Here is a 57,671-nt window from a genome sequence, read left to right on the forward strand (position 1 = left end):
TCCGGGCCGCCCGCGAGGACGATCCCCACGACGGCCACCGCGATGCCGGCGAACTGGCCGGCCCCGGGGCGTTCGCCCAGCGCCAGCCCGGCCGCGACGGGCACCACCACACCGAGCGAGCCGAGCGGCGAGACCACGCCCATCGGCCCGAGGGCGAGCGCCTTGTAGAAGCTGAACATGGCGACGGGCCCGACCAGGCCGGCCGCGACCGCGAACCACAGCTGCGGCCCGGCCTCCCGCCAGGCCCCGGTGCCCAGGACGACCGCGCCGAGCGCGACGACGGCGAGCACCTGGGAGGCCACGACCACCGTGAGCGCCGGCAGCCGACGGGTCAGCAACCCGCCGCCGAAGTCGGCGAGACCCCACAGCAGGGCTGTGGCCAGGGCGAAGAGGGCGGTCATGACGGGGGCCTCGCAGTACGCAGTGGTGCGGCAGGGAGCACTGCGCACGGTAGTCCAGCCCCCACCGCGCCACCGCATACGGGTCGGAGCGGCCCGCGCCGGACGCGCCCGGACAGGCGCGTCCGGCCTCGGACCGGCCTCGGACCGGCCTTCTACAGGGCCGGGATCTCGATGGCGGGGCAGCGGTCCATGACCATCTCCAGCCCGGCCCCGCGGGTCCGGGCGGCCGCGGCCTCGTCGATCACGCCGAGCTGGAACCAGACGGCGTCCGCCCCGGCGGCCACGGCCTCGTCGGCGACGGCCCCGGCCAGGTGGCTGTTGACGAAGACGTCGACCACGTCGACCTTGAACGGGATCTCCGCGAGCGAGGCGTAGCCCTGCTCGCCGTGCACGGTCTCCGCCTTCGGGTGCACGGGGACGACGCGCTTGCCGAACCGCTGGAGCGTGCGCGCCACCCCGTACGCCGCCCGGTCCCGGTTGTTGGACAGCCCCACCACCGCCCAGGTGTCGCCGAGCTCGGTGAGGATCTTGCGAATGGTTGCCGGGTCGCCGTACACGGGCGCCGCCTCCTGTTGCCTTCCGGACACGGCCGGTACCCCGGTCCGCACCGTGATCAACCGAAAGGACGCATGTCCGATTCCCCGTAGGGTGGAGCGGTGAAGTCGGATCAGTACGTGACGGTGGCCCGTGAGGGCGTGCACGAGGCGGAGATCAACCGCTCGCGCTTCCTCTGTTCGCTCGCGCCCGCCGCGACGGAGCAGGAGGCGCAGGAGTTCGTCGCGCGCGTCCGCAAGGAGCACCCCACCGCCACGCACAACTGCTTCGCGTACGTGGTCGGGGCGGACGCCTCCGTGCAGAAGGCCAGCGACGACGGGGAGCCCGGCGGAACCGCCGGGGTGCCCATGCTCCAGATGCTGATGCGCCGGGACGTGCGGTACGCCGTCGCCGTCGTCACCCGGTACTACGGCGGCGTGAAGCTCGGCGCCGGCGGGCTCATCCGGGCCTACGGGGGAGTGGTCGGCGAGGCCCTCGACGAGCTCGGCACCGTCACCCGGCGCCGCTACCGGCTGGTCACCGTCACCGTCGACCACCAGCGGGCCGGCAAGACCCAGAACGACCTGCGCTCCACCGGCCGGACCGTGGTGGACCTGCGCTACGGGGCCGCCGTCGAGATCGAGGTCGCCCTGCCCGAGGCGGACCTGCCCGCGTTCGAGGCCTGGCTCGCCGACAGTACGGCCGGCAGCGCCACCCTCACCCTCGGCGGGGAGACCTACGCGTCCTGAGGACGTGCCGTGCGGGCCCCGGCGACGCGTTAGCGTAGAGGGGCTCAGCGAGCGGGAGACGACCGGGACGACCAGGGGGACGGAAGAGACATGTGCGGCCAGACGTCCGGCGGGGCCGGCGAGTGAGGCTCCTGCACACCTCCGACTGGCATCTCGGCCGGTCCTTCCACCGCGTCAACCTGCTCGCGGCCCAGGCCGCCTTCGTCGACCACCTCGTCGAGACCGTCCGCGAACACGAGGTCGACGCCGTCCTCGTCGCCGGCGACGTCTACGACCGCGCCGTGCCCCCGCTGCCGGCCGTCGAGCTGTACGACCGGGCCCTGCACCGGCTCGCCGACCTCGGCGTGCCCACCGTGATGATCTCCGGGAACCACGACTCCGCCCGCCGCCTCGGCGTCGGCGCCGGGCTGATCGGCCGGGCCGGGATCCACCTGCGCACCGACCCCGAGGGCTGCGCCGACCCCGTGGTGCTGGCCGACGTACACGGGGAGGTGGCCCTGTACGGACTGCCGTACCTGGAGCCCGCCCTGGTGAAGGACCGGTTCGGCGCGGGCAGGGTGAGCCACGAGGCCGTGCTGGGCGCGGCCATGGACCGGATCCGGGCCGACCTCGCCGCCCGCGCCCCCGGCACCCGCTCCGTCGTCCTCGCCCATGCCTTCGTCACCGGCGGACAGGCCAGCGACAGCGAACGCGACATCGCCGTCGGCGGGGTCGAGGCCGTACCCGCCGCCGTCTTCGACGGGGTGGACTACGCCGCCCTCGGCCACCTCCACGGCTGCCAGACGATCAACGAACGGGTCCGCTACTCCGGTTCCCCGCTCGCTTACTCCTTCTCCGAGGCCGACCACCGCAAGACCATGTGGCTGATCGACCTCGGCCCGGCCGGGGAGATCACGGCCGAGCGCCTCGACACCCCCGTGCCGCGCCGCCTCGCCCGGCTCCGCGGACGCCTCGACACGCTGCTGGAGGAGCCCGCGTACGCCGCGTATGAGGACTCCTGGATCGAGGCCACCCTCACCGACCCGGTCCGGCCCGAGGAGCCCATGGCCCGGCTCGCCGCCCGCTTCCCGCACACCCTCAGCCTCGCCTTCGACCCCGAGGGCCGCGAGGAGTCCGCCGGTGGCTCGTACGCCCAGCGGCTCAAGGGGCGCAGCGACCAGGAGATCGCGGAGGACTTCGTCGCCCACGTGCGCGGCGGCGGGGTCGCGGACGAGGCCGAACGGGCCGTGCTCCAGGGCGCCTTCGAGGACGTACGGGCCGACGACGGCCGGCAGGAGACCCGCCGATGAGGCTGCACCGACTCAGGATCACCGCCTTCGGGCCCTTCGCCGAACCCCAGGAGATCGACTTCGACGCGCTGTCCGGCGCCGGGATCTTCCTGCTCCACGGCCCGACCGGCGCGGGCAAGACCTCCGTCCTCGACGCCGTCTGCTACGCCCTGTACGGATCGGTGCCCGGCCCCCGCCAGGCGCCCGGCACCAGTCTGCGCAGCGACCACGCCGACGCCGGGACCCCGACCGAGGTCACCCTCGAACTCACCGCGGGCGGGCGGCGCCTGGAGATCACCCGGCGCCCCGAGCAGGACCGCCCCAAGAAGCGCGGCAGCGGCACCACCAAGGACAAGGCGCAGAGCTGGCTGCGCGAGTACGACGGGGAACGCTGGCAGGCACTCAGCCGTTCCCACCAGGAGATCGGCGAGGAGATCGAGCAGCTGCTCGGCATGAGCCGCGAGCAGTTCTGCCAGGTGGTGCTGTTGCCGCAGGGCGAGTTCGCCAAGTTCCTGAGGGCCGACGAGGCGGCGCGGGGCCGGCTGCTGGGCCGGCTCTTCGACACCCGCCGCTTCGCCGCCGTCGAGCAGCTGCTCGCCGAGCGCCGCCGGGCCGCCGAGGCCAAGGTCCGGGCGGGCGACGAGAAGGTGCTCGCCGCCGCCCAGCGGCTCGCCCAGGCCGCCGGGGACAGCGCCGACCTGCGGGCCTGGCCGCTGCCCGGGCACCAGCCGGGCGATCCCGGGCTGGCCGGGGCCGTCCGGGCCTGGGCCGCCGTCGCCCGCTGCTCGGCCCGGGAGCGGCTGACCGTCGCCGAGTACGCGCTGGCCGCCGTCGAGGGGCGGCACGCCGCCGCCCGGCGCGCCGCCGACGAGGAGCGGGAGCTCGACCGCCTCCAGCGCCGGCACGCCGAGACGGTCCGCCGCAGCGCCCTGCTCGCCGGGGCGGAGCCCGAGCGGGAGCGAGTCCGCGCCCTGCTGGACCGGGCCCGTCGGGGCGCCCTGGTGGCTCCCGCGCTCGAACTGCGCGGAGCCGCGTCGGCCGCCCACCTGTCCGCGGCCCACGCCGAGACCGCCGCCCGGGCGCAGCTCCCGCCGGCCCTCGCCGAGGCGGGTACCGAGCAGCTGTCCGCCGTCGAGCAGCGGCTGCGCGAGGACCTCGGTGCGCTCGGCGCCGCCCAGCGGTCCGAGCAGCGCAGCGCCGAGATCGGCCGTGAGCGGGCCACGCTGGAGCGGGAGGCCCGCGACGCCGAGGAGCAGTTGCGGGACTCCGCCGACTGGCTCGCCGGCTGGGAGGCCACCCGGGCCGCTCTGGCGGAGCGGGTGGACGCCGCCCAGCAGGCCGCGACGCTGGCGGAGCAGCTCGCGGGGCGGCTGGAGCCGGCCCGGCTGCACCTGAACGCCGCACGGCGCCGGGACGCCCTGGACGCCGACGCGGAGCGCGCCGAGGGGGAACTGCTCTGCGCGCGCGAGGAGTCGACCGCCGCCCGGGAGCGCTGGCTGGAGCTCAAGGAGGCCCGGCTGCGCGGGATCGCCGCCGAGCTCGCCGAGGCGCTGGTGGCGGGCCAGGCCTGCACGGTGTGCGGATCGGCGGAGCACCCCGCCCCGGCCCGCCCGGCCCCCGGGCACGTGGACCGGGCCGCCGAGGACTCCGCCCACGCCCGCTACGAGCGGGCCGAGGAGCGCCGGGCCGCCGTCGAGCGGAAACTCGCCGCCCTCCAGGAGGCCCGGGCCGAGGCAGAGGCCGCCGCCGGGGAGGCCACGACGGCCGAACTCCTCGCGCTGACCGCGGACCTGAGCTCCCGCCACGCCGCCGCCCACGCCGCGGCCGCCGGGCTGCACACCGCCCGGGAGCGGCTGGCCGGCGCCGAGCGGGAGCACGCCGTACGCAGCTCGGACCGGCTCGACGCCGAACGCCGGGCCGCCGGCCGGGCCTCCCGGCGCGAGGCACTGGACCAGGAGCAGGCCGCGCTGGAGGCCGAGCTGGCCCTCGTACGGGACGGCGCGCCCACGGTCGCGGCCCGCGCCCGGACCCTGGAGGACCGGGTCCGGATGGTCACGGCCGCCGCGGCCGCGCTGCGCCGGGCCGAGGACACCGCCGCCCGGCTCAAGGAGGCCGACGCGCAGCTCGCCGACGCCGCTTTCAAGGCCGGCTTCGACACCGTCGACGCCGCGGCCGACGCGGTCCTTCCCGACTACGAACGCAGCGCGCTGCAACGGAGGCTGGACGCCTGGCAGGCGGAGGAGGCCATGCTGGCCGACCGCCTCGGCGAGAGCGACACCGCCCTGGCCGCGACCCGGCCCCCGGCCGCGCCGGACGCCGCCGAGGCGTACGAGGCCCGGGCCGCGGCGAAGTTGCGTACGGCAGGATCCTCCGTGGACGCGGCCCGGCTGCGCTGCGCCGAGCTGGACCGGCTCTCCCGGCAGGCGGAGCAGGAGCTGCGCGCGCTGGGCCCGCTGCGCGAGGCCTACGACCGCGTGGCCCGGCTGGCCGCCCTGACCGCCGGCACCTCGGCCGACAACGAGCGCAAGATGCGCCTGGAGGCGTACGTCCTGGCCGCCCGCCTGGAACAGGTCGCGGCGGCCGCGACGGTACGGCTGCTGCGGATGTCCGGCGGCCGGTACACCCTCGTCCACTCCGACGCCAAGGCGAGCGGCCGGGGGCGGTCCGGCCTCGGGCTGCACGTGGTCGACGCCTGGACCGGCAGCGAGCGGGACACGGCCACGCTGTCGGGCGGCGAGACCTTCTTCGCCTCGCTCGCCCTGGCCCTCGGCCTGGCCGACGTGGTCACCGACGAGGCGGGCGGGATGCGTCTGGACACCCTCTTCATCGACGAGGGCTTCGGCAGCCTCGACGACCAGGCGCTCGACGAGGTGCTCGACGTACTGGACTCGCTGCGCGAACGGGACCGCAGCGTCGGCATCGTGAGCCACGTCGCCGACCTGCGCACGCGCGTCCAGGCCCAGTTGGAGATCGTCAAGCAGCGCGGCGGCTCACTGGTCCGCCACCGCACCGCGTCCCGCTAGGCCGCGTCCTTCGGATCAGGGCCCGGTCCAGTCGAAGGTGATGTGCTTGCTGGACCGGCCTGCGCGGCTCCAGGCGAAGCCGTGGGCGTCGGCGCGGTCCGCCGTGGAGCGGCCCCAGGTCGCGACCTGGCCCGGCCCGGTCTCCGCACCCGGCAGGTTGGTCGACTGGACGCGCGCACCCTCCGGGGTCGTGGGTCCGGTCAGCGCGACCGCGCTCGCCTCGACCCGGTCCGGTACCACGGCCCGCCAGCTCGCGAGGTCGTCGGCGACCTCGATCTCGATGGGGGCGAACTCCATGCCGCGCATTTCGGCGCCCATCATGCTCGCCATCTCGGCGGGCCAGCTGCCCGCTTGGCCGCCGAAGATCATCTGAAGGGCCTCGCGCTGGGAGTCGTCGGCGCGCTCGTCGACGAAGACCGCGGCGTACGTGTCCCGGTGCTCGCCCCAGATGTTGCCGACGAACGAGGCCAGCATCAGCACGTTCAGTCCGTCCAGCCGTACGTCGCCATAGCGGCCCTCGCGGATGTGCCAGGCCAGGATGCCGTCGCAGTCCCCGTGGGTGGGCAGCTGCGCGAACGAGCACGGGCAGGGCACGTCGCACTTGCAGGTGTCGAACCAGTCGCCCGCCGCGTGCCACCGGGGAACGGCCGCCGTCGTCTCGGACATCTCCCTGCCTCCTCGTCGTGACCGTGCCGGGGCGTCGGTCTCGGGAGGACGGCAGAGCCCCCGGGGGCCATCGCCGGCCCACGCCCGGGTCGTACGGGTGTGTCCACCCCGATTGTCCCACCGCAGGGGCCGCCGGGCGGAGGTGCTTTCCGTATACACGGGCCATACACGCGCTTCCGCGCGCACGGGCGGTTGCGCCATGCTGTGCTGGAGGTGTGCGCCTCGACCGGAAGGCCCTGTCACCCCCTCTGCGCCCCGCGAACCTGCTGTCGGCCCGGCAGCTCGCCTTCGCCTGGTCGGTGATGGCGTCGATCGCCCTCCTCGCCTGGGTGCTGGTGGTCGACCAGGCGCGTGGCATGGGGGTCGAGCCGGGGACCATGGGGATGGGCGTCCCGCTGTTCCTGCTGCTGTGGCTGGTCATGATGGTCGCCATGATGTTCCCGTCGGTGGCCCCGGTGGCCCTCACCTGGGCGCGGGCCATCGGGCGCCAGGCGCCCTCGGGGGTGGTGCGGGTGGCTCGCACGGCGCAGTTCGTCTGCGGGTACCTGCTGGCCTGGACGGCCTTCGGCCTGATCGCCTACGGGCTCCTCGCCGGGACCGGGGCGCTGGTGGACGCGTATCCGGGCGCCGGGCGCTGGATCGGCGCCGGTGCCTTCCTGGTCGCCGGGCTGTACCAGTTCGGCCCGTGGAAGGAGCTCTGCCTGCGGCACTGCCGGAGCCCGATGGGCCAGCTCGTGCGCTACGCGGGCTTCCGGCCCCGGGCCCGCGACCTGCGCGTCGGGGCGCACCACGGGGCGTACTGCGTGGGCTGCTGCTGGGGGCTGATGGTCGTCCTCGTGCCGCTGGGCGTCATGAACGTCGCGGCGATGGCCGCGGTGGCCGTGGTGATCTTCGTGGAGAAGCTCTGGCGGCTGGGCCCCGTCTTCTCGCAGGTCGTCGGGGTCGCCTTCGTCGTCCTCGCGGTGCTGAGCCTCTTCCAGCCCTGGCTGCTGCCGGGCCTGGTCCCGCCGCAGTCGCCCATGACGCAGATGCTCCGGCCCGGGGGTCCGGCGGCGGGCTGAGGCGCGCAGGCGGAGGTCAAGGGCTGAGCGGGCGACGGGGCAGCGGGGAGGAGTAGACGATGCTGGTGGTGACGGAGCCGAGGCCCGCGATGCGGCCGGCGACCTCCTCCAGGTGTCCCATCGAGCGGGTGGCGACCTTGAGTACGAAGCAGTCGTCGCCCGTGACGTGGTGGGCCTCCAGGATCTCCGGGGTCGCCTGGAGCAGATCGTGGAACGGCTTGTAGTTGCCGTGCGGATAGCGGAGCCGGACCAGCGCCAGGATGGATTTGCCCAGTTTCTCCGGGTCGACCACGGCGGTGTACCCGGTGATCACGCCGGCCTCCTCCAGGCGGCGCACCCGCTCGGTGACCGCGCTCGCGGACATCGAGACGGTGCGCGCGAGATCGGCGAAGCTGGCCCGGCCGTCCTCCTGGAGGGCCGCCAGGATGCGCCAGTCGGTGGCGTCAGGGGAATAGTCGGTCATGAGCCAGATGTAGCAGGGGAATCCCCGGCCGAACAAGGCGAAGGCCGGGGAAAGCCACTTCCCGAGTTGATCACGGGCTCGTAGATTCGGAGCCATGACGACGACAGAGAACAGCGCCGCCCCGGCCGCCGCAGCCACCGTGCCGGCCGCGCCCGCCGCCAACCCCGTGCTCCGGGTGCCCCCGGCCGCCCCGGCCGCGGCCGCCGCCTACTTCGCCGCGAGCCTCGCCTTCCACGCGGACGTCTCCGACGTCGCCGCCGCCTTCAAGGCCCACCGCGAGCAGGGGGCCGAGCTCGGCTTCCAGCTCCTCGACTCCCGCTCGACCCCGGCCTGGGACCAGGCACACGTGCCGGGCGCGGTCCACCTGCCGACCGCCCTCATCCCCGAGCAGGCCGAGCAGCTGCTCGACAAGAGCCTTCCGGTGGTCACGTACTGCTGGGGCCCCGGCTGCAACGGAGCCACCCGCTCCGCCCTCGCCCTCGCCCAGCTCGGCTTCCAGGTCAAGGAGATGCTCGGCGGCATCGAGTACTGGATCCGCGAGGGCTTCGAGGTCGAGACCTGGCAGGGCAGCGAGCAGCGCGCCGAGGCGGACCCGCTGACCGCGCCCACCGACTCCGACGACTGCGGCTGCTGAGCGGCGCTCGCACGCCGCGAACGTCGTACGGGCCGCCCGCCCCCTGTGGAGGGAGCGGGCGGCCCGTACGCGTGAGCGCGCCGCCGGTCAGAGCTTCGAGAGCTCGTCCACCAGGTCGTCCAGGCCCAGCGAGCCCTGCGACAGGGCCGCCATGTGCCACGCCTTCAGGTCGAAGGAATCGCCGTGCGCGGCGCGGGCGTTGTCCCGGCCGAGCAGCCAGGCCCGCTCGCCCAGCTTGTAGCCGATCGCCTGGCCCGGCATCGACAGGTAGCGGGTCACCTCGCTCTCGATGAAGTCCGCCGGCCGCCCGCTGTGCAGGCCGAAGAACTCCTGGGCCAGGTCGACCGTCCAGCGCTCGCCCGGGTGGAACGGCGAGTCCGCGGGGATCTCCAGGCCCAGGTGCATGCCGATGTCCACGATGACGCGCGCGGCGCGCATCATCTGGCAGTCCAGGTAGCCCAGCCGCTGCTCGGCGTCCTTGAGGTAGCCCAGCTCGTCCATCAGCCGCTCCGCGTAGAGCGCCCAGCCCTCGCAGTTGGCGCTGACCCAGCCGACGGTGGCCTGGTAGCGCGAGAGCTGGTCCGCCACGTGCGTCCACTGCGCGAGCTGCAGGTGGTGGCCCGGAACGCCCTCGTGGTACCAGGTGGAGACCAGGTCGTAGACCGGGAAGCGGGTCTGGCCCATGGTGGGCAGCCAGGTGCGGCCCGGGCGGGAGAAGTCCTCCGAGGGGGAGGAGTAGTACGGGGCCGCCGCGCCGCCCGGCGGGGCGATCATGGATTCCACCCGCTTGACGCGCTCGGCGAGTTCGAAGTGGGTGCCGTCGAGGTTCTCGATGGCCTCGTCCATGAGTCCCTGGAGCCAGTCGCGGACCTCGTCGACGCCGTCGATGTGGGTGCCGTGCTCGTCGAGGTGCTTCAGCGCCTCCCAAGGGCTCGCGCCAGGGAGGATCTTGGCGGCCTCGGCCTTCATCTCGCCGAGCAGCCGGTGGTACTCGGACCAGCCGTAGGCGTACGCCTCGTCCAGGTCCAGGTCGGTGCCGTTGAAGTACCGCGACCAGCGGGCGTAGCGCTCGCGGCCCACCTCGTTCGGCGCGTCGGCGACAGCCGGCGCGTACACGTCGCGCATCCAGTCGCGCAGTTCGGCGAGGGCCGCGGTCGCTCCGGCGGCCGCCTCCTCCAGCCCGGCGCGCAGCGCCTCCGGGCCGCGGGACGCGAAATCGCCGAAGAAGGTCTCGCTTTCGCCGTCGCTCCCGCCGTCCTCGCCCGCCCAGGTGGTGAGCTGGCCGATGAACGTGGCGGTGGCGCGCGGGCCGCCGTACAGGCCGCGTTCCAGGCCGAGCGCGAGGCTCTCGCGGTAGCCGGCGAGGGCGGCGGGGACCGCGCGCAGCCGCTCGGCGATCGCGGCCCAGTCCTCCTCCGTGTCGGTCGGGGTCAGGGTGAAGACGTCCCGGACGGAGTGGGCGGGCGAGTGGATGTTGCTGACCGCGCACAGGTCCTCGTCCGCCTCGTACACCGCGAGTTCGGCGGTGAGGCGCTCGCGCAGCAGGCGGGCGCAGCGGCGCTCGGCGTCGCTGTCCGCGCCGGGCAGCCGCTCGGCGGCGTCGAGACGGGCGAGGGTGGAACGGGACAGCTCGGCGGCGGCCGCACGGCCGGCCGGCGAGAAGTCCGGGAGCCGGCTGGAGCACGCGGCGACACCGAGATAGGTGCCCGTGATCGGGTCGATGGCGATGAGGTCGTCGACATATGCGTCGGCGACCTGGCGGGGCAGCCGGGAGGCGCTGTCGCTGCGAAGGGTCTCTGACATGCGGCCCATCTTCGTACGGAGGACGGCCCCGCGTCATCACCGTTCGCTCTCAGCCTCCTGACGTGCACGGGAGCGGCGGAGCGCGGTTCCGCTCCCGTGCCTTCCAGGGGTACGGCGCGCGGTCGCGGCCGCGCCGGACGCCGGATTCCCCCGGCGTCCGGTTCAGCGCGGGTGCTGCTGCCCGTACGGCTGCTGCGCGCGCGGGAGTTCGTACGCGAGGCCGGAGACGGCCGGGGCCGCGTCCAGCCGGGCCGTGATCACCAGGGTGCCCTCCTCGATCTGGTAGTCGAGCGGGAGGCCGAGGCCGCGCATGGCCGCCACCATGCCGGTGTTGGAGGCCTGGGTGACGGCGTAGACGCTGTCGCAGCCGGTCTCGGCGGCCATCGCGATGAGACGGCCCAGCAGTTCGGAGCCGATGCCGCGGCGCTGCCAGTCGTCCTCGATCAGGAGCGCGACCTCGGTCTCGTCCCCGTCCCACAGCAGGTGGCCCAGGGCGACGAGCTTGCCGGACGCCGTGGTGGCGGCGAGCGTACGGCCGAACCGGGGGCTCAGCAGGTGGCCGAGGTAGCGGTCGGCGTCGGAGACGGGACCGTGGTAGCGCAGGCCCAGGGTGCGCTCGGAGCAGCGGTCGTGCATGGCGCGGGCGGCGGCGAGGTCGGAGCCGTCGGCGCGGCGCACGGTGATCTCGTTGCCCTCGGGCAGCGTCAGGACGTCCTGGCTGCGCGGGACGCGCGGGCCGAGCCGGGCGTCGAGCTCGACGAGGGCGCGGGCGCGGGCGAACTCGGTCGGGGTGAAGGGCAGGTAGGGGCGCTCGATGGTGATGGCTCCGCCCGAGGGGTCGCGCAGCCGCATCACCGTCGCCTCCAGGACGCCCTCGACCGGGGCGTCGGCGCCCGCGTTGGGGCGGCCGGAGAGGGTGGTGGCCGGGATCGAGTGGATGGTGCAGCGGCCGAGCAGCTGGCGCAGCGCGAGGGGGAGCTCGGCGGCGTCCAGGGCGGTGCGGGTCGCCAGTCCCAGGACGCGGGTCGGGGTGTCGACGAGGTCGTGCGCGTCGGCGCGTTCGATCCACGTGCTCCGGCCGCCGGCTCCGGCGACGGCGCGGGAGAGGTCGGAGGAGGGCAGCTCGTGCGGGGAGCGCAGCAGGAACTCGTCGACGGTGCCGCCCTCGGGCAGCGGGTGGGTCTGGAGCGTCAGGATGTCGACGCGGTGGCGGGCGAGCGCGCTGCAGATCGCGGCCAGGCTGCCGGGCTCGTCCCGGACGGTCGTCCGCATCCGCCACAGGGCGGGGGTGGCGGTGGCGCTCTCGGGCGCGGACGAGGCCGGGCCGGCGCCCGGGGCCGGATCGGAGGGCGCCGTGCTCGGCGGCGGTGCATGGCTGTTGTGGCGCCGTGCCCACCAGGTGTGGAAGGCCGTCGTGACGAGGAGCGCGACGGCCGAGGCGATGAGCAGGACCGGGCCGTGGGGACCGTGGGCGACGAGGTTGGCGATGCCGTCGGCGACCGCGACGGCGCAGAACAGCGCGGCCAGTTCGACGAGGTCGCGGCGCCAGTGGTGGCGGTGGTGGCGCTGGGCGGGGGCGTGGTTGCGTTCAGTCATGCATGCCACTGTGACGCAGGGGTGTTGCGTGATCACGAACGATCTGTGTCCGCCTGGTTAAGTGTCCGTCTGGCCGATTTCGCCCGGTTTTTCGATCGGGGCCCGGGCATCCGGAATCCGCGGCGGCGGGCCGGGGACCGGGTCCGGGGCGCCGGTGGATCCGGGCTCCGGCACCGGACGTCCGGGGGCCGCGCCGCTCCCGGCCCCCGGACCTGCGGTCGCTACTGGCCCACGCGCCCGGGCTGGAGCGAGGTGCTGAAGAGCACGCCGCCTCCCTGCCGGCGCAACCGGACGGTGAGCTCCCCGCCTTCGCCGTCGATCTCGACCTCCCCGTAGTACGGGGGGTTCTCGGACGGTGACATGTTGGCGACCGGCGCCGACTGGACGTACGCGGTCTCGGGGCCGAAGGTGGCGTCGAGCTTCCCGGCGGGGAACCCGCCCGCGCCGATGGGGCCGGAGACGAACTCCCAGAACGGCGCGAAGTCGGTGAACGCGGCCCGCTCGGGGGCGTAGTGGTTCGCGGCCGTGTAGTGGACGTCGGCGGTGAGCCAGAGGGTGCCGGTGATGCGCTGGTGCTTGATGTGGCGCAGGAGTTCGGCGATCTGGAGCTCGCGGCCGAGCGGGGCGCCCGGGTCGCCCTGGGCGACGGCCTCGAAGTTCTCGCTCCCGTCGGGGACGACGATGCCCAGGGGCATGTCGGAGGCGATCACCTTCCAGGTGGCGCGGGAGCGCGACAGCTCGCGCTTGAGCCAGGCCAGCTGCTCCTGGCCGAGGATGCCGATGGGGTCCACGGTCTGGCGGCCGGGGGAGTTGGCGTCGCGGTAGGTGCGCATGTCGAGGACGAACACGTCGAGCAGCGGTCCGTACCGCATCACCCGGTACATGCGGCCCTCGGCGCGGCCGCCGCGGAGGTCGGTGACCGGGAAGTACTCGCCGAAGGCGCGGCGGGCGCGGCCGGCGAGGGTGTCGACGTCGCGGACGGTGTAGCGGGGGTCGTCGATCACCTGGCCGGGGTACCAGTTGTTGCGGACCTCGTGGTCGTCCCACTGGGCGAGGACCGGAACCTGGGCGTTGAAGTCGCGCAGGTTGCGATCGAGCAGGTTGTAGCGGAAGTTCCCACGGAACTCGTCGAGGGTCTCGGCGACCTTGGACTTCTCCTCGGTGGTGATGTTGCGCCAGACGCTCCCGTCGTGCAGCGGGACCGAGGCCTGGATCGGCCCGTCGGCGTAGATCGTGTCCCCGCTGAAGAGGAAGAAGTCGGGGTCGCGCCGGCGCATCTCGTCGAAGACGCGGTAGCCGCCGAGGTCCGGGTTGATGCCCCAGCCCTGGCCCGCGAGGTCCCCGGACCACAGGAAGCGCACGTCGTGGCGGCGGGAGACGGGGGTGGTCCGGAACGTGCCGCGGACCGGCTCTCCGGTACGGCGCGGGTCGTCCGGGTCGGCCAGGACCACCCGGTAGTGGATCTGCTGCCCGGGCGGGAGGTCGCGCAGGGTGGTGGTGCCGGTGAAGTCGGTGGCGGGGCCGAGGAAGGGGCCGCCGTGCCGCCGGACGCCGTAGCGGAACGACTCGCTCGGGGAGGTCTCGACGTACATCCGCGCCGGGCGGTCGGAGCGCGTCCAGATGGTGGCCGAGTGCGCGGTGATCTCACCGGACTGGGTGCCCCACGGCGCGCTCGGGCGCCCGGAGCGGGTGAAGGCCGCGGCGGTGGCGGGCGCGGCGAACGCGGGCGCGGCGAGCGCGCCGGAGAGGGCAAGGCCCACCGGAACGGCGAGTGAACCGCCGAGCAGGGACCGTCGGGTGTGCGGCATCGGTGCCATCGGAGCGTCTCCAGGGGCCGGCGGGGACGGGTCGGACCAGTGTGCCGTCGCACACGGGCCCGCCCGCGTCGCCCAACCGAACCGTGGATGAACAGCCGTCAGCCGCTCAGGCCGAGTGGCCGGTTGTGGCGCGCACCGTGTCCAGAACCACGCGGCAGACCAGCGCGGGGTCGTCGTTCATCGGTACGTGGCCGCAGCCGCGGAGCCGGACCAGGCGGGCGTCCGGGACCGTGCGCTTGGCGCGTACGCCCTGGCGGGGCAGGAGCAGCCGGTCGCGCGAGCCCCAGGCGATGGTGACCGGCAGGCCGGGCACGTCCGAGGTGAACCGCACGGTGCGGCCCGCGGCCAGCGTCTCCTCGAAGCCGGTGGCCTCGCGCAGGGCGAGGGTCTCGGCGACCACGGCCTCGGGGGCACGGCGGGCCGGGTGCGCGTAGATGGTGCCGGTCAGCGCGGTCCGCCCGGCGGCGCTGCGCGAGAGCCGCTCCAGGGTGGTGGGCGGCAGCGTGAGCGCGCCGATGCGCATCGCGCGCAGGGTGGCGAAGGCGTACTTGCGCTCGGCCTCGGTCCAGAACCCGGCGGGGGAGAGCGCGGTGACCGAGCGGACCAGGCCGCTGCGGCCCATTTCGAGGGCGAGCAGCCCGCCGAGGGAGTTGCCGACCACGTGCGGGCGCTCGACGCCGAGGGCCGTGCAGAGCGCGCCGAGCGCCGGGACGAAGGTGCCCAGGTCGTACGGGACCCCCTCGGGCAGCGGCTCCGAGGCGCCGAAGCCGGGCAGGTCGACGGCGATCACGTCGTGCTCGGCGGCCAGGATGTCGGTCACCGGGTGCCAGGCCTGGAGGTGGTGGCCGATGCCGTGCAGCAGGAGGAGCGGTGTGCCCGCGCCCTTGCGCTCGTAGGCGACGGTGGCGGTGCGGGGGCCCAGCGGCGATTCGATCGGGAAGGAGACCGTGGCGGTCATGCTGCTCCTCGTCGGGTGGACGCGTGTGAGACAGGTTGTCAGTAATGACTACCGCCATGATTACCGCCCGGTAGCCCGGCGGGACAAGCCTCCGGCGCGTGTCGCGACGAGCGAGAACATCGCATGAACGGCTTGATACGTATGCCCGATGTGCCCGGTAAAGGGGTGAGGATTGGTCTTGACCAAGGGGGTGCGCCGTCCTATCGTCGCAGGGATAGTGCAGGAACCTTTAATAAACAAAGGCGCGGAACTGCCGCTGGAACACGGCGATTGCAGCGATGGCAGGAGGAGTCAGGGTGGGGACCACGCAGCTCGAAACGGTGCCGGAGCCTAAGTACTGGCACCTCAAGACCGTCCTCAGCGAAGCGCTCGACCAGGACTTCGCCGTGGGCGAGGTCCTGCCGAACGAGCGTGAGCTCGCCGCCCGATTCGGAGTCGCCCGTGCGACCCTGCGCCAGGCCCTGGAGCAGCTCGAACTCGAAGGTCGGCTGCAGCGCCGCCGCGGGGTCGGCACCACCGTGGCCCCGCCGCGGGTGGGCGTGGCGGTCGCCGGCTCCGGGCAGGGCTGGCCCGGCGAGAGCGTCGACGGCTGGGAGCTCGTGGACGCCGATGTGGCCGATGCCGTCATCCCGTCCGCCGCCGTCCTGAAGCTGCTGGGCGGCGCTGCCGACGCCGGCCGGCCCGTGCACACCGTGCGCCGGACCCGGGTCTCCCACGGGCAGGCCGTCGCCGCCGAGCTCCTGTACGTCCCGGCGGCTTCCGTGCCCGGCCTGTCCGCCATCGACGCCCCGGCCGGGCCCGCCCGCGCCCGGGCCGTGCTGCGCGAGCTGCAGCGGCTCGACCTCGACGGGCAGGACCGCTCGGTGGAGCTCGGCTCGGCGCGTGCCGATGACGCCAAGGAGCTGGACCGGCTGCCGGGCGCGCCGGTGCTCGTGGTCACCACCCGGTACTTCACCGCCGCGGGGACTGCGGCCGTCTCGGTGGCCACGTACCGCGCGGACACCTGCCGCCTGACCTTCGGAGACTCGGGCGACGTGGAGATAACGCACGACGCGCGCGTCGCCTCCTGACCTTCGCGGCGGCCCCGCCCCGCCCGCAACGGCCCGTCCCGGCTCCCGCCGGGGCCGGGCCGTTCGCGTTTCCGGCCGCGGCGCGATCGGCACCGGGCGACAGGGCCGCGCACACCGGGGGCGGCAGAGGGTGTGCGCCGGGGCGGGGTCAGCGGCGGCGGGTCGTGACGGTCTTCTCCACCGCGAAGAGCTCTTCCTCGACGTGGTCCAGGGCCAGGCGCAGGGCTCCGGTGGCCACCGCCGCCTCGCCGAGCAGGGACTGCGCCACCCTCGGGGGGCGCAGGCAGTAGCGCTCCAGCTCCCGGCGCAGGGGATCCAGGACCCCGTCCAGGCCGGCCGCCCAGCCGCCGACCACGACGAGTTCCGGATCCATGGCCAGGACCAGCGCCGCCACGTCGTGCACCAGCCGCTGGATGAAGCGCTCCACCGCGGCCACGGCCCGCTCGTCGCCCCGACGGGCCATCGTGAACACCTCGGCGACCGCCTGCTCGTCCAGCGGGTGCAGCGGTTCGCCGGTCGTGGACAGCAGCTTCTCCGGGGTGACGTCGCGGCCCAGCAGGTGCAGGGCGCCGATCTCGCCCGCCGCCCCGCCGTACCCGCGGTGCAGCCGGCCCCCGATCAGGGACCCGGCGCCCGGACTGAGCCCCGCCATCACGAAGACCATGTCGTCGGTGTCCTGCGCGGCGCCCTTCCAGTGTTCGGCGACCGCGGCCGCGTTGGCGTCGTTCTCCACCTGCACGGGGCAGCGGAACGAGCGCCGCAGCCGCTCCCCGAGCGGCAGTCCCGTCCAGCCCGGCAGGGCCGTGCCCAGGCGAACGGTGCCGTCCGCCTCCACGATCCCGGGGCTGCCGACGCCGACCGCCCGCAGCGAGTCGCGCGGTACGCCGGCCCGCCGCAGCAGATCCGCCACCGCCGCCCGTACCCGCTCCAGCCGCTCGTCGGCGGACGCGGTCTCGGCGACGTCCTTGGTACCGGCGCCGATGACCCGCCCGTCCAGCCCGGACAGCAGCACCGCGACGCGGTGCGAGCCGATCTCGATGCCGAGGAGATGGCCCGCCTCGGCCCGGAAGCGGTAGCGCCGGGCCGGCCGGCCCTGGCGCCGCGCACCCTCCTCCGCGCCGGCCTCGACGACGAGCCCGGTCCCGATCAGCCCCTCGACCACGCCTTCGACGGTCGGCCGGGACAGCCCGGTCACCCGGGTGAGGTCGGTGAGGGTCGGCGATCCGGCCGCCCGCAGCGCACGCAGCACCACGGCCGAATTGATGCGCCGGAGCAGAGAGGGATCCCCGCCGGTCAGCTGCCCCAACGTGTGTCCTCCCAGCTAGCGAGCTTGTCTGCCGGATCGTACTGTGCGCCCGGGGTCACTGCGAGACGCAGCCCCCCATCGGCCGGAACCGGCTCCTCCCTCAGGCCGGGGCGACGAATCCGGACTCGTACGCCGTGATCACCGCCTGGGTCCGGTCACGCGCCCCCAGCTTGCCCAGGATCGCGCTCACATGGGACTTCACCGTCTCCGTGCCGACGATCAGCTCCTTGGCGATCTCGACGTTCGTCAGCCCGCGCGCCATCGCCCGCAGGACCGCCTCCTCCCGCTCGGTCAGTGCGGCCCGCTCCAGCACCGCCCGCGCCTGCCGGTTCCCGTACTCGGCGGCCAGTGCGCGCACGGCCGCCGGGAACAGCAGCGTCTCGCCCTCCGCCACCAGCCGGACCGCGTGCACGATCTCGGAGGGGCGGGCCCGCTTCAGCAGGAACCCGTCCGCACCGGCCCGCAGCGCCTGGTACACGTACTCGTCGTTCTCGAAGGTGGTCACCACGAGGATCTTCGGCGGGGAGTCCACCGTCCGCAGCACGGCCCGGGTCGCCTCGATCCCGTCGAGCAGCGGCATCCGGACGTCCATGGCCACCACGTCCGGCCTCAGCTGCCGCACGAGCGGGACGACGGAGGCACCGTCGGCCGCCTCACCCACCACTTCGATGTCGGGCTGGGCCTCCAGGACGGCACGCAGACCCGCGCGCACCAGGGGTTCGTCATCGACGAGCAGAACGGTAACCGGCATCCGGTCAGCGTATTCGCTCCAGCGGAAGCCGTGCGCGCACCCTCCAACTGCCCTCGAACGGACCGGTCTCGGCCTCCCCGCCCAGCAGAGCCGCCCGCTCCCGCATCCCGCGCAGGCCGCTCCCGCTGCCGGGGGTGAACGCGGGCTCCTGCGGGAGCGGGTTCGTGACCTCCATGTCCAGCCTGCCGACGGCCATCTCCACCCGGACCCGGACGGGCACCGGACCGCAGTGCCGCAGCACGTTCGTGAGGGCCTCCTGCAGGATGCGGTAGCCCTCCCGGGTGACCGGGCCCGGCAACTGCTCCAGCGGTCCGGTCAGTTGCGCGTCGACCTCCGAGCCCGAGGCGCGGGCCGACTCCAGCAGGCGGTCTGCCTCGGCCAGCGTCGGCCGCTGGGACACGGGCTGCGCCGACTCGCGCAGGACCAGCAGGACCCGCTCCAGGTCCTCCAGCGCGGCCCGGCCCGTCTCCTCGATCGCGCTCAGCGCCCGGTCGGTGAAGTCGGGGTTGCCCGCGGCCCGGGCCGCCCCCGCCTGCACCACGGCGACCGTCTCCCTTAAGAGGTCCTAACATAGGCATCGGACGTGGCGGTGGGTCGTGGAGCGGACCATCGCCTGGCTCCACGGCTTCCGCCGGCTCCGCATCCTATGGGAACGGCGCGACGACATCCACGAGGCCTTCCTCGGCCTCGCCACCTGCCTCATCACCCACCGCCACGTCCGACGCCTTTGTTAGGATCTCTTAGTCTCCGGCAACGGGTTCCGTGCCGGACCACCGGCTGTAGGTACGCAACCCGTACAGCAGTGGACGGCAGTCCTTTTCCTGCCGGGTGACACGTACAACTTCGCTGGACACCGCTACATGGTCGCCCACCAGCTGCGACACGGGACGGTGTAGTCCGCCACGGTGTGGGCGTCCTGCCACAGGTGTGGGCCGGCGGCGTTGGCGTTCAGGTGCCATCCGACCTGGCAGGACTGGTCGGGATCGCCGGACGCGAACAGCTCCGCGGTTTCGCGCGCTCCGTCATGAGCAGGTTCACCGTGAACTCGGCGCGAGCCAGGAACGCAGCCAGTGTGGGACTGGCAGCGCGCATCACACCAGAAGGGCCGGCGGCTCCAGCCAGATGATGCACACCGACGAGCACGTCATTCCCACGGGTTTCCGGCGAGGTCGGTCGCTCTGAAGACGGCCACACCGATCGGGAAGCCCCTCATCATCCCACGGAGCGCGTCGGCCACGGACGGGTCGGGCGAACGGGCTGAGAGCGAGTCAGTCATGAAGAACCCTACTGCGACACGGATTCGGCGGAGCGCCAGCAGCCGAACTCAGGTCACGGAAGCTTCTGCATCGCGGCGAAGTACTCGTACTGGCTGGGTAGGGTATCGACCAGGAACTGTGCCTTGTCCCGGATGGCGGCGAACTCCTTCTGTGCCGCTGTGGAGTCGGCCAGGCCGAGCGCAGGCGAAGGGCGCAGCTCGATCGCGCCGGTGCCGAGCAGGATGGCCATGTACGAGTACGGCGGCAGTCCGTGGTAGTAGGGGAAGACGTTCTCGGAGTCGGGAAGCTGCACCTGCCAGCGTTCGATGCGGTCGGCGAGCGCGTCCGGGATCGCCCGGGTCTTGGTGTCCTTCCAGTACTGCGTGTCGTTGCGCCCAGCGCCCTTGTAGTGCAGGACGAGGAACTCCCGTACGCCGTCCATCACGTTGGAGACGGCCGAGTTGTAGCCGGCACGCAGCTGCGGATGCCAGTCCGCCCCCGGGAAGTGCTTGACCAGCTGCTCGATGGCGTGGTGGATGAAGAAGATGCCGGTCGACTCGAGCGGCTCGACGAAGCCGCTGGACAGCCCGATGGCGACACAGTTGTTCTTCCAGGACTGCTCGCTGCGCCCGATCCGCATGCGGATGTGGTTGGCTTCGACGTCCGCGGCCTCCGGGCCTACGAACTCGCGCAGCGTGCGCTCGGCTTCCTCGGGCGAGCAGTAGTCCTTGGCGTAGACATACCCGGTGCCGATCCGGCCGAACAGCGGGATCGTCCAGATCCATCCCGCCTCCTGGGCCGTGGCCTGGGTGTACGGCGGGATGCCGCGCGTCTTCATGTCGAGCGGGACTTGGAGGGCAACCGCGCTGTCGTTGGGCAAGGTGCCCTGGTAGGAGATAAAGGGGACTCCGAGCGCCTGGTTCAGCAGCACTCCGCGGAACCCGGTGCAGTCGATGTACAGGTCGCCGCTGATGTCACCGTGCCCCTTGGTGACGATGTGGCTGATCCACCCGTGCTCGTCGAGTTTGACCTCCTGGACCTCGTCGATGATGTGCTGCACACCCCGGTCCGTCGAATACCCGGTGAGGAACTTGGCGAGCAGAGCCGCCTCGAAGTGGTAGGCGTACGGGAACTGGGTCCTGCCCTGGTGCTCAGACATGGTGAGGCCGGCTGGCTCCTCGGCCCGCTCGTCGAACTCCTGCCGGAGGAGCGAGCCGTTCAAGTACCGCGGGCTGCGCCCCGCATCACAGAGGGACGCCATCACGAAGCAGTCCCTGTCGAACCTGTCGGTCGGACCGTCCTGCAGCCACCAGTCGGTCATCGAGAACCCGTCGACCGAGCGCATCTGCTCGAACGGGTGGTAGAAGTGGTGCCCGGGCCGCTGCCAGTCCTGGAACCGGACGGCCAGCTTGTAGGTGGCGTTGCAGGCCGGCATCCAGTCTTCTTCCTTAAGGTCGAGGAACTCGAAGAAGTGCCGGATGTCGCTGAACGTCGCCTCGCCGACACCAACCGTGCCGATCTTGCCGGACTCGACGAGGGTCACCGACAGACGGTCACCGAATGCCTTCTTCAGATACGACGCGGTCATCCATCCTGCCGTACCGCCTCCGACGATCACGACCTTGTCAGGGTTCTTCGTATTCATGCCAGCACCTCAAGTTTGCAGGGAAATTGGGGCGTATCTGGATAGCGGAAGGGCATGGGCATGGGATGCGGGGTGAACGGCTGCCGGGCCGTGCTCCTCGGCGTCACATCACATGTCCCATTCGGCTTCGAGCTCATCGATCTCGTCCTGGAGCAGATCCACCAGTGAGAGATCGGACGGCATGAGGCCGCGCGTGTCCGGGGACGTGAGGGCGTACTTCGTCAGCGCCTCCAGGGCCTCGGACCACAGGCCGGTCAGCGACCGGATCTCCTGTTCCTCGAAAAGTCCGGCCGGCCAAGACCAGGCCAGGCTCAACTCCGTTCCCCCGAGCCGGTCGTGGGCGACCGCGTTCAGCTCCAGGGAATGGGAGAAGGGCATCTCCGGATCGGTGGGGCTGATGCGTACGGCCTCGGGCGCCGCGCCCCAATCGGCCGGCCCGGCCGGGTCCGTCCGCACCCGCCCCAGGTAGTTGAACGCGATCTGCGGGCGGCGAGCCCGGCCGAGCACGGCGGCGGTCCGCGGGTTCAGGTAGCGGAGCAGACCGTATCCCGTGCCCTTGGCGGGCAGGGCGCGGATCTGCTCCCGTACCCGGTTCAGCGCGGTGCCCGCGGCGGGGCTGCCGTCCCGGATCTCGTGCCACCTGACACCCGGGTCCAGCCGGAGGGGGTGCGCGGCGGTGAACCAGCCGACGGTGCCCGACAGTTCCGACTCGCCGGTCTCATCTCGCCCGTGCCCCTCCAGGCTCAGCAGCACCGGGCTGCCGCCTCCGTTACCACGCCGCCGCCGCCACTCGGCCAGGGCCAGCGCGAACCCGGTGAGCAGCACCTCGTCCACGCGGGCGTCCACCGCGGCGGGCACCGTGCTCAGGAGCGGCTCGGTGAGCTCGGCCGGGAACACCACCGTGTGGTGCCGGGCGGTCGCCTTGGTGTCCCGGGCGGGGTCCAGGGGCCGGTCGGCGATCGCAGCGTCCGGCGCCGACGTCATCCGCTCCCAGACCGGAAACTCGGCCTCGACGGCCTCGGTGCCAGCTCGTTCGGCGAGCCGGCACGCCCAGCTGCGGAAGGAGGTGGGGACGGGCGCCAGGGCGATCTCGCTTCCGGCTGCGGAGCCGAGCCAGCCGGACATCAGGTCCGGGGCGAGGATCCGCCACGACACCCCGTCGACCACCAGGTGGTGCAGCATCAGCAGCAGCCGGCCGGGCCGGTCGCCGCCCGCGTCGAACCAGACCGCACGGAGCATGACGCCGTCGTCCGGTGCCAGCTCCCGGCGCGCAGCCTCGGCGTGCTCGGCCAGGACGTGCTCCAGCGCCGATGCCTCGTGTGCGGACACGTCGACCCGGCGAACGCAGTGCGCAGCGTCCGTCGTCCCGGCGGGCGGGACGTCCAGGGTCCAGCCGTCTGCGCCGGACCGGTCGAGGCGGGCGCGCAGCACATCGTGCCGGTCGAGCACCGCCTGCACGGCCGTGACCAGCGAGTCCTGCGTCAGTCGCGAGGGCACCCGGAGCAGTACGGCCTGGTTGAACCCGTCGATCGGGCCGCCCAGTTCCCGCAGCCACCCCATGATCGGGGTCATGGGCACGGATCCGGTACCGCGGTCGGGTGCCGCTCGCCGGTCGTCGTCCGGTGCCGCGACCAGGGCGAGGCCCGCCACGGTCTGGTACTGGAAGACGTCCCGCGGGGTGAGCACCAACCCGGCCTGCCGGGCACGGCTCACCAGTTGGATGGAGACGATGCTGTCGCCGCCCATTGCGAAGAAGTTGTCGTCGATCGTGACGACCGGCACCCCGAGCAGCTCCGCGAACAGCGTGCACAGCAGCTGCTCCCGCTCGTTGCGCGGTCCCCTTCCGCCGCCGCCGGCGTAGTCGGGGGCGGGCAGTGCGGCGCGGTTCAGCTTTCCGGTGAGGGTCAGCGGCAGTGCCTCCAGGGGCACGAAGGCCGAAGGCACCATGTAGTCGGGCAGGGTCGCGGCGACGTGGCTCCTGATCGCGGCGGTGTCGAGGGCGGTGCCGGCCACCGGTACGACGTAGGCGACGAGGCGCTTGTCGCCCGGGCGGTCCTCGCGCACCACGACCACGGCCTGGGCCGTACCGTCGAAGGATGCCAGCGCGGACTCGACCTCGCCCAGCTCGATTCGGAAGCCGCGGACCTTGACCTGGGCGTCCGCCCGCCCGGCGAACTCCAGGACGCCGTCCGTGCGCCAGCGCACCATGTCACCGGTGCGGTACATGCGCGTCGAGGCGGGGCCGAAGGGGTCGGCCACGAACCGCTCCGCGGTCAGGCCCGGCCGGCCGACGTAGCCACGAGCCAGCCCGTCGCCCGCGACGTACAGCTCGCCGGTGACACCGGGAGGCACCGGCCGCATGCCCTCGTCGAGAACGTACACCCGGGTGTTGTCGAGCGGCAGGCCGATGGGGAAGGAGTTCCGTTCGACATCCTCGTCGGTGATCGCGTGGTGGACGATCGCCAGCGTCGCCTCGGTGGGGCCGTAGCTGTTGGTGAGCCGGGCTTCGGGATTGTGCTCGCGGACCTTGCGGACCGCGGCCGACGACACGATGTCGCCGCCGATGGTCACATGGCGCAGGTTGCGGAAGCTCTCCGGATGGTTCTCGGCGAGCAGTCGGAAGATCCCCTCGCTGAAGGGGCCGACGGTCACTCCGCGGTCCGTGAGGGTCGCGGCGAGGGCGGCGAGGTCCGTGGATTCGCCTTCCAGGGCCACGATCCGCACACCGCTTAGCAGCGGTACCCAAAGTTCGTAGGTGGAGGCGTCGAACGACGGCGGCTGGTGCATCAGTTGGCGGTCGCCCGCCCTGAGTGCCCACCAGCGGTCCTTGACCAGGCCGACGACGTTGCGGTGGGTCACCGCGACGCCCTTCGGCTCACCGGTGGAGCCGGAGGTGAACATGATGTAGGCGAGCTGGTCGGGGTGGACGGTCACCCCCACGCGGTCCGCCCGACCGGGCTCCGCCAGCTCCAGGTCGTCGATCAGGACGATGGCGGCCGACGTGTCGGGGATCAGCGCGGACACGGTGCGGTCGGAGAGCACGACCACGCTGCCGGTGCCGTGCAGGATGTGGCGCAGCCTGGCCTGCGGGCTGCGGCCGTCCAGAGGCACGTACACCGCGCCGGCCTTGGCGACGGCGATCGTCGCCACCACGTTGTCGGCCCGTCCTCCGAGCAGCAGGGCCACCCGGTCCTCCGGGCGCACACCGCGGTCGCGCAGGGCCCGCGCCACCCGGTCGCTGCGTGCGTCGAGCTGCTCGTAGGTCAGCTCCAGCGCTCCGCACACCAGCGCCAGGTCATGGGGCGCGCGGGCCACCTGCTGCCGGAACAGCTCGGGCAGCGAGACATCGGGCAGCTCGTGCGCGGTGTCGTTGCGGACGACCAGCAGCTCGTGCCGCTCCTCGTCGCCGAGCACGTCGAGGCTGCCGATGGGGAGGTCGGGTTCCGCGACGGCCCCCGCCAACAGCCGCTGGAACCGGGCCGCGAGCGCCTCCACGGTGGAGCGGTCGAACAGATCCTCGGCGTACTCGATCTGGCCGAGGACGCCGTCCGCCGCACCGTCCCCGGTGTACCGCTCCCACAGGCTGACGGACAGGTCGAACTTGGCGACTGCGGCCTCGGCGCCCTCCGCGCTCACGTCCAGCCCGGAGAGGTCGACCTCGGGCCGCCCGGTGTTGTGCAGGATGAGCATGATCTGGAACAGCGGGTGCCGGGCCAGCGACCGCACCGGGTTCAGCTCTTCCACCAGCCGCTCGAACGGCAGGTCCTGGTGCGTGTAGGCGGCAAGGTCGACCTCCCGGACGCGCGCCAGCAGCTCGCGGAACGTCGGGTTGCCGCCGGTGTCCGTGCGCAGGACGAGGGTGTTGACGAAGAAGCCGACCAGTTCGTCGAGGGCGTCGTCGGTACGGCCCGCGACGGGGGTGCCGAGCGGGATGTCGGTGCCCGCGCCGAGCCGGGTCAGCAGGGCGGCGAGGCCGGCCTGCAGCACCATGAACGCACTGACGCCGTTGGCCCTGGCCAGTGCCATCAGCCCGGCGTGGGTACCGGCGCCGAGCGCGACGGGCACATTGGCACCCCGGTAGCTCGCGGCCTCGGGCCGCGGCCGGTCGGTCGGGAGGTCCAACTCCTCCGGCAGGCCATCGAGCGCGGCCTTCCAGTGGCCGAGCTGCCGGGACAGCTGGCTGTCCGGGTCGGCCGCGTCGCCCAGCAGCTCGTGCTGCCACAGGGTGTAGTCGGCGTACTGGACCGGCAGTGGCGTCCACGCGGGCGCACCGCCGCCGCGGCGGGAGGCGTACGCCTGCGACAGGTCGCGCAGCAGGGGAGTGAGCGACCAGCCGTCGCTGGCGATGTGGTGCATCACCACGACGAGCACCGCACGGTCGCCGGCGGTGAGCAGCCGGGTCCGCAGCGGCGGCTGTTCGACGAGGTCGAAGCCGGCCGTGACGGTCTCGGTGATCGCCTCCGACAGCTGCTCGGGGCGGACGGCGGACTCCTCCAGGACGGGAGCGCCCGCGTCGGGCCCGAGGACGCGCTGGCTGGGCTTGCCGTCGCTCTCGGGGAAGACCGTGCGCAGGCTTTCGTGCCGGCCCACGACGTCACGCAGGGCCGCCCGCAGCGCAGGTCGGTCGATCTCGCCCGTGATGTGCAGCACGAGCGGAACGTTGTAGGTGGCGCTGGGACCTTCCAGCCGGTTGAGGAACCACAGACGGCGCTGTGCGAAGGACAGCGGGACAAGGTCGCCGCGGTCCGCCGGGACCAGGGGAGGCCGGGCCTCGTCCGGGCTGGTGAGGAGGGCGGCGATGCCGGCGACGGTCGGGGAGTTGAAGATCGACTTGACGCCCACCCGCACACCGAGGGTGGAGGCGATCCGGCTGAGCAGCCGCATGGCGAGCAGCGAGTGGCCGCCCAGTACGAAGAAGTCGTCGTCGATCCCGACCCGGTCCGTGCCGAGCACGTCGGCGAAGAGCCCACAGAGGATCTCCTCCTCCGGGGTGCGCGGCGCACGCGTCACCGCGGAGGTGCCGTACTCCGGTGCGGGCAGCGCCGTCCGGTCGGTCTTGCCGTTGGCGGTCAGCGGCAGCCGGTCCAGCACGACGACCGCTGTCGGCACCATGTACTCGGGCAGGGTGTCCGAGAGGTGGGCGCGCAGCGCGTCGGGCGTCACGTGGGCCCCGGTCTCGGGTACGGCGTACGCCACCAGCCGCTGGTCGCCCGGCTCGTCCTCGCGCACCAGCGCGAGCGCCTGCCGCACGCCGAGGGCGCGGAGCAGCGCAGACTCGACCTCGCCGGGCTCGATGCGGAAGCCGCGGAGCTTCACCTGCTGGTCGGCACGGCCGACGTACTCCAGGGTTCCGGCGGAGGTCCACCGCACTTGGTCTCCGGTGCGGTACATCCGTGCGCTGGCCGGCCCGTACGGGTCGGGAACGAACCGTTCGGCGGTGGCGGCGGGCCGACCGAGGTAGCCGCGGGCCAGGCCCGTGCCCGCGATGTACAGCTCGCCCGCCACACCGTCCGGAACCGGCCGCAGCATGGCGTCCAGCACGTAGGCACGGGTGTTCCACATCGGACGGCCCAGCGGGACGGGCCCCTCGGGCAGTGCGTCGCCGGCCGGGACGCGGTGGTCGAGAACACCGATGGTGGTCTCGGTCGGGCCGTAGTGGTTGATCACCGTGACGCCGGGGTGACGGTCCCGCCACGCGGCGAGCTGCTCGCCGTGCAGCGCCTCGCCGCCGGTCATCAGCTCGACGGATGGGGAGCACGCGTCGGGCAGGGAGTCGAGGAGAGGCAGATGGCTGGGGGTGACCTTCAGGAAGGTCAGACCGCCCGGCACCGCCAGCCGCTCCTCCAGGTCGGCGACGTACAGGCATCCGCCGACCACTAGGGTGCCGTAGAGGGTGGTGAGCCCGAGGTCGAAGGAGAGCGGCGAGTGCAGCAGCGTACGGCCGCGCAGGCCCGGGTAGGCCGCGGCGGCGCGCAGCGCGTACTCGGCGACGGAGCGCTGCTCGACGACGACCCCCTTCGGGGTGCCTGTGGTGCCCGACGTGTAAACGACGTACGCGGCGTCCGACGGATCGGTAGGTACGGGCCGGTCGCTGTCGCGGATGTCGGTGCCGGAGTGCTGCGCGAGCGCGTTTACCACCTCGGCGCGGTCCACCACCAGCAGCTGGCCCGAGCGCTCCGCCAGGTGCGGAGCGGCGGCCAGCACGTCCTCGGTCGTCACCAGCAGGGCGGGCCGGGCGTCCTCGAGCAGGACGGCGACCCGTTCGCCGGGGTGTTCGGGGTCCAGTGGCAGGTAGGCGGCGCCCGCCTTGCCCACGGCCAGCATCACCGTAACGGCCTGCGCGGAGCGGGGCAGGGCGAGCGCGACCAGGCTGCCGGCAACGGCACCGCGGTCGATCAGCAGCCGGGCCAGCCGGTTGGCACGGGCGTTGAGCTGCTCGTACGTCAGCTCCAGCTCCCCGCAGACGACCGCGGGGGAGTGGGGGGTACGAGCGGCCTGTGCCTCGAACAGCTGGGGGAGGGTGGCGTCCGGTACCTCGTACGCGGTGCCGGTACGGACGGTCAGCAGTTCGTGCCGCTCCCGGTCGTCGAGCACCGGCAGGCCGCTGACCGGACGGTCCGGGTCCGCCAGCGCGACCTGCAGCAGCCGGACGAACCGGCCGGTCAGCGCATGCACGGTGGACCGGTCGAACCGGTCGGCCGAATAGCCCGCGGCCGCCTCCATGCCGGCGGGCTCTCCCCGCTCGTCGAACCGCTCGGCCACGCTGAAGAGCAGGTCGAACTTGGCCATGTCGGGGTCGACCTGCTCGACCTCGGCCTTCAGGCCGGGGAACTCCGGCTCCGGCCGAGCCAGGTTCTGCAGGACGAGCTTGACCTGGAACAGCGGGTGGCGGCTGAGTGATCGGCGCGGGTTGAGGGCCTCCACGAGCCGTTCGAACGGCAGATCCTGATGGGCGAATGCGGCGATGTCCGCCGCGCGGGTGCGCTCCAGCAACTCGCCGAAGGTCGGATCGCCCGCGGTGTCGACGCGCAGCACGAGCGAGTTGACGAAAAAGCCCACCAGGTCGTCGAGGGCCTCGTCGGAACGGCCGCTCACCGATCCGCCGACAGGGATGTCCGCGCCGGCGCCGAGCCGGGTCAGCAGGGCTGTCAGTGCGGCGTGCAGCACCATGAACACGGTGACACCGCGGGTACGGGCCAGCCGCAGAACCGCCCGGTGGGCCTCGGCCGGCAGCTCGAATGGGACCAGCCCTCCGCGCCCGCTGGGCACTGCGGGGCGCGGCCGGTCGGCGGGCAGCGCGATCTCTTCAGGAAGGCCGTCCAACGCCTCGGTCCAGTAGGTGAGCTGCCGGGACAACGCACTGTCAGGATCGGTCTCGTCGCCCAACCGGCCGTGCTGCCAGAGGGCGTGGTCGGGGTACTGCACCAGCAGCGGCGCCCAGGCGGGTTCCCGCCCTTCGAGGGCGGCCGCGTATGCGGTGGACAGGTCACGGGCCAGCGGCGCCGTGGACCATCCGTCGCTCGCGATGTGGTGCGTCACCACCACCAGTACGTGCTCCAACGGGCCGAGCACCAGGAGCCGGGCGCGCAACGGGAGCTCGCACGTCACGTCGAAGCCCCGGCCGGCCTCCTGGGCGATCAGCGCGTCCACGTCCTGACCCGCCGCGTCCACCACGGGCAGGACCGGGCGGGCCTCGGAGGGATCGAGGACGAGCTGCCGCGGGACCCCGTGCTGCTCGGGGAAGACGGTCCGCAGGCTCTCGTGGCGGGCGGCCACGGAGCCGACCGCCGTCGCGAGCGCGGCTGTGTCCAGGGGGCCGGAGAGGCGTACCACCAAGGGAATGTTGTAGGTGCCGTCGGCAGGGTCCAGCCGGTTGATGAACCACAGCCCCCGCTGGGCGTACGACAGCGGTACCAGCTCGGGCCGCTCCGTGCGGGCCAGGCCGCGGCCGACCCGCCCGGCGGCCGGGAGCTGTGCGGCCAGACCGGCGACGGTCGGCGACGCGAATAGCGCGGCTACGCCGAGATCGGCACCGAACACGGCGCGCACCCGGGCCATCAGCCGGGTCGCCAGCAGCGAGTGTCCGCCCAGCGCGAAGAAGTTGTCGTCGATCCCGACGCCGTCGACCCCCAGCAGCTGGGCGAACATCCCGCGGAGGATCTCCTCCTCCGCGGTCCGTGGCTCACGGAAGCCGCCGGCCGCGAAGTCCGGCACCGGCAGCGCCTTGCGGTCCACCTTCCCGTTGGGCGTGAGTGGCAGAGCCGGCAGCGGGACGAGGACCGACGGAACCATGTGTTCGGGCAGGACGGCGGCCAACGCCTCCCGCACGGACCGGACGTCCTCGGTCCCCACCACGTACCCGGCGAGCTGACGGTGGCCGCCCGGTGCGGTGACCACGAGGGCCACCGCGTCGGTGACCCCTTCCCGGGCCCGCAGCTGCGCCTCGACTTCTCCCAGCTCGATGCGCTGGCCCCGGATTTTCACCTGTGCGTCCCGGCGGCCGAGGAATTCCAGCTGGCCGTCCGGACGGTGCCTGACACGGTCCCCGGTGCGGTACATGACGCTGCCGTCGGCCCCGAAGGGATCGGCCACGAAGGCGGCGGCGGTCCTGCCCGGGTCGTCCAGGTATCCCCTTCCGACACCGGCGCCCGCGACGTACAGATCGCCGGTGATGCCCGCGGGCACCGGCTGGAGCTCGTCGCTCAGCACGTAGAGCAGGGTGTTGCGGACCGGGCGGCCGATCGGTGCCGTGGTCCTCCCGTCCCGCGTTGCCTGCGCCGTGATGAGGGCGTGAGTGACGTCGTCGGAGCACTCGGTCGGGCCGTACGCGTTGACCAGCGGGACGTCCTCGAAGCGGGCGAACCACCGGCGGCACAGCGCGCCCGGCAGCTCCTCGCCGGTGACGACCAGCAGGCGCAGGGCCGGCAGGGCCGGAAGTTCCGTGCCCTCGTCCCAGGCGTCCAGGGCCGCTCGCAGCACGGACGGCACGACCTCCAGCACGGTGACGCCCTCGTGGGCGGCCCGGCGGAACAGTCCCGGGGCGTCGGCCGCGAGGCCGTTCCCGACGGCGAGCACCCGGCCGCCGACCACCAGGGGGGCGATCATCTGCCAGACCGACACGTCGAACGTCAACGGGGCGTTCTGGACCACCGTGTCCTGGGCGGTCAGGCCGAGGTCGTCGACCTTCGCCAGCAGGTGGTTGTTCATCCCCCGGTGGTGCACCATCGCGCCCTTGGGACGCCCGGTGGAACCCGAGGTGAAGATGACGTAGGCGAGCTGTCCCGGGGCGGGCGCCGCAGTGTCCGCGGCGGGCGCCGCGCCGGCCGCATCGAGCCGGAGCACCTCCGGTTCGGGATCCGCCGCCCGGGCCGCTGCGGAGGCCGCCTCGTGGCACCCGGGTCCGGCCAGCAGCCAGCGCGCGTGCGCGTCGGACAGCAGGGCGGCGGTGCGACCGACCGGCGCGCGGGTGTCCAGGGGGAGGTACGCCGCTCCGGCGGCCAGGATGCCGAGGAACGCGGTGGCCGCGGGGGCTCCGCGCTCGGCGAGCACGGCGACCACTGACTCCGGGCCCGCCCCGCGCGAGCGGAGCCGCCCGGCCAGGGAGTCCACTCGGGCCATCAGCTCCCGGTACGTGACCTCCCCGTCGTCGTCCGTGACCGCGACGGCGTCGGGACGTTCGGCGGCGACGGCACGGACCCGGCCCACGACATCGACCAGGGACTCCGCTGCCGCGGTCTCGTTCCACTCCTCCAGCAGTCGGCGGGTCTCCTCCGCGGCGAGGATCGGGGCGCTGCCGATGCGCGTGTCCGGCGCCTCGGCGACGACGGAGATCAGCCGGCCCAGCCGGGCCAGCAGCGACTCTGCGGTGGCGCGCTCGAAGACGTCGGAGCGGTACTCCAGGGCGATGAGGACGCCGCCCGCCCCGCCGGCCGCCGCCGGGTCCTCCCGGACGTTGAACGACAGGTCGACCTTGGCGCTCCCCGTCGCGACGTCGAGCAGTCCCAGGTCCAGCCCGGCGAGCTCGGGCAGCCGGCGTTGCGCGCTGTCCATCGCGAGCATGACCTGGAACAGGGGGTGGCGCGCCATGGAACGCGTTGGGTTGAGGACCTCCACCAGCCGCTCGAACGGCAGGTCCTGGTGCCCGTAGTCGCCCAGACTGCCCTGCCGGACCCGGGCCAGCAGCTCCCGGAAGGTGGGGTTGCCGGCGGTGTCCGTGCGCAGTACGAGGGTGTTGGTGAAGAAGCCGACCAGCTCCTCCAGCGCGTCGTCGTCGCGTACCGAGACGGGGACGCCGACGGCGATGTCGGTGCCGGCGCCCAGCCGGGTCAGCAGCGCCGCGAGCGCGGCCTGTACGACTATGAACACACTGGTGCTACTCGAACGGGCCAACTCTCCTACGTGTCGGTGGAGTTCCGGGTTGAGGTCCAGGGTGACCAGACCGGCTGGAGCGTCACCGGCCGGGGGAAGCGGATGGTCGAAGGGAAGGTCGAGGCTCTCCGGCAGGCCGTCCAGCCGCTGCGTCCAGTAGCCGAGCTGTTGGGCGGCGCGGCTGTTCGGATCCTGCTCGGAGCCGAGTACACGGTGCTGCCAGGCAGCGTAATCGGCGTACTGCACGGCCGGCGGCGGGAGGTGGAGGGGCCGTCCGGCGCGTCGCGCGTCGTAGGCAGCGAGGAGGTCGCGCAGCAGCGGCGCCAGCGAGTCGCCGTCGGCGGCGATGTGGTGCAGCAGCAGCAACAGCACGTGACGACCCGGCTCAAGGACGAACAGTACGCCCTTCAAAGGCGGTTCGGCCGACAGGTCGAAGGGGCTGGCCACGGCCGCGGCAAGCCTGCCGGACAGTTCCGCGTCGGTGACGGTCTCGGTCGTGAGCGCGGGACGGGTGCCGGGCGCGAGTATCCGCTGGACGGGGACGCCGTCGCTCTCCCGGTAGACGGTCCGCAGGGTCTCGTGCCGGTCGGCGAGGTCACCGAGTGCCGACTCCAGTGCGGCCTGGTCGAGCTCACCGGTCAGGGTGAGGACGAGGGGGATGTTGTAGGCGGCCCGGGAGGTCTCCAGCTGGTGCAGGAACCACAGCCGCCGCTGGGCGTGGGAGAGTTCGAGGACGCCGTCCCGCGGCACCGGGGCGATGGCCGGGACGTCGGCCGCCGGGTCCACGAGGAGCTCGGCCAGGCGGGCCACGGTCGGAGCCGAGAATACGGCCTCCACTCCGCACTCCACGCCGAGCGCGACGCGGATGCGCCGGCTCATGCGGGCCGCCAGCAGGGAGTGGCCGCCCAAGGCGAAGAAGTCGTCGTCGATCCCGACGGAGTCGACGCCGAGCGACTCGGCGAAGATCTCGCACAGCGTCTGCTCGCGGGGCGTGCGCGGCGCACGCCGGGCACGGTCGCCGTCCGGGGCGCCGGGGCGCGGCAGGGCCGCGCGGTCGGTCTTGCCGTTCGCCGTGACCGGTATGGCGTCCAGCACGGTGAAGGAGGCGGGGACGAGGTGGCCGGGCAGCGTCATGGCTACCTGCTCACGGAGCCCGGCCGGGTCGAGCCCACCGTCAGCGGGCACGACGTAGGCGGCCAGGGAAGGCGCGCCCGTTGCGTCCCGGTCCACGGTGGCAGCGGCCTGGCCGACGCCGGGCAGGCGCAGCAAAGCGGCTTCGACCTCTCCGAGCTCCACCCGGTAGCCGCGGATCTTGACCTGTTCGTCGGCGCGGCCGACGAACTCCAGCGTGCCGTCGGAGCGCCGCCGGACGAGGTCGCCCGTGCGGTACATGCGCTCGCCGGGCAATCCGAACGGGTCGGCGACGAATCGCTCCGCGGTCAGCGCGGAGCGGTTCAGGTATCCGCGGGCGAGCCCGCAGCCGGCCACGTACAGCTCGCCGGCGACGCCGGGCGGCACCGGGTGCAGGGCGCCGTCGAGCACGTGGACCCGGGTGCCGTCGAGCGGCCTGCCGATCGGCGGCTCCCCGTCGCCGTCGAGCGCATCGCTCATCGTGGCGCACACGGTGGTCTCGGTGGGGCCGTAGGCGTTGACGAGGAGCCTGCCGGGAGACCAGCGGGACGCGAGCTCGGCCGACGTCGCCTCGCCACCCACGAAGAGGTTCATGTCCGAGGGCAGATCCCCCTCGGCGTTCATGACGGCCAGTGAGGACGGCGGCAGGAGCGCGTGGGTGATGCGGGCTTCTCGGGTGAAGGAGGCGAGTGCGTCGCCGGGCATCAGCCGTTCCGAGGGCGCGAGCACCAGGGTGGCGCTGGCCAGCAGGGCCATGCACAGCTCCGCGATCGTCGCGTCGAACCCCATGGCGGCGAACTGCAGTACGCGGCTGCCGGGCCTGATCTCCAGCCGCCGGACGCATGCCTCGGCGAGGCCGGGGATGCCGTGGTGCGTGACGACGACCCCCTTGGGGCGGCCGGTCGAGCCCGAGGTGTAGATGACGTAGGCCGGATGGGCGACCGTCAGCGGCGCCGTCCGGTCGCGGTCCGCCGGATCGCTCTCCGGCCGTCCCGCCAGGTCCCGTACGACCGTGGGGTCGTCGAGCCGGATCGGGGGGCACCCGGCCGCCTCGGCGACGGCCGCCGTCCCGGAGTCCGCGAGCACTGCGGCGGGAGCCGCGTCCTGCAGTACGTAGGCGATGCGGTCGGCCGGATACGCCGGGTCCACGGGTACGTAGGCGGCGCCCGCCTTGGCGACCGCGAGGGTGGCGACCACGAACTGCGGCGAGCGGGGCAGCAGCAGCGCGACCCGGTCCTCGGGTCCCACGCCCCGGGCGATCAGGGCATGGGCGAGGCGGTTGGCCCGCCGGTTCAGCTCCGCGTAGTCGAGGACGGTTCCCGCGTACTCCACGGCCGGGGCCGCGGGCGAGGTCCGAACCTGCTCCTCGAAGAGTCCGGGCAGCGTGGGCCGGGATTCGGCCGGGCCCGCGGGGGCGGGCATGGCCGGCACCAGTGCGCCGGTCTCGTCGTCGCCGAGCAGGGCGAGCCGGCCGACGGGGGTGCCGGGTTCGCCGAGTGCGCGCGCAACGCGGCCGATGAACTCCAGGTAGCGCTGCTGGACGGCGGCGGCCTCGTCGTCGCGGTACAGCTCGGGGTGGATGTCGAAGTCCACCCGGATCGGGCTGCCGTCGGCCCGGTCGTACACGCAGATGGTGAGGTCTTCGATGAGCCGCAGCGACATGTTGTGGGCGTCGCTGCGGCTCCCGGCGAAGCGCAGGTCGTAGTCGAACGGCACCACGTTGACGATCGGGCCGAAGAAACGGCGGTAGTCGTGGGGCAGCCCCAGGTCCCGCCGCAGGTCCTCGCCGCGGTAGCGCTGGTGGGACACGAGGCCGCGCAGCGCGTCACGGGTTCCCGCCAGCAACTCGCCGACGCTCGTGCCGGGTGTGACCGTCACCCGCAGCGGGAGGACGTTGGCCACCATGCCCGGCGCGAGGCGTGCCTGAGCGTCGTGCCGGCCGGTGACCGGCAGGCCCAGCACCACGTCGGTGAGGCCGGTCACGCGGTGGAGGAAGGCCGCGGTCGCGGCGATCACGATGCGCGACCGGGCGACCCCGACGCGCTCCGCCACGGTGGTGAGGTCCCGCTGGACATCCTGCGGCAGATGGGCGGTGTGCCGGACGAACTCGGCCGACGCGCGCAGCGGCCTGGGCGAGAGGGCGATCGGGTCCGGCCGGTCGGCGAACCGCTCCCGCCAAAAGGCGCGGTCCCGCTGGAAGTCCTCCGAGCCGCGGTAGGCGAAGTCGGCGTCGAGGAGGGTGTGTACCGATGCGAACGGAGTGGGCTCCGGCGCGGTGCCGGCCGACAGCGCGCTGTAGACGTCCGCCACCCGGCGGACCAGCAGAGCCGCGCCGACGCCGTCGAGCAGGATGTGGTGGTACGCGTGGTACCAGAACCAGCGCTCCTCGCCGACGCGGAACAGTGCGTAGGTGAACAGTGAAGACTCGGTGAGGTCGATCCGCCGGCGCAGGTCCCGGCCCATCCACTCCTCGGCGGCGCGCCGGGGGTCCGGTTCACCGGACACGTCGACGGTCTCCAGCTGCCACGAGGGCGGCGGACCGACCACCTGGCGGGGGCCGTCCTCGGTGTCCAGGAACCTGATGTGAAGAGCGTCCGCCTCGGCGAACACCTGCCGCAGGGCCTGCTCGAAAAGCGAGGGGTCGACGGGACCGTGGATTTCCAGGTACTCGGCAGCCCTGAAGATCGGGCTGTCGGGATCGACCTGCGAAGCGAACCAGACCCCGGACTGTGCACCGGTCAGGGGAAAGTTCTGCTCGCCGTCAGCGAAAGACTGAGATCGGTCCATGACTCCTCGCCACTCACTTCACTTGCGGATGTGCGGAAACGGCGCAAGGGGGTCGTCCCACACTGCGCATTTCCGCTCAAGAAACGGATGTTGATTTCCCGGCGAGCAGCCACTCCGGATATCGCCAGGACACTATCCAGCCCGCCCGCAGGCGGGCTGGACGTGTTCTGTACGGTGAGCTGCCCCCGGGTCAGGAGACCAGTCGGCCGCGGTTCGCGTGGATCTTTTCGAGGACGTTCACCGCGGTACCGCAGCCGTCGTCGCCGCGGACTTTCTCGGCGATTTCCGCCACCGCGCGCGCGATCGCGGGGTCCGTCGTCGCCGTGCGGATCGCAGCGGTCAGTCCCTCGGTGGTGAGGTTGCGCAGCTGGATGGGCGCGGGGGCCACGCCGATCTCCTCGAGGTACTCGGCCCACATCAGCTGCTCCCTGTGGAAGGGGCAGGAGACCTGCGGGATGCCCGCCAGCAGGGCTGCGTTGTGGGTGCCCGTGCCACCGGCGTGGACGGCGGCCTTGACGCGCGGGAACAGCCAGTCGTAGGGCACGTCGGTCGCCACGTACACGTCGTCCGCCGAGTCGGTGATCTTGATCCCGCCCCAGCCTTCGACGACTACCGCCCGGTTGCCGGTGTTGCGCACCGCCTCCAGCACGGTGCGGCCCACGCCCTCCGGATCGAGCCCCCGCATGCTGCCGAATCCGACGAAGACCGGAGGTTCTCCGCCGTCGAGGAACTGCTGCAGCTCCACCGGCGGCTGCCACGAGGACTGCGCGGGAAGCGACCAGAAGCCGGTGGTGTGGACCCACTCGGGCCAGTCCTCGGAGTGCTTCAGCACGTGCGGGCTGAAGCCGTGGATGACCGGGGTCGGAGTGCCGTCCGGGAAGTGGCGCCAGTCCATCTCGTCGTGGCGGGGCGGCAGTCCGAGCGTCTCGGCGCGCCAAGCCGTCACCATGGCATGGGTGCGGGCGTCGAGCGGCTCGCGGGCGGCCCGCTCGTGGTCCGCGAGGTTGTCCGGCCCCGAGGACAGGCCCACTCCGGCCGGGTAGTCGCGTGACGGGACGAAGTGGGGGTAGAGCGGGGCCAGTACGTGGGGCACGCCCAGCCGCTCGGCGATCTGGTGGATCGCCTGGCGGGAGGAGTGCGAATAGACAATCATGTCGGCGCCGTCTGCGGCGGCCTCCCACATCTCACGCAGGATGATGGGGTAAAGGCGGGGAAGCAGTTCGTTGCCGATGGATTCCCGCAGTTTCACCTGCTCCGGCGTGGGATTGTCGTTGTTCATGAGGATCTCCTGCACGTCACGCCGGGCATGCAGATCCATCATGTCGTCGTTGAGCGGCGCGAATTGGACGCCGTACTCGGCCGCGAAGGGGCCGAAGCGGCGCGGTCCGGCCAGGACGGCGGTGTGGCCCGCCTGATTGAGGGCGTAGGCCAGTGCCAGGTAGGGCTGGATGTCCCCCCGGCTGCCGTGATTCGAATAGATGACCGCTTTCACAGTGTGCTCCCTCCCTCGTAATGGGTGGTTCAGTTGCAGAGTTCCTTGATCCGCGACACCAGTCCGGCCTCGGTCTGGCCGTCGTCGGGTACCGGCGACACCTGGACATGGGTCACACCGGCCGCCCGGTAGGCCGCCAGCCGGTCCTTGACGTATTCCTCCGAGCCGCACAGCGTGGTCGCCTCCAGCAAGCGGTCGGGTACGGCCGCCTCGGCGGCGGCGCGGTCGCCCGCTGTGTACAGCTGCTGGATCGCGTCGGCCTCCCGGCCGAATCCGTACCTGCGGATCAGGGCGTCGTAGAAGTTGTGGCCGGGTGCTCCCATAGCACCGATGAACAGGGCGAGCTGACGGCGTGCCCGCTCGCGGACCCTGTGCGCGCGGGGCCCGATGGCCAGCAGGCCGCCGGCTGAGATCCGCAGGGGGCCGAGCGAGCGATCGCGCTTCGCCAGCCCGGCGCGCAGGTCCTCGCCCCACACGCCGTCGGCCCATTCGGGTACGAAGAACATGGGCAGCCAGCCCTCCGCGATCTCCGCGGTCAACCGGACGTTGCGGGGGCCGAGCGCCGCGACCCACACGGGCACCGAGTCCCGTACGGGCGGCGTCAGCAGCCTCATCGCCGTACCCATGCCGCTGCCCTCGGGGGCGGGCAGCGGCAGCCGGTGCGCGCGTCCGTCGTGCCGGAGCGGCCCTTCGCGGCGCCACACCTTCCGCATGATCTCCACCGTTTCCCGGGTGCGGCCCAGCGGGTCGGTGAAGGGAACTCCGTGCCAGCCCTCGATCACCCCGGGACCGGAGGCACCCAGCCCCACGTGGCAGCGGCCCTGGGACAGGGCGTCCACCCCGGCCGCCGTCATGGCGAGCAGGGTCGGCGTACGGGTGAAGAGCGGCATGATGCCCGACCCGATCTGCACCCGTTCCGTGCGGGCGGCGATGTAGCCCATGAAACTGGGCGCGTCGTAGCCGTAGGCCTCAGGGACCCACACCAGGTCCAGGCCGGCCGCTTCGAGTGCGCTCACCCGCCGCGCCGACTCCACTGCGTCGACGTCGTACTGGAGCTGCATGGACACCTGCATGGGGACCTCCGTGGCTCGTCGCGGTTACGGCTGCAGGACCGGCGGGGTCTGGGTCATGAACTCCTTGACCCGGAACTTCTGCACCTTGCCAGAGGGTGTGGTGGGTAGTTCGTCGAGCAGGTACCAGAGCTGGGGCACCTTGTAAGGGGAGAGCCATTCCTGGCAGGCAGCCCGCATCTTCTCCACGTCCACGGTCCGACCGGGGGCCGGCAGCAGTCCGGCGGCGACGATCTCCCCCCAGGCCTCGTCGGGGATGCCCACCACGACTGCCTCCTGCACGGCTTCCTCGCGCAGCAGGCACTCCTCGATCTCCGCCGCCGCGATGTTCTCGCCCCCGCGGATGATCACGTCGCTCAGCCGGCCAATGATCCGCACCGCCCCCGTAGCGTCCATCGAACCAAGGTCGCCCGTGTAGAGCCAGCCGTCCTCGTCCGTCTTGGCCGCGGTGGCCTCGGGGTCGCCGAAGTAGCCCAGCATCTGCTGGTAGCCGCGGGCGCAGATCTCGCCCGGTGCGTCGAGCGGCTGGGTGTGGCCGTACTCCGGGTGTGTGATGCGGCACTCGACGTGAGGCAGGGGCCGGCCGACCGTGGCGGACTTCTCCCCTTTACTGTCCTGGGGCCGCGTCAGGGTCAGCACCGATGCCAGTTCGGTCTGCCCGTAGAGGTTGAAGACCGTGGTGGCGAAGAGCTGCTCCACCTCGCCGATGAGCCGGGAGCGGACCGGGGCCCCGCCGGTGAGCACCGCCCCGACGGCGGGGGTGTCGACGTCCTCCCGGCGCGCGGCCTCGACCAGTGCCGTCAGCACGGTGGGCACACTGGTCAGGACGGCATCGGGGGTGTCCCGCAGCACCTTCAGGAGCAGGTGCGGATCGAACCGCTCCAACAGGATGAAGGGGCCGCCGCACCACAGGGGCCCCAGACAGGAGATGACGCACCCGGCCGTGTGGAACATGGGCAGCGGGGACACGACCGGAGCCGCTTCGCGGATCCCGAGCACGTCGAAGGTGAACCGGGACACGTTGACGACGGCCTGGTGGGACAGCAGTACCGCCTTGGGCAGCCCGGTGGTCCCCGACGTGAACTGGATCTGTGCCGGTACGGCCGAAGCCGCGTCCTCGCGTTCGGCGGGCACCGGCGAACTGCCGTACAACCCCTCCCAGTCGGATAGCGGCACCGCGTGCTCCAGGAGTGGGAGCTCGCCCCGGACGCTCTCGAGGACTGCCGCCATGTCGTACGAACGGCTGCGCTCGGCGTACAGCAGCATGGTCGATGCGGACGTGCGTAGCGCGTGGACCAACTCGCGCGCGCGCAGTGCCGGGTTGAGCGCGACGAGGGTGACGCTCGCCAGTGCGGCGGCGTATTCGACGATGGGCCATTCGGCGACGTTCGGCGCCCAGAGGGCGACCCGGCCGCCCAGGGGCACGCGCTCGCTGATGCCGGCGGCGATCCGCTCGGCCTCGCCGAGCAGCTCCGCGTACGTCCAGCGGCGCGACTCCCCTTCCTCCGGTACGGACACGAGAGCAACCTGGTCCGGCCGGGCCGCGGCGACCTCGCGGAGCAGCGAGCCCACTGTGTGGGACGCGAGGGGACCGCTGGTGTCGGCGGGCCAGTGCGATGCGGTCAGCACTCTTGTGTCGCCTGGGAAGCCACGGGGTTGCGAAGGCTTCTGCAATGTCATGTGTTACTCCATGAGCGGATACGGGGGCGGCGCACGGCGGACCGCTGCGCCTCGGGCAGGCGAGGGCAGGGGAGTGCAGGGAGGGGAGGTGCGGTGAGGTGAGGGGTGGAACGAGGGGGGAAGAAGGGACAAGGGCCCTCAGGGCTGCGGTTCCATGGCGTGCAGCCGGATCAGGGGGGCGAAGTCGTACGTGCCGTCGCGGGCGTCGGTCGGCTCGATCACCTGCTGGTCGGTGAGACGTTCCAGGAGGCTGTCTGCCCGCTGGGCCGAACAGTTCAGCGCGGCCATGGCCATGGCGGTGGAGAAGCCGCCGTCCACCGCACGCGCGAGGTCGTGCAGGGCCCGCCGGTCGCCTGGTGTGAGGGCCGCGAAGCTGCCTTCCAGACGGGGACGCACGGCCAGGGCACCCTGGGAGAGCGCGTCGAGCCGGTGATCCTCGTCGCGCAGTCGCTGCGCCATGTGGGACAGCGTCCAGTGCGGGCGCATGGCCAGGCGCAGGCCGACGATCCGGACGGCGAGCGGCAGGGCCTCGCAGAGTTCGACGATCTCGTCCGCGGCGGCCGGCTCCGCGGCGGTCCGGTGCTGGCCGGTGATCCTGGCCAGCAGCTCCCGAGCCTGTTCCGTGGTGAAGCTGGGGATGCGGAAGTGCCGGGCGTCCTCCAGAGCCGCCAGCGGCTCCCGACTGGTCAGCAGGACCGCACTGTTGAAGCCGCCTGGCAACAGCGGGCGTGCGTGCTCCTCGTCCGTGACGTTGTCGAGGACGATCAGCGTGCGCCGGTCGGCGAGCAGGCTGCGGTAGAGCGCCACGCATCCGGAGAGCGTCCTGGGTACGTCCTTCTCTGCAACGCTGAGCGCCTGGAGAAAGTGGGACAGTGCAGCCTGAGCCGAGAGCGGTTCCGGGGTGTGGCCACGCAGGTCCACGTAGAGCTGGCCGTCGGGGAAGTGCGGGCGGCTCGCGTGGGCGGTGCGGATCGCCAGCACCGACTTGCCCGCGGCGGTCGGCCCGTACAGCGAGACGACGGACGCGAGCCCGAGCGGCGAGGTGGCACGGCTCTTGGTGAGCCGGCTGAGCACGGGGTGGTGCTCACTGCGGCCGACGAAGTCCTCCGGGTCGCGCGGGAGGAGGGAGGGGGACGCCGACACCTGGCGTTGCGTCAGGCGTGCGGCCGGGCCGGGCGGCCACGACGATGCGCCCTGCCCCAGTACGGACAGGTGCGCCGCGCGGAGTTCGGCGCTGGGCTCGATGCCGAACTCCTTGCGGAGCGTCGACTCCAGCTTGGTGTACACGGCCAGGGCCGCGACCTGCTGCCCGGATGCCGCGAGCGCGACCATCAGGCGGGAGTGCAGGCCCTCGTGCAGCGGGTGCCCCCGCTGGACCTGGCGCAGCCACGGGATGGCCTCGTCGTACTGGCCGGCGCAGATGGCGAGATCGGCCAGGCGCAGGGTGGCGGAGAGGTGCATGCGGTAGTAGTCGGCAACGGAAGGGTGGGCCCTCAGCCGTTCGCCGAAGCCTTCGAGGAGTTCGCCGGTGTACATCTGCACGGCGCGCGAGAGGGTCCGATGCTCGCTCGGCACGTCACCGTGCTGCCGGGCCAGAGCGGCCGCCGCGGACAGCTCCTGGAACTGGAGCAGATCGACCTGGTCCTGGTCGATGCAGAGCTGGTAGCCCTCAGAGCGACGGATGATCGAGGGCGCCCCCAGTGCGGCGGACCGGTGGCGGTCGAGGAAGCCTCGCAGGCGGGAGACATGCGTGTGTACGAGCTGCTGGAAGGAGTACGGCGGCTCCTCGCCCCAGAGCACGTCGACGATCTCGTCGCGCTGGACGGCTTGGTTGGCGTTGAGCGCGAGGAGTGCCAGCAGGTGCCGCTGCTGCGGGGTGCCGATGTCGAGCTCGACGGAGCCGCGCAGTGCGGCGAAGGGGCCGAGGAGCCGGATACCGAACTCCGAGGTCTCGTCGGGCGAGAAGGTGAGGAGTGATCCGCCGATGTGGGCGTGGGTGCGCAGCTGCGGTTCGTTCAGGACCTCGGCCAGGCGCTGGAGCGACACGGCGCGGGGTCTGAGGACCCGGTCCTGCTCGATTTCGCGTAACGTTCGCATGCTTAGGCCCGATTGCTCCGCCAGCATGCGTTGACTCATACCCACCTGCTGTCGCAGATTGCGTACGAGCCCTCCCAGCGAATGTGGGGTGCGGCCACCTACGGCCGGTTCTGTCTCCACGAAATCCCCCTTCCTGAAGACACGGTCGATCAAAAGTTGATCATGGTCGGACCGGGTGGCGGCCTCAATGATCGACACCCACGGGAATGTTCAATTCCGGCGTGATGTCCATCACTTGAGACCAATTTGCTGCCCGGCGCGGGCGTCGTCTCTGTGGATGCGGTCCGTGCATGCTCCCGTCGGGCCGCAGCCCGGTTCACCGGGGCAGTCGCGTGCCGACCCCGGCGGCGACGGCCTTGGCGTGGATCACGTCTGCCAGCGCGATGTCGTGCACGCCCATGCCGAACGGGTTGACCACGACGCGGTCGCGGTCGCCGATGGGCCGGGTGTACTCGCCGGCGAGCAGGGCAGGCAGCTCGGCGTCCACGGCCCGCCCGCCGGGCGGCGGTGTGCTGCCGGGCCCGGACACCCGGCCCGAGCGGGACAGCCGGCCGAGCAGCCGGTGGTCGTCTCCGCTGACCAGCTCCCAGTCGTCGACGAACAGATGGTCGCAGTCCGTCAGCAGGCTCTCGGAGGCGTCGTCCAGCGAGACGTTGACGAAGGTCGCGCCCTCGGGGAGCCAGTCCAGCTCGACATAGGACTCGGTCGTCGTCGTCGCCGCGATGGTGAGCCCGGCCGCAGCCACGGCCTCTCGTGGCTGCTCGACCACCCGGACGTCGACGCCGGGGGCCGTCCGGCGCCACTCCGCGGCCAGCCGCTCGCGGGAAGCGGGGTCGCGGTCGTACAGCAGCACCCGCTCCAGCCCCGGGCACTCCGCGAGCAGCAGCTCCTGGTGCGCCCGCGCTTGGCGGCCGCATCCGAGGAACGCCACGCTCGTGATCGACGTGAGGCCGCGGACGGCCTCGACGGCGGCGAGGGAGACGCCCGCGGTGCGCAGGGCGCTGATGCGGGCTCCCTCCATGACGCAGCTCGGGTGCGCGGTCTCCGGGTCGGCCAGCACGATGAGTCCGGCCGCTCGGGGGATACCCAGCTCATGGTTGCCGAGCGAGCTGTTGATGATCTTGCAGCCGTAGCCGGTTCCCGACCAGCCGGGCAGGATCAGGCTACGGGCCGCGGCGCCGGTGGGCGTGGTCCAGCGCAGTGCCGCTTCCGGGGTCAGGCCCGCCGTACCGCGCCGGAAGGCCAGGAGCGTGTCGCGGACCAGGGCGACGATCCCCAGGCCGCGGCTCAGCTCGTCGACTTCCGCACCCGTCAGATATCGGATCGTGGTGTCAAGGTTGGTAGTCACTCGGGCTCTCCGCTCTCCAGCCGGGCCGCTCCCAGGGCATCCAGGGCGGTCAGGACTCCTAGACCCGCCTCTGGCAGCGCCGGAAGGGGGTGGGCGTATATCTGTTCGTACTTGTCGCCGCCGTCGGGGCAGACGCAGACGACCTGGCTGACCGAGGGCGTGTCCTGGGCGTGGAGGAGAGCGGCCAGGACGGCGGCTCCGCCCGAGCCGCCGAGCCGGACGCCCGCGCTCGAGGCGATCCGGTGACAGGCTGTCGCCGCGTGCACGTCGTGCAGTGTGAAGGTCCTGTCCCACATGCCGCCGGTGAGGAATCGAGACCTCTGGCCCGAGCCGAAGCCGGGCAGCTTGAAGGGCCGGTCGCCAGGGGTTCCGCCCAGCGCCGCAGAACCCACGGCGTCCACGGCCAGCAGCCGCGTCTGCGGCCGGTGCTCGCGGAAGAAGCCGGCGATGCCGGCCAGGGTGCCGCCGGTGGACACCGCGACGGAGACCGCGTCGAGCTCCCCCTGCGGCACGGCCTGCGCCAGCTCGGCCGCCGTGCCCCACTGGTGCACCTGCGGGTTCGCCGGATTTTCGTACTGGTCGGTCCACACCGCCGTCGGGTCGCTCGCCAGGATGTCCCGTACGGCATCCAGCCGGGCGCTCAGGGTCCGGCCGCCGGCGACCTCGCGGACCACGACCACGTCGGCGCCGTAGGCGGCCATCTCGTCGCGGCTGTGCTGCGGCGTACTGGGCTCGACCACCAAGGTGCACCGGTACCCGCGCTCGGCGCACAGACCGGCCAGGGCCACCCCGAGGTTCCCCGAAGTCGACTCCACCACCCGGCTGCCCGGGCCGAGCCTGCCGGCCGCCTCCAGGGACTCCAGGAGGGCCTGCGCGGTGCGGGCCTTGATGGAGCCGAAGCAGTTCTCGGCCTCCACCTTCAGCCTCAGCCATACGATGCGGCCCTGGAGCGGAACCCCGAGGGACAGCAGGGGAGTCCCACCTATGGCGCGTCGGCGCGCCGCCAGCCCGCCGCTCATGCGGACGGCATTTCGCGGGCCGACGCGCAACCGGCGTCTGGGCCGATCTGCGTCAGGTCGTAGCCGACCGGGTAGCCAGGATAGGTCCTGGCCGTCGGACGGGTCAGCAGGCGGGATACGGGCTTCGGGGCGAGCCGCTCGGCCACCGCGTGGCCCCGAAGACCCAGCCGGTTCACGGTACGCGCCCAGGCCGGGGACTGCGCGATGCCGAGCATGCGCAGCGCCTGTGCGTCGAGCCGGCACGGCAGGGTGGCCGCCACGACGGAGTCGAGGGGGCGCGGGTACCAGGACGAATAGAGCTTGAGGAGCGACATGCCGACGCGGTGGTTGCTGGCCGCTGGGCGGAAGTTGCTCCGCTCGTACTCTCGGTTGAAGCGCTCGAACTGGTCGTATTCCGTGGGTAGTTCCTTGATGTTCATGCGCTTGCCCACGGCGACGAAGAAGTAGAAGGCGGCGAGCTTCTCCACCGTGCTGACCTGGCGCCAGGCCCAGCGGTCGATCCAGCGGGCCGGCTCGAAGATGAAGGTGGAGAGCACATACAGCATGTCCTCGTTCGCGATGTCGAAGTGACTGTGGGCACGATTGATCTGCCGCAGCGCTTGGCGGCCGCGCTCGGAGTCGTAGCCGCCCTTGACCATTTCGCCGAGCAGGATGCGGGTGTCGTCGTAGCGTTTCTGCGCCCGGTGGGCGAACTCCCCGGTCCCGTCGAGCATTTCGGAGATCACCGGGACGCAACAGGTACGCCAGATGGCGATCTCCAGGCCGCGCCCGTAGTCCCAGGGGAACTCGCGGTCGGAGGAGATCCGGTGGATCAGCTCGTGATCCGCTTTGGGATCGAGCGTCTGCAGATGACGCAGCGTGGCATAGCGGTCTCGCATGTCCGAAGGCCTCCGACGCGTCAGAGCGGTGTGATGCCGGAGGCGTTGACGATCTCCGGACGGGCCGGATTGAAGCGGCCCGTCTCGAAGCGCCACTGCAACTGGCCGCTCAGCCAAGTGCGCAGCCCCTCGACATGGCGTTCCAGCGCCTCGCGCACCGGCTCGCCGACCCCTGACCGCAGGGCGTTCTCGTAGCAGCCCGCGGCGAGCTCGGTGAAACGGTCCGAGCGGGCCTGGATCAGGCCGGCGACGGCGTCGGCGGCCGTCTGCAGGTCCGTGCCGTGAGCCCGCTGGTACACGAGCACCAGGTTGTGCGGGTCGCCCAGAAGCGTTTCCTTCTCGCAGGAGAAGAGATCGTTCGTCCACAGGTCCGCGTCCGAGAGCGCTTGATTCATTTCCGCGAATTCCGGAAGACCGTACACCGCTGCGGGAACTTCCCAGTGGCGTGCGACTTCGACCAGATCGAGATAAGGCATCAGTGCACAGCCGCGCATCTTCCGGTATTCGTCGAGCTCGGGAAGGCGGCCGGTCGAGCGGTTTCCGGCTTCCCAGGCGCAGGTCTCGAAGAAAGCCGCAATGTGCTCCGTGAATCTTTTTCGCCAAACCGGAGTGGTGTAGGCGCAGGTGCGTTCCCATAAATCGTGGAAAGCGGGCCGGAACGCAGCGGTAAAGGAGTCCTCCGCCGTCGTGTCCGGCAGCGGCGGCACCCCCTCGGACGGCAGCCAGCCGAGCACCGTCGCGCAGATGTGGCGCAGCCGGTCCGGCTCGGTGCCCAACCGGGTCTCGTCGAACTGGTCGTCGAGCACCAGCATGCAGCTGATCCAGTCGGTGACCAGGGCCAGTTCGTCGAACCCGGCATAGGGGTAGGCCCGGGACATCAGGGTCCCGAGCAGTGAATCCTCGTGGTGCCGCCGTGAAGCCTCGTCCGGGACCAGGCCGAACCTGCGGACGAATTCACGGGTATGCCCCTCTACGCGATCGGCGAGCGGGCTTATGTGCGGTGGAAATTCGACATTGATGTGCGGCATTCGTAGAGGGGGAGTCATTGCGCCAACCGTTGATTGGGAAATCGACGAACCTGATCGTACGTGCCGCCGAGCCGGTCCGGCTGGACACGGCCTATATGTGAAACTGCCTCTTGAATGAGCAGGGGGTCGAGGTAAGTTTTCCAGCGGTCCGCCATGGCGGACCGCCGTGCCGTATTCGCTCGGCCGGTCTCCCATACAGAGGCGTCAAATGTCTTCCTCGATTCCTGCATCCACCACGTGCGGTGGATGGATGCGCCGGTACCGGCACGTTCCCGCACCCCGGCTGCGCCTGATGTGTTTCGCCCACGCCGGTGGATCGGCCGCCGCGTTCCGCGCCTGGGCTGGGCTGCTCCCGCACGACGTGGAACTGCTCGCGGTGCAGTACCCCGGCCGGCAGGACCGGATCGGCGAACCGTGCATGGACTCCATGGAGCCCATGGCCGTCGCCATCGCCGGGGCTCTCCTGCCGTTCCTGGACCGGCCCGTGGCGTTCTTCGGCCACAGCCTCGGCGCCGCAGTCGCCTACGAGGTGGCGCTGCGCCTGGAGCAAGCGCACGGCACGGGACTCGCCCATCTGTTCGTCTCCGGCTGCTCGGCCCCCTCGCGGCCCCGGCCGTCCAAGGAGCTGCACCTGCTGGACGATGACGGCCTGTTGGAGGCACTGGGCGCCCTGGGCGGCATGGACAGGGAAGTGCTGGCCGACCACGACCTGAGGTCCTTGGTCCTTCCGGCGCTGCGGGCCGACGTCCGGATCGCCGAGACCTACCGGGCTACCCCCGGCAGCCGGACCGGCGCTCCCGTCACCGCCTACCACGGCGACACCGACGCCAGTGTCGGAGAGACGGACGTACTGGCCTGGTCCGAGCACACCGCCGCGGACTTCGCCGCCATCCCTTTCGCGGGAGGCCATTTCTATCTGAACGACCGGGCACCGGAACTCGTGGCCGACGTGGTCGCCCGGCTGGACCACGTCGGACGCCCGGGGCAGGCGGCATGAGCGGCCCGACGGTCCTCGCGGAGCACCGCGGACCCGGCGTCATGATCGTGACGCTCAACCGCCCGCACCGCAAGAACGCACTGACCGACGGCATGCTGGAGGAACTGGAGGCTTTGTGTCGCCAGTTGGCGCAGGACGACTCCGTCAGGGCACTCGTACTGACAGGCGCCGACGGGTCCTTCTGCGCCGGGTTCGACCTGGACGGCATGGAGGGCATGACATCCCTGCCTCCGCTTCGACTGCAACGTCGAGTGGAGCGGCAGGCCGCGGCGGTCAGCGCCCTGTACGAGCTGCCGCAAGCGGTGATCGCCGCCGTCGACGGCCCGTGCGTCGGCGCGGGCCTGTCGCTGGCTCTCGCCGCCGACATCCGGGTCGCCGCCTCGCGAGCCCGGTGCCGCGCGGCATTCGTGCGGGTCGGGCTCTCCGGGGGTGACTTGGGCGCCTCCTGGCTGCTGCCCCGGATCGTCGGCCTCGGTCCCGCCCTGGACCTGCTGCTCAGCGGCCGGACCGTCGACGCGGACGAGGCGTTCTCCCTGAAGTTGGTCAACCGTGTGGTGCCCTGCGACGCGCTCGTGGCCGAGGCGCTCGCCCTGGCCGCGGACATCGCGGCCAACAGCCCGATCGCCGTCGCCGTCACCAAGTCCGTCGTACACGCCAACGCCGGTGCCTCGTCCCTGGCCGAAGCCCTCAAACGAGAGTCGGCCTCACAGGTCATCACCGCGAAATCGGCGGACGTGGAAGAAGCGATGGCCGCCTTCCGTGAGGGGCGCCCACCCCGGTTCACCGAACGCTGAGACCGGCCGCACAGCCCGCCAACCATGCCCGGACCAGGGGCAGTTTTCGCCGTACAGGCCGCGTCCAGCCCCCTTGGGCCGAGCCTGCCTAGCATCGGCAACGGCTCAATGATCAAGATCGAAGCTCGGAGGAAAGCGCGTTGAACACTGCTGAGAACTGGCGGCCGCTGGAGCTCACCCCCTCGGGCACCGGTGCCGATGCGACCCCTGCCGGGCTCGTGGAGTACATCGGACAGGCCGGCCTCGCCGAACTGCTCGTGCGGGAGAAGGCGCTGGTCTTCCGAGGCTTCGGAGTCTCCTCCGGGAGCTACGACACGGTTGCCGACGCCCTGCTGCCGCAGCGCCTGGCCTACGTCCACGGCAACTCCCCACGGACCAAGGTCGCCGCTGTCGGGAAGAACGTCTACACCTCCACTGAGTACGCGCCCGAGTACCAGATCTCCCTGCACAACGAGATGTCGTACGCTCACCAGTGGCCCGGACGCCTTCTGTTCTACTGCGACCGGGCCCCGTCCACCGGCGGCGCCACCCCGGTCGTCGACGGGCAGCTCTGGCTGGAATCCATCGACCCCGCCATCCGGGAGGCCTTCGCCGGCGGCGTCCGCTACACCCAGAACCTGCACGGCGGCCACGGCTTGGGCAAGAGCTGGCAGGACACGTTCGAGACCGAGGACCGGGCCCAGGTGGAGGCCTTCCTCGCCGGCGCCGGCGCCGACTGGAAGTGGAAGTCCGACGGCACCTTGTGGATCACCCAGGTCGGCCCCGGGACCCTGCGACACCCGGTCAGCGGTACCGAGGTGTGGTTCAACCAGGCCGACCAGTTCCACGTCGCCGGCCTGGGCGAGGACGCAGCCCTGCTGATGGAGCTGATGTCCGAGGACGAGATGCCGCAGGCGGCGTCGTACGCGGACGGCACCCCGATCCCCGCCGAGCACATCATCCACATCCAGGAGGCCGGGCTCCGGCACGCAGTTGACGTGAACTGGAACGCCGGAGACCTGCTCCTCATCGACAACATCCTGGTCGGTCACGGTCGCCGCCCCTACACCGGGAACCGGCGCGTACTGGTCGCGATGTCCGACTAGTTCACCGCCCGTTGTTGGACGAGGTCGGGACAAGACCGACGAGCCCGAAGCCGACTGAGGAAAGAACATGACCACGAGTGACCGCCCCCGCAACCTCCGTACCGGGCTCGAAGACGTCCTGCCGCTTTCGCCGCTGCAGGAGGGTCTGCTCTTCCACGCCCACTACGACGGCCACGAGCGCGACGTCTACACGGTCCAGCTCGGCATCGACCTCACTGGCCCGCTCGACGCCGGCCGGCTCCAGGCGGCGGTCCACGGCCTGCTCCGACGCCACCCGCAGCTGCGCGCAGGATTCCGGATGACCGCCTCGGGCAAGTCCGTGCAGTTCATTCCCCGGCAGGCGGACCCCGCATGGCAGGAGTCCGACCTCACGGCCCTGGAGCCCGCCGACCGCGACGCGGAACTCGACCGGATCGCCGAGCGTGAGCGCCGGGGCGGCTTCGACCTCGCCAGGCCCCCGCTGATCCGCCTGACCCTCGTTCGGCTGGAGCAGGAACTGCACCGGCTCATCCTGACCAACCACCACATCCTCATGGACGGCTGGTCGGGCCCGCTGGTCCTGCGGGAGCTCCTCGCCCTGTACGAGCACGGCGCCGACAGTGCGGTGCTGCCGCGCGCCACTCCTTACCGGGCCTTCCTCACCTGGCTGGCCAGGCAGGACCGGCGCGTTTCGCTGGAGGCGTGGCGGCAGGCACTCGACGGGCTGGACGAGCCCACCCGGGTCGCGCCGGCAGGCGGCCCCGACGACGTCGCGGCACCCGCCGAGCAGATCGCGCTGGACGTCCCGGACGACCTGAGCGAGGCCCTTCGCCGGCAGGCCCGTGCCCACGGCACCACCATCAGCACCGTCCTCCAGGCGGCCTGGGCGATGCTGCTGAGCAAGCTCACCGGCCGCGAGGACGTCGCCTTCGGCTCCACAGTCTCGGTCCGCCCGCCCGAGATCCCCGGCGTCGAGAGCATGATCGGCCTGTTCATCAACACCATTCCGGTGCGGGTCCGGCTGCGGGCGCAGGAAACACTCGTCTCGCTGCTGACCCGGGTGCGCGACGAGCAGACCGCGCTGATGGACCACCAGTACCTCGGCCTCGCCGACATCCAGAGCCTCGTCGGTATCGGTGAACTCTTCGACACCTCGGTCGTCTACGAGAACTACCCCGTCGACCGCGAAACCCTCGGCACGGCGGTCCGCGGTGTCCGTGTCACCGGCGCCGAAGGCCGGGACGCCACGCACTACGCGCTCGGCCTCATCGCCGCTTCCTACGGAGACCGACTGGAACTGCGGCTCGAACACCGCCCGGACCTCTTCGACCGGGCTGCCGCCGACACCGTCCTGGCCCGCTACCGCCGGATCCTCGAAGCCTTCGCCGCCTCCCCCGAGCTCCCCTCGGGGCGGGTGGACGCCCTCGGCGACGCCGAGCGCCGGATGCTCCTCGAAACCTTCAACGACACCGGCCAGGGAGCCACGGATGCCACCGTGGTCGGCATCCTCCAGGAGCAGGCCGACCGCACCCCCGACCGCACCGCCGTCGTCTTCGCCGGCGCCGCCGTCAGCTTCGCCGAGTTCAACGCCGAGACCAACAGGCTGGCCCACCACCTGCTCGCCCAGCACATCAGCGCCGAGGACGTGGTCGCCCTCGCCCTGCCGCGCTCGACGCAGGCCCTCGCCGCCCTGTTCGCCGTACTGAAGACCGGCGCCGCCTACCTGCCGCTCGACCCCGACGACCCCGCGGACCGCGTCGCCACCCTCCTCGACGACGCCCGGCCCGTCCTGGTGCTCACGACACGGGAGCGCGCCGCCACGCTGCCCCGCACCGCCGTTCCCACCATCACCCTGAACGATCCGGCCGTCATGCGGGACCTGGCGCAGCGCCCCGCCACGAACCCGGTGGACGCCGACCGGGCATGCCCACTGCTCCCCGAGCACATGGCCTACGTGCACTACACCTCGGGCTCCACCGGCAAGCCCAAGGGAGTGGCCGTGCCTCACCGCGGGCTCGCGAGCCTCTTCGCCAGCCATCTGGCCCAGGTGTACGTCCCGGCGACCGAGGCGCTGGGCACGGAGTGCGTCCGTGTCGCGCACACCGCCGCGATGTCCTCCGACGCGCTCTGGCCGCCCCTGCTGTGGATGCTCGCCGGGCACGAACTGCACCTCGTCGAGGACGTGGTACGCCGGGACGCCGAGGCGCTCGTCGGCTACGTCACCGGCCACGGCATCGACGTCGTCGACGTCACCCCCTCCTACGGCCGACTCCTGCTCGCCCAGGACCTGCTGAACGACGCCGCGGAGACAGGCGGCACCACCCCGGCCGCAGTCATGGTCGGCGGCGAAGCCGTTCCCCCGTCCCTCTGGGAGCAGTTGCGGGCCTCGGCACCGCTGAGCCACAACTTCTACGGGCCGACCGAGACCACGGTGGACTCCGTCGTGGCATCCGTCAACGACAGCGAGCAGCCGGTCATCGGACGCCCCGTCGGGGACACGCGGGTGTATGTCCTGGATGGTGGGTTGCGGCCGGTGCCGGTGGGGACGCCGGGTGAGTTGTTCATCGCGGGTTCTGGTGTGGCGCGCGGGTATGTGGGTCGTCCGGATCTGACGGCGGAGCGGTTCGTGGCGGATCCGTTCGGTGGTCGTGGTGGCCGGATGTACCGGACGGGTGATGTGGTGCGGTGGCGTGCGGATGGGAACCTTGAGTTCCTGGGGCGTGCCGACGACCAGGTGAAGATCCGCGGCTATCGCATCGAGCCGGGCGAGATCGAGTCGGCGGTGTGCAGGATCGGCGATCTCGCACAGGCCGCCGTCATCGTCCACGAGGACGAGGCCACCGGCGCCCCGCGCCTGGCCGCCTACGTCGTGCCGCGCCCCGGACAGCGGACCGACGTGCACGCCCTCCGGCGTGCGGCCGCCGCGGAACTGCCGAGCCACATGGTCCCGACCGCGATGGTGGTGCTGGACGTGCTGCCGTTGTCGGTGAACGGCAAGGTCGATCGTGCTGCGCTGCCGGTGCCGGAGTTCGGTGTGGGTGGGGTGGGTCGTGGTCCGCGTAGTCCGCAGGAGGAGATCTTGTGCGGGCTGTTTGCGGAGGTGCTGGGTGTTGGGCGGGTCGGTATCGATGACGGGTTCTTCGAGCTGGGTGGTCATTCGCTGTCGGCGACGCGTCTGGTGAGCCGGGTGCGTTCGGTGTTGGGTGTGGAGTTGCCGGTGCGGGCGCTGTTCGAGGCGCCTACGGTGGCGGGTCTGTCGGTGTGGGTGCGGGAGTCGGGTGCGGTGGCGCGGGCGCCGCTTGCGCCGGTGGCCCGTCCCGAGGTGCTGCCTTTGTCTTTCGCTCAGCGCCGGCTGTGGTTCCTCAACCGGCTGGAGCACGGCGAGGCCCGGTACAACATGACGTTGTCCCTGCGGCTTTCGGGGGTGTTGGACCGTGCTGCGCTGGGTGTCGCTCTGCAGGACGTGATGGGCCGTCATGAGAGTCTGCGGACGGTGTTTCCCGAGGTGGACGGGGTGCCGCAGCAGGTGGTGCTGGACGCTGCGTCGGTCTCGTCGGAATTCGATGTGGTCGAGGTCGACGAGGCCGGCCTGGCCGATGCGCTCACGGGCGTGACGGTGGCCGACTTCGACCTGACCTCGGAAATCCCGTTGCGGGCACGGTTGTTCGCGCTGGGGGCGGATGAGCATGTGCTGGCGGTGGTGATGCATCACATTGCTGGTGACGGCTGGTCGGTGGGTCCGTTGGCGCGTGATCTGGCGGCGGCGTACGCGGCGCGGTGCGAGGGCGAGGCGCCGGTGTGGTCGGCGCTGCCCGTGCAGTACGCGGACTATGCGCTGTGGCAGCGGGAAGTCCTTGGCAGTGAGGATGATCCGGAGAGCGCGGTCTCGCGGCAGCTCGCGTTCTGGAAGAGCAGCCTTGAAGGCCTCCCGGAAGAGATCTCCCTACCCGTCGACCGGCCCAGGGACGAGCTGCAGAGCGCACAGCCCGGCCGCGTCATCCGGTTCACCCTCGACCCCGAGCTCCACCGGGCCATGACGGCCCTCGCCCGCACCCGTGGCGCCACCATCTTCATGGTGCTCCAGGCCGGACTCGCCGGTCTGCTGAGCCGGCTGGGCGCAGGCACCGACATCCCGATCGGCGCTCCGATCGCGGGCCGCACCGACGACGCGCTCGACGACCTGGTCGGGTTCTTCGTGAACACCCTTGTCCTGCGGACCGACACCAGCGGCGACCCCTCCTTCCGTGAGCTGCTCGGACGGGTGCGCGCCGCGGATCTGGCGGCGTACGAGAACCAGGACCTGCCGTTCGAGCGGCTGGTGGAGGTCCTCAACCCGGCCCGGTCATTGACCCGCCACCCGCTGTTCCAAGTCTGGTTGGCCCTGGACAACACCCCCGACGGGACCCTGAACCTCCCCGGGCTGAGCATCGCGATCGAGCCGACCGCCGACACGCTCTCGAAGTTCGACCTTCTCCTCAGCCTGCGTGAGCGCCACGACGCTGACGGCGTACCCGCCGGTATCGAAGGCATCGCGCGGTACAACGCCGGCCTCTTCGACCACACCACCGTGGAATCGGCTCTGAAACGTCTGGCGCGTCTGCTGCGGGCCTCCGTCACCGACCCCGGCACCCCGATCAGCCGGGCGGACCTGCTCTCCGCCGAGGAGCGCGATCTGCTTCTGCGCGAGTGGAACGACACGGACCGCCCGGCTCCGGCAGAGCTGCTGCCCCGCATGTTCGAGGTGCAGGCCGCTCTCACCCCCGAGGCCCCCGCGGTATCGTACGACGACACCGTCCTGACCTACGCCGACCTGGAAACCCGCGCCAACCGGCTCGCGCACCACCTGATCGGGCTCGGCGCGGGCCCCGAGCAGGTCGTGGCCGTCGCCCTGCCGCGCTCCCCGGAACTCATGGTGGCCCTGCTCGCCGTCGCGAAGACCGGGGCCGCCTACCTGCCGCTCGACACGGAGTACCCGGCCGAGCGCCTCACCCTCATGCAGGCCGACACCGCACCGCGGGTTCTCGTCACGACCAAGGACGCACCGGCCGGGCCGGCCGCACCGGGAACCATCACGCTGGTGATCGACGCCCCTGAAGTCGCCGCCCACGTGGAGCGGCAGCCGGCGACTCCTCCCTCGGACGCCGAACGCGTGCAGCCTCTGCACCCGCGTAACGCGGCCTACGTGATCTATACCTCCGGGTCCACGGGTACCCCGAAGGGCGTCATGGTCGAGCACGGAGCGCTCGCCGACTATCTGGCGGGCGCACGTGCCGGATACCCGAGCACCCGCGGCGCAGCCCTGCTGCACTCCTCCGTCTCGTTCGACATGACGGTCACCGCCCTCTACGTCCCGCTGATCTCCGGCGGATGCGTGGTCATCGGCTCCCTCCGGGACGCCGACACTGGGCGGGCGCCGCAGACCGGGCCGTACACCTTCCTGAAGGCCACCCCCAGCCATCTGTCGTTGCTCATGGAGCTGCCCGCGGAGTACGCCCCGACGAGCGAACTGCTCCTGGCCGGCGAGCCCGTCAATGCCGCCGCCCTCGAAGCCTGGCGGCGCCGCCACCCGGAAGTCGCCGTGCGCAATGTCTACGGCCCGACCGAAACCACCGTCAGCGCCACCGAGTACGTGCTTGCTCCCGGGCAGCCGTTCGACGAGCACAACCTGCCGATCGGACGCCCCCTGGAGAACATGCGGGTGTATGTCCTGGATGGTGGGTTGCGGCCGGTGCCGGTGGGGACGCCGGGTGAGTTGTTCATCGCGGGTTCTGGTGTGGCGCGCGGGTATGTGGGTCGTCCGGGTCTGACGGCGGAGCGGTTCGTGGCGGATCCGTTCGGTGGTCGTGGTGGCCGGATGTACCGGACGGGTGATGTGGTGCGGTGGCGTGCGGATGGGAACCTTGAGTTCCTGGGGCGTGCCGACGACCAGGTGAAGATCCGCGGCTATCGCATCGAGCCGGGCGAGATCGAGTCGGCGCTGCTGTCCTGCCCGGGTGTCGCCCAGGCCGTCGCGGTGGTCCGTGAGGACCGGCCCGGAGACCGGCGGCTCGTCTCCTATGTCACCGGAGACGCGGGCGCCAAGGCCCTGCACGGCCAACGCGTGCGGGCGTCCGCGGCCACCCTCCTGCCGGAGTTCATGGTGCCGGCGGTGGTGGTGGTGCTGGACGTGCTGCCGTTGTCGGTGAACGGCAAGGTCGATCGTGCTGCGCTGCCGGTGCCGGAGTTCGGTGTGGGTGGGGTGGGTCGTGGTCCGCGTAGTCCGCAGGAGGAGATCTTGTGCGGGCTGTTTGCGGAGGTGCTGGGTGTTGGGCGGGTCGGTATCGATGACGGGTTCTTCGAGCTGGGTGGTCATTCGCTGTCGGCGACGCGTCTGGTGAGCCGGGTGCGTTCGGTGTTGGGTGTGGAGTTGCCGGTGCGGGCGCTGTTCGAGGCGCCTACGGTGGCGGGTCTGTCGGTGTGGGTGCGGGAGTCGGGTGCGGTGGCGCGGGCGCCGCTTGCGCCGGTGGCCCGTCCCGAGGTGCTGCCTTTGTCTTTCGCTCAGCGCCGGCTGTGGTTCCTCAACCGGCTGGACGGTCTGAACCCCGCCTACCACGTGCCTCTGGTGGTGCGCATGTCCGGTGTGCTGGACCGGGATGCGCTGCGGCGTGCACTGGATGACGTGGTGGGGCGCCACGAGAGTCTGCGGACGGTGTTTCCCGAGGTGGACGGGGTGCCGCAGCAGGTGGTCCTGGATGCCGCCTCGGTCTCCCTCGGCTTCGAGGCCGTCGATGTCGACGAGGTGGGTCTGGCTGCCGCTTTGGCGGACGTGACGTCGGCCGGGTTCGATCTCCGTGTCGATGTGCCGTTGCGGGCACGGTTGTTCGCGCTGGGGGCGGATGAGCATGTGCTGGCGGTGGTGATGCATCACATTGCTGGTGACGGCTGGTCGGTGGGTCCGTTGGCGCGTGATCTGGCGGCGGCGTACGCGGCGCGGTGCGAGGGCGAGGCGCCGGTGTGGTCGGCGCTGCCCGTGCAGTACGCGGACTATGCGCTGTGGCAGCGGGAAGTCCTTGGCAGTGAGGATGATCCGGAGAGCGCGGTCTCGCGGCAGCTCGCGTTCTGGAAGAGCAGCCTTGAAGGCCTCCCCGAGGAGATCTCCCTACCGGTGGACCGGGTGCGGCCGCTGGAGCCGAGTCACCGTGGTGGTTCGGTGCCGCTGGCGCTGGGTGCCGGGAGTCATCGTGCGCTGCGTGCGTTGGCCCGTGAGGGCGGGGCGAGCATGTTCATGGTGGTGCAGGCGGCTGTGGCGGGACTGCTGAGCCGGCTGGGGTCGGGTACCGACATTCCGATCGGTGCTCCGATCGCGGGCCGCACCGATGACGCGCTGGAGGACCTGGTCGGGTTCTTCGTGAACACCCTTGTCCTGCGGACCGACACCAGCGGGGATCCTTCCTTCCGTGAGTTGGTGGGCCGGGTGCGCGCCGCGGATCTGGCGGCGTACGAGAACCAGGACCTGCCGTTCGAGCGGCTGGTGGAGGTCCTCAACCCAGCCCGGTCGCTGGCCCGCAATCCGCTGTTCCAGGTGATGGTGGCGTTGCAGAACCTGGACCGGCCGGTGGCGGAGTTCGCGGGTCTGCGGGTGCGTGGTGCGGATGCCGGCGGGGTGACCGCCAAGTTCGATCTCTCGTTCCACATGGCGGAGCGTTTCGGTGCGGACGGCAGTGCTGCGGGCATCGAGGGGGTTGTCGAGTACTCCGAGGACCTGTTCGACCGGTCCACGGTGGAGTCGCTGGCGGCCCGGCTGATACGGCTGTTCGAAGCGGCGGTCGCCGATCCGGACCGGTCGCTGACCGGGCTGGACATCCTCACGCCCGCCGAACGCCACCAGCTCCTCACCACCTGGAACGACACCGACGCCCCGGCCGAGTTCGAGGATGTCGTCGGACGGATCCGCACGGTCGCCGAGCGCATGCCCGACACCGTCGGAATCACCGACGACCACGCCACCCTCACCTACCGGGAACTGCTGGCCCGGGCGGACGCGGTCGCCCGCTGGCTGCGGTCCCGAGGAGCCGGAGCGGAGACGCGGGTCGCACTCCTGGCCGAGGCCGGCATCGATGCCGTCGTCGCCTTCCTCGGTGTCCTGGCAGCCGGAGCCACGTACGTACCGCTCGACCCCCGTTCACCCGCCGCCCGCCTGTCGGAACTGCTCTCCGACGCCGGCGTCCGCTGGATCCTGGCCGACCGCGGCGAAGGAGCGACGGCCCGGGAGCTCGCCGCCGGCACGGGCGGCGCGGTCGAGGCTGTCCTCGTGGAGGACGCGCAGGCGGACCGGCCGGAGTCGGAGCCCCCGCGCCGGCCGCACCGGGAGGACCTCGCCTACGTGATCTACACCTCCGGTTCCACCGGCCGGCCCAAGGGCGCCATGGTGCACCGCGCGGGCATGACCAACCACCTCCTCGCCAAGATCGAGGACCTCGGGCTCACGCACGAGGACTCCCTCGTCCAGAACGCCCCGCTCACCTTCGACGTCTCCGTCTGGCAGATGCTCGCGCCCCTGGTCGTCGGCGGCCGCGTCCGCGCCGTCGGCTCCGGCACGGCTGCCGACCCCGCGGCACTCTTCGCGATGGTCGACAGCGAGGACATCTCCGTCCTGGAGGTCGTCCCCTCGCTGCTGCGGGCGACGCTGGACCAGTGGGACGACGGGCTTCCCGTGCCCGGCCTGCGGAACCTGCGGCACCTGGTGGCCACCGGTGAGGACCTGCCGGCCGACCTCTGCCGACGCTGGTTCGAGCGCTTCCCGCACATCCCGATCACCAATGCCTACGGTCCGGCCGAGTGCTCCGACGACGTCGCGCACGCCGTGATCACCTCTGCTCCCCTCCGGGATGGACGGCCGGTCCCGATCGGATCGCCAGTCCGCAACACCCGGCTCCAT

At 72.0% G+C, this 57,671-nt stretch carries 30 protein-coding genes and 2 pseudogenes (2 of these 32 cut by a window edge); 11 read left to right on the forward strand and 21 right to left on the reverse strand.

The window, feature by feature from the left end; translation table 11 throughout:
• Nucleotides 1-401: the beginning of a DMT family transporter gene (locus tag CP980_RS28250; protein WP_150529328.1), read on the reverse strand. It extends 466 nt beyond the left edge of the window; only the first 401 of its 867 coding nucleotides appear in the window; it begins with the start codon at nt 399-401; its stop codon lies off the left edge, out of view.
• Between the two features lie 152 nt (nt 402-553).
• Nucleotides 554-958, reverse strand: coding sequence for a CoA-binding protein (locus tag CP980_RS28255; protein ID WP_132758994.1), 405 nt, complete (start codon nt 956-958; stop codon nt 554-556).
• 99 nt (nt 959-1,057) lie between these two features.
• Here CP980_RS28255 and CP980_RS28260 point away from each other — a divergent pair, with 99 nt between their 5' ends.
• The 3 genes from CP980_RS28260 to CP980_RS28270 all read left to right on the forward strand — a co-directional run bounded on the left by CP980_RS28260 (nt 1,058) and on the right by CP980_RS28270 (nt 5,975).
• Nucleotides 1,058-1,684 carry a YigZ family protein gene (locus CP980_RS28260; RefSeq protein WP_099893918.1) on the forward strand — a complete coding sequence of 209 codons (627 nt, stop codon included), beginning with the start codon at nt 1,058-1,060 and terminating at the stop codon, nt 1,682-1,684.
• A gap of 122 nt (nt 1,685-1,806) precedes the next feature.
• Nucleotides 1,807-2,973 (forward strand): exonuclease SbcCD subunit D, encoded by a 1,167-nt coding sequence (locus CP980_RS28265; protein ID WP_132758681.1) that lies wholly within the window; start codon nt 1,807-1,809, stop codon nt 2,971-2,973.
• Entirely contained in the window at nt 2,970-5,975 is a 3,006-nt protein-coding gene (locus CP980_RS28270) for an AAA family ATPase (protein WP_150529329.1), read from the forward strand. Before CP980_RS28265 ends, CP980_RS28270 begins: the two co-directional genes overlap by 4 nt.
• A 15-nt stretch (nt 5,976-5,990) precedes the next feature.
• Here CP980_RS28270 and CP980_RS28275 read toward each other — a convergent pair whose 3' ends face one another.
• Nucleotides 5,991-6,641, reverse strand: a complete 651-nt coding sequence (locus CP980_RS28275; protein WP_132758685.1) for a DUF1326 domain-containing protein — start codon at nt 6,639-6,641, stop codon at nt 5,991-5,993.
• Nucleotides 6,642-6,856: 215 nt separating this feature from the next.
• Between CP980_RS28275 and CP980_RS28280 the strand changes: the two genes are divergently transcribed.
• Nucleotides 6,857-7,702 (forward strand): DUF2182 domain-containing protein, encoded by an 846-nt coding sequence (locus CP980_RS28280; RefSeq protein ID WP_150529330.1) that lies wholly within the window; start codon nt 6,857-6,859, stop codon nt 7,700-7,702.
• 16 nt (nt 7,703-7,718) lie between these two features.
• Here the strand turns inward: CP980_RS28280 and CP980_RS28285 are convergent, their stop codons facing one another.
• Nucleotides 7,719-8,165, reverse strand: a complete 447-nt coding sequence (locus tag CP980_RS28285) for an Lrp/AsnC family transcriptional regulator (RefSeq protein ID WP_132758689.1) — start codon at nt 8,163-8,165, stop codon at nt 7,719-7,721.
• Between the two features lie 94 nt (nt 8,166-8,259).
• Between CP980_RS28285 and CP980_RS28290 the strand changes: the two genes are divergently transcribed.
• Nucleotides 8,260-8,799 carry a rhodanese-like domain-containing protein gene (locus CP980_RS28290; protein ID WP_150529331.1) on the forward strand — a complete coding sequence of 180 codons (540 nt, stop codon included), beginning with the start codon at nt 8,260-8,262 and terminating at the stop codon, nt 8,797-8,799.
• Between the two features lie 87 nt (nt 8,800-8,886).
• Here CP980_RS28290 and CP980_RS28295 read toward each other — a convergent pair whose 3' ends face one another.
• The 4 genes from CP980_RS28295 to CP980_RS28310 all read right to left on the reverse strand — a co-directional run bounded on the left by CP980_RS28295 (nt 8,887) and on the right by CP980_RS28310 (nt 14,973).
• Nucleotides 8,887-10,611, reverse strand: coding sequence for a DUF885 domain-containing protein (locus CP980_RS28295; RefSeq protein ID WP_189999273.1), 1,725 nt, complete (start codon nt 10,609-10,611; stop codon nt 8,887-8,889).
• 153 nt (nt 10,612-10,764) lie between these two features.
• Complete coding sequence (locus CP980_RS28300) at nt 10,765-12,198, reverse strand: GNAT family N-acetyltransferase (RefSeq protein WP_132758694.1); 1,434 nt, start codon at nt 12,196-12,198, stop codon at nt 10,765-10,767.
• Between the two features lie 221 nt (nt 12,199-12,419).
• The gene (locus CP980_RS28305) at nt 12,420-14,015 is read right to left on the reverse strand and encodes an alkaline phosphatase D family protein (protein ID WP_373313017.1); all 1,596 of its coding nucleotides are present in this window, start codon (nt 14,013-14,015) and stop codon (nt 12,420-12,422) included.
• Nucleotides 14,016-14,121: 106 nt separating this feature from the next.
• Nucleotides 14,122-14,973, reverse strand: coding sequence for an alpha/beta fold hydrolase (locus CP980_RS28310; protein ID WP_150529334.1), 852 nt, complete (start codon nt 14,971-14,973; stop codon nt 14,122-14,124).
• Between the two features lie 296 nt (nt 14,974-15,269).
• Here CP980_RS28310 and CP980_RS28315 point away from each other — a divergent pair, with 296 nt between their 5' ends.
• Complete coding sequence (locus CP980_RS28315; protein ID WP_150529335.1) at nt 15,270-16,043, forward strand: GntR family transcriptional regulator; 774 nt, start codon at nt 15,270-15,272, stop codon at nt 16,041-16,043.
• A gap of 148 nt (nt 16,044-16,191) precedes the next feature.
• On the opposite strand, the gene CP980_RS28320 is transcribed toward CP980_RS28315, so the two are convergent.
• The 3 genes and pseudogenes from CP980_RS28320 to CP980_RS28330 all read right to left on the reverse strand — a co-directional run.
• The gene (locus CP980_RS28320) at nt 16,192-17,349 is read right to left on the reverse strand and encodes an ROK family transcriptional regulator (RefSeq protein WP_099893929.1); all 1,158 of its coding nucleotides are present in this window, start codon (nt 17,347-17,349) and stop codon (nt 16,192-16,194) included.
• Nucleotides 17,350-17,449: 100 nt separating this feature from the next.
• The gene (locus CP980_RS28325) at nt 17,450-18,100 is read right to left on the reverse strand and encodes a response regulator transcription factor (RefSeq protein ID WP_099893930.1); all 651 of its coding nucleotides are present in this window, start codon (nt 18,098-18,100) and stop codon (nt 17,450-17,452) included.
• Nucleotides 18,101-18,104: 4 nt separating this feature from the next.
• Nucleotides 18,105-18,650 (reverse strand): annotated as a pseudogene (locus CP980_RS28330) (sensor histidine kinase); the annotation flags it as partial.
• A 34-nt stretch (nt 18,651-18,684) separates the two neighbouring features.
• On the opposite strand from CP980_RS28330, the pseudogene CP980_RS28335 reads away from it, so the two are divergent.
• A pseudogene (locus CP980_RS28335) lies at nt 18,685-18,834 on the forward strand (transposase); the annotation flags it as partial.
• Between the two features lie 595 nt (nt 18,835-19,429).
• On the opposite strand, the gene CP980_RS28345 reads toward CP980_RS28335, so the two are convergent.
• The 10 genes from CP980_RS28345 to CP980_RS28390 form a co-directional block, all read right to left on the reverse strand.
• Entirely contained in the window at nt 19,430-21,001 is a 1,572-nt protein-coding gene (locus CP980_RS28345; protein WP_150529336.1) for a tryptophan halogenase family protein, read from the reverse strand.
• Nucleotides 21,002-21,109: 108 nt separating this feature from the next.
• Nucleotides 21,110-35,287 (reverse strand): non-ribosomal peptide synthetase, encoded by a 14,178-nt coding sequence (locus CP980_RS28350; RefSeq protein ID WP_150529337.1) that lies wholly within the window; start codon nt 35,285-35,287, stop codon nt 21,110-21,112.
• Nucleotides 35,288-35,477: 190 nt separating this feature from the next.
• Complete coding sequence (locus CP980_RS28355) at nt 35,478-36,779, reverse strand: glycosyltransferase (protein ID WP_167535885.1); 1,302 nt, start codon at nt 36,777-36,779, stop codon at nt 35,478-35,480.
• Between the two features lie 29 nt (nt 36,780-36,808).
• Nucleotides 36,809-37,852 (reverse strand): LLM class F420-dependent oxidoreductase, encoded by a 1,044-nt coding sequence (locus CP980_RS28360; RefSeq protein WP_150529339.1) that lies wholly within the window; start codon nt 37,850-37,852, stop codon nt 36,809-36,811.
• Between the two features lie 24 nt (nt 37,853-37,876).
• Complete coding sequence (locus tag CP980_RS28365; RefSeq protein ID WP_208834789.1) at nt 37,877-39,478, reverse strand: class I adenylate-forming enzyme family protein; 1,602 nt, start codon at nt 39,476-39,478, stop codon at nt 37,877-37,879.
• A 189-nt stretch (nt 39,479-39,667) separates the two neighbouring features.
• Complete coding sequence (locus tag CP980_RS28370) at nt 39,668-41,824, reverse strand: BTAD domain-containing putative transcriptional regulator (protein WP_308439432.1); 2,157 nt, start codon at nt 41,822-41,824, stop codon at nt 39,668-39,670.
• A 118-nt stretch (nt 41,825-41,942) separates the two neighbouring features.
• The gene (locus CP980_RS28375) at nt 41,943-42,974 is read right to left on the reverse strand and encodes an ornithine cyclodeaminase (protein WP_150529342.1); all 1,032 of its coding nucleotides are present in this window, start codon (nt 42,972-42,974) and stop codon (nt 41,943-41,945) included.
• Nucleotides 42,971-43,993, reverse strand: coding sequence for a cysteine synthase family protein (locus CP980_RS28380; RefSeq protein ID WP_150529343.1), 1,023 nt, complete (start codon nt 43,991-43,993; stop codon nt 42,971-42,973). Before CP980_RS28380 ends, CP980_RS28375 begins: the two co-directional genes overlap by 4 nt.
• Nucleotides 43,990-44,871 carry a DUF2236 domain-containing protein gene (locus CP980_RS28385; RefSeq protein WP_150529344.1) on the reverse strand — a complete coding sequence of 294 codons (882 nt, stop codon included), beginning with the start codon at nt 44,869-44,871 and terminating at the stop codon, nt 43,990-43,992. Before CP980_RS28385 ends, CP980_RS28380 begins: the two co-directional genes overlap by 4 nt.
• A gap of 20 nt (nt 44,872-44,891) precedes the next feature.
• Nucleotides 44,892-45,899 (reverse strand): terpene synthase family protein, encoded by a 1,008-nt coding sequence (locus CP980_RS28390; protein ID WP_150529345.1) that lies wholly within the window; start codon nt 45,897-45,899, stop codon nt 44,892-44,894.
• 292 nt (nt 45,900-46,191) lie between these two features.
• Here CP980_RS28390 and CP980_RS28395 point away from each other — a divergent pair, with 292 nt between their 5' ends.
• The 4 genes from CP980_RS28395 to CP980_RS28410 form a co-directional block, all read left to right on the forward strand.
• On the forward strand, nt 46,192-46,896 hold the full coding sequence (locus tag CP980_RS28395; protein ID WP_229907484.1) for a thioesterase II family protein: 705 nt from the start codon (nt 46,192-46,194) through the stop codon (nt 46,894-46,896).
• On the forward strand, nt 46,893-47,690 hold the full coding sequence (locus CP980_RS28400) for an enoyl-CoA hydratase/isomerase family protein (protein WP_150529347.1): 798 nt from the start codon (nt 46,893-46,895) through the stop codon (nt 47,688-47,690). Before CP980_RS28395 ends, CP980_RS28400 begins: the two co-directional genes overlap by 4 nt.
• 140 nt (nt 47,691-47,830) lie before the next feature.
• Nucleotides 47,831-48,775 carry a TauD/TfdA family dioxygenase gene (locus CP980_RS28405; RefSeq protein WP_150529348.1) on the forward strand — a complete coding sequence of 315 codons (945 nt, stop codon included), beginning with the start codon at nt 47,831-47,833 and terminating at the stop codon, nt 48,773-48,775.
• A gap of 67 nt (nt 48,776-48,842) precedes the next feature.
• Nucleotides 48,843-57,671 carry the 5' portion of a non-ribosomal peptide synthase/polyketide synthase gene (locus CP980_RS28410; protein WP_150529349.1) on the forward strand. It continues 9,411 nt past the right edge of the window, so the window shows 8,829 of its 18,240 coding nt (coding positions 1-8,829); it begins with the start codon at nt 48,843-48,845; its stop codon lies beyond the right edge, outside the window.

The sequence above is a fragment of the Streptomyces vinaceus genome, from assembly GCF_008704935.1.
Classification (GTDB): domain Bacteria; phylum Actinomycetota; class Actinomycetes; order Streptomycetales; family Streptomycetaceae; genus Streptomyces; species Streptomyces vinaceus.

Coding starts and splice junctions, on each gene's coding strand:
- CP980_RS28285 (WP_132758689.1), bottom strand. CDS start 8,165: ATGACCGACTATTCCCCTGACGCCACCGACTGGCGCATCCTGGCGGCC.
- CP980_RS28275 (WP_132758685.1), bottom strand. CDS start 6,641: ATGTCCGAGACGACGGCGGCCGTTCCCCGGTGGCACGCGGCGGGCGAC.
- CP980_RS28345 (WP_150529336.1), bottom strand. CDS start 21,001: ATGAATACGAAGAACCCTGACAAGGTCGTGATCGTCGGAGGCGGTACG.
- CP980_RS28380 (WP_150529343.1), bottom strand. CDS start 43,993: ATGAGCGGCGGGCTGGCGGCGCGCCGACGCGCCATAGGTGGGACTCCC.
- CP980_RS28350 (WP_150529337.1), bottom strand. CDS start 35,287: ATGGACCGATCTCAGTCTTTCGCTGACGGCGAGCAGAACTTTCCCCTG.
- CP980_RS28290 (WP_150529331.1), top strand. CDS start 8,260: ATGACGACGACAGAGAACAGCGCCGCCCCGGCCGCCGCAGCCACCGTG.
- CP980_RS28325 (WP_099893930.1), bottom strand. CDS start 18,100: ATGCCGGTTACCGTTCTGCTCGTCGATGACGAACCCCTGGTGCGCGCG.
- CP980_RS28305 (WP_373313017.1), bottom strand. CDS start 14,015: ATGGCACCGATGCCGCACACCCGACGGTCCCTGCTCGGCGGTTCACTC.
- CP980_RS28400 (WP_150529347.1), top strand. CDS start 46,893: ATGAGCGGCCCGACGGTCCTCGCGGAGCACCGCGGACCCGGCGTCATG.
- CP980_RS28300 (WP_132758694.1), bottom strand. CDS start 12,198: ATGACTGAACGCAACCACGCCCCCGCCCAGCGCCACCACCGCCACCAC.
- CP980_RS28295 (WP_189999273.1), bottom strand. CDS start 10,611: ATGGGCCGCATGTCAGAGACCCTTCGCAGCGACAGCGCCTCCCGGCTG.
- CP980_RS28310 (WP_150529334.1), bottom strand. CDS start 14,973: ATGACCGCCACGGTCTCCTTCCCGATCGAATCGCCGCTGGGCCCCCGC.
- CP980_RS28390 (WP_150529345.1), bottom strand. CDS start 45,899: ATGCCGCACATCAATGTCGAATTTCCACCGCACATAAGCCCGCTCGCC.
- CP980_RS28360 (WP_150529339.1), bottom strand. CDS start 37,852: ATGCAGGTGTCCATGCAGCTCCAGTACGACGTCGACGCAGTGGAGTCG.
- CP980_RS28270 (WP_150529329.1), top strand. CDS start 2,970: ATGAGGCTGCACCGACTCAGGATCACCGCCTTCGGGCCCTTCGCCGAA.
- CP980_RS28385 (WP_150529344.1), bottom strand. CDS start 44,871: ATGCGAGACCGCTATGCCACGCTGCGTCATCTGCAGACGCTCGATCCC.
- CP980_RS28395 (WP_229907484.1), top strand. CDS start 46,192: ATGTGTTTCGCCCACGCCGGTGGATCGGCCGCCGCGTTCCGCGCCTGG.